Origin of the sequence: Microcystis aeruginosa FD4, from assembly GCF_009792235.1 — a bacterium.
Taxonomy (GTDB): domain Bacteria; phylum Cyanobacteriota; class Cyanobacteriia; order Cyanobacteriales; family Microcystaceae; genus Microcystis; species Microcystis viridis.
The window spans coordinates 3336208-3393878 of sequence record NZ_CP046973.1; the positions used below are offsets into that span (position 1 = coordinate 3336208).

Below are 57671 nucleotides of genomic sequence, written 5' to 3' on the forward strand. Positions count from 1 at the left end.
CCCCGATAATAAAGCATTTTTATCTAGCCATAATCCAGGGAAGACTTGGGAGCAAAAGATGTTATTTTGATTAGATTCTAGGGGCAAATATTTCCCATCAGTTAAGCGAAACCAGTCCAATTGAACGTCATAAACTCGCCAAATAATATACTCTTGTACTCCATGGTGACGATAAACTTTGAGTTTTTCGTGTAAATCGTAGGAAGCGGTAGAAGCAGCAATTTCCACGATTAATTCCGGCGCGCCTTCTACATAATCATCTTCACTAATGCTTGATTGTCCACTGGTTTCTATTCTTAATAAAGCATCTGGTTGTGGTTGATTATCCCCATCAAGTCGCACAGTAGTATTATCCAGTGTTTCTACCCCCGGTGTCGCCACTTCGTAGGCAGTTAACCAACCGATAAGATTAGCGTGGGGTTTACCGTGGTTTTTGGCTCTCACTGCGGCTGCCATATAAACAACTCCTGCGATTAATTCAGCTTTTTTTAGCTGTGTCATTGCTTGATAACGGCGCTCGAATTCGGGACGAGTTAATCTATCGCCATTTTCGAGAGGAGGAATAGATACAGGGGAAATTATCGAAGTAGATAAGCTCATAATATTGACCGATAGTTGATATTTTTACCTCGCTAGATGGAATTAGCATTGAGCAAATTTTCTCGAAATATTTGATATTCTTGACTAGCTATTCCTTGCTTTAACACCTCCAAAACTGCGGCTAAATTACCCGATAATAAAGCATTTTTATCCAGCCACAATCCAGGAAAGACTTGGGAGCAAAATATCTTATCTTGATTTGATTCTAGGGGCAAATATTCCCCATCAGTTAAGCGAAACCAATCCAATTCTTGGTCATCTACTCGCCAGATAATATACTCTTGCACTCCATGGCGACGATAAACTTTGAGTTTTTCGTGTAAATCGTAGGAAGCGGTAGAAGCGGCAATTTCCACGATTAATTCCGGCGCACCTTCCAGATAACCATCTTCACTAATGCTTGATTGTCCACCGGTTTCTATTCTTAATAAAGCATCTGGTTGTGGTTCATTATCCCCATCCAGTCGCACAGTAGTATTATCTGCTAATTCTACCCCCGGTGTAACGTACCAATAGTATCCTAACCAAGTGATAATACGAGCGTGAGGATTGCCATGATTTTTGATGCGGACGGGGGATGCCATATAAACAACTCCTGCGATTAATTCAGCTTTTTTTAGCTGTGTCATTGCTTGATAACGGCGCTCGAATTCGGGACTGGTTAATCTATCACCATTTTCGAGAGGGGGAATAATATGGGGGGAAACAGTGTTAGTCGATAGCATAATTTTTGGCTCATCAAGAAACTACTATCAAGGCTTAAGTTTTCTTACCAGACTCAGTTAATTTATCGATTAGGTTAAGCTGGGTATCGAGAGCATCGAAGATATCCTATACTTATTTTACAGCGTTTCTCATCATTTACCTGGAACCTTGCGCCATGTTTGCCTTAGTTTCACCAGATAAAATCGAGCTACCAGCGGGATCCTTAGTGAGATTACCTGCCACCTGGCTAGATTATCAAACTTTGTCTCGGCAAAGGGGCGACAATTCTCGACCTAAAATCAAATATCACAATGGAGAAGTCTTGCTTATGTCTCCACTTCCCAAGCATGGGCGGGATGCCCATTTAATTGCTAATATTATCACCACCTTATTGGATTATCTGGGGCGTGAGTACGAGGCTTTTACTCCCGTAACCATGGAATTACCAGAAACAAGTGGTATTGAACCAGATTATAGTTTTTATATTGACCATTGGCCAGCTATAGCAGGGAAAGCCAGAATTGACTGGGTAAATGATCCTCCCCCCGATTTAGTATTAGAAATTGATGTCACCAGTTACTCGAATGTGGATGATTATTTGCCTTATAAAGTGCCTGAAATTTGGTTGTATCGTCAGAAAAATCTCTATATTTATTGGCTAGAGAATCAAGAGTATATCCCGCGCCATCAAAGTCAATATTTTCCTAACTTTAACCTACAAAATCTAGTTTCTTTCTGTGGGGAAATTGCCGACAATCGCAATAGTAGTATGGCAATTCGTCAACTAAAACAACATCTCGAAGATTTTTATAAGTAGGGAGGCACAATTATTTGTAGGATGGGTTAGCGCACTTCGTAACATGAGCGGGCGTTGGGTTTCATGCTTCAACCCAACCTACGTTCATCTTATATTTAATTCCACTTTGTACCTCATCATTAAGATAACTGCTATAACCATGAATAATTTTAAAATACTGCTCATCGGCTACGGTAATACTTTAAGAAATGATGACGGAGTGGGAGTGAGAATAGCCGAAATTATCGACCAGGAGAATTGGCCTAATGTGCAAGTCATCGCTACCCATCAATTGACTCCTGAGTTAGCAGCCGATATAGCTGATGCTTCCCTAGTTATTTTTGTCGATGCGGTATTATCTAATCAAACTGATATTCAGATAGAAAAATTAGCAGCAGTTACGGAATGGAATAATTTCGGTCATGCAGAAAGTCCCGCTTCTTTATTAGCATTAACTCAAGCAATTTATCAACAAACTCCCAGCACCTGGGGAATATTTATTCCTGCTATTAATTGTGAATTTGGTGAAGAATTATCAACAATAACTGAAAAGGGCTTGACAAAAGCGATTAAAGCTATTAGGAAAATTATTACTTCTGAGGATTTGACTGAATACCAAAAGCAGGACTTTGATAATCTTCCGGCAGATAATTTTCAGGAATAGTGCTGTGATTGCCATCCCGGAGAGCCTTGTAGTGAGGAGACATAATTTCGATACCGACTTCGTTACATTTATCCTGAATATTTTGATGTAATTCAGAATAAATATACACCATTTTGCTAGGATGGTCGGTGTAGGCATTTAGCTGATAGCTGACATAAAAATCATCGAGACTGGTTTGCAAGACAAAAGGAGCAGGTTCTGAGACAATCAATTTGGTTGCTAAGGCCGCTTCTTTCAGGGTTGTGTGAACCTTACGCCAAGGTAAATCATAACCGAGAGTGACTGTGGTTTGCAAAATTAAAGGCTGTTTAAACTCCCTTTGAGAGACGCTAAAGTTAATCACATTGGTGTTTAACAGCGATGAATTAGGAATCGTGATAATTCTATTAGCTGGTGTGCGAATACGGGTGACTAATAATCCTTTTTCAATCACGTCTCCAATAACATCACCAATAGAAATTTTATCTCCTAGTTGAAAAGAGCGAGTATAGATGAGGATAATTCCTCCTACCACGTTAGCAATAGCAGAGGTGGAACCCAAGGAAAATAGCACCCCTAAAAATACCGACACTCCCTGAAAAGCAGGAGAATTAAATCCGGGTAGATAGGGAAAAGCGATGACTATAGCTAAGGCAATTATCAGCAGTGACAGTAAATTATAGGTTGGGTTTGCCCAATCGGGATAGAAACCATGAATTACTAAATTTTCTCTTGCCAAGGCGGTGAAAAATGGTTTAATCGCTCTCAACAGATAGTGAGTTATAAAAATAATTAGCAGTATAATAAAAATATTGGGTAAATATTTGGCTATCTCTTGGGAAAAAACTTCCAAAGCACGGAAAAAGTATTGCAGAAAACCATCACCAAATTTTCTAGTCCAGGGAAAAAGACGAAGGACAAAAGTTAAATAAAAATAGAGAATAGTTAAAATAATCAGAGTGCGGATAAATTGCAAAACTCTTAGGGAAAAAACTCCTATTGTCCTGGAACTAATAATCTCAAAATTTTGGAATCCGACCCCAGGAACTAGGGAGGTGATTAATCTCTGAATCTGGGGAAAAACCCGCGAAGATATAAAAATCATCGTCCAGAAAATTAAGACCGTAGCCAAGGTAGCACTTACCGTCAAAGCTGTATCTTTTAAGAGGTTATCTGGTTGACGTTCTTGACGATAACGGACAATGGCCGCTTTAATCTTTGCTAAAGCTCGTTCAGCCAATACTTCTTGAGTTACTGCGTGTAATTTAGCATCTTTAGCAGTAATAGTAGCAATAACCGTATCTCCCAAAATAATCGAATGGTTTTTGTCTTCAGGATCAATTTTTATGGTTAAATCTTCAGGAGAAAGAGCCTCGTCATCGGCAATTTTTTCAATTCTAGCTGTAATCGATTGCGCTCTTTCTTGCGCTGAAAAAGAACCTATTCCTTGCCGAATAGTAAAAAGTTCTTGATTATCAAGCATGACGGGAAAAACTTCTCCCAAAGTTTCCAGGGGTGTTTCCTGTCCCTGTTTAGCAGGATTATTCTGGGCCGCTATCATCAAGATAGGGGATAAAGTCAGTAACAAAACTAAACAAAACAGCCCTAAGTAACGCCAGATTTTTTTCATCTTCTAAGCCACAATTTCACAGGAGCGATCGAGTTTAATACCTCTTTTTTTCATCGTAGCATGGAATAGTTCTGTGGATAACACCTGTTCCACGGGATAAATCCCGGGTTTTTGGATTTTTGCCGCTAAGATTAATTCTGCCACGCTCCCAGTTCCCCAACCCGCTGCTTGGGCAGTGTTTTCGTGGACCATAGTTGCTTGATAAACTGCGTTTTGCTGCCCTTGCCATCCTGCCACTTTTGCTAACATTGCTACCCCAATTCCCGAAAATTTATCGGTTACTTCTGTCATGCGATAACTAACTTGGGAAAAAAATTCAATTCCCCGAGAGCTTTCTACCCAAGCATCGGGAAAAATATGGGCAGTAATCCAAGTTAAATGATTATAAAAATCGGGAATAGAACCAAATTTTGTGATCACATTTTGCACTGGAAAAGATTCGGCAAAAGTATAGGTTTCTGGCATATCAAACCAATAAACACCAGTTTTACCCAAAGGAGCGGGAAAGTCAATTACTTCTCTAGCAGTATAGGGTTTAATCTCTTGCCATTTTCCCTCAATCCAAGCTAAAAAAGGCTTTTTTAAACCGAGAAAAGTTGTCCGCATCACAGTTAATCCCGCACCTCCTGAACCGGCTACGGCATAATTTAAACGGATCGTTTCTACCCTATCTAACTGTTCCACTCCCTCCCGCACTATACTATTAGAAATACCGGGAAAAATTCCCGTATTAACCACGGCAGTTATTCCCGCTTTTATTGCTAATTCTCGATAGGGGATTAACTTTTGATAAAAAGAACGATGATCACTAACATCAATATAATTGACTTTTTCTTCGATGCAAATTTTTACTACCCTGCCATCGCGATAATGAAAGGGACCGGCACAATGAATGACTAAATCACTATTTTTAATTGCCTGTCTAAGCTTGTCTATTTCTTCTAAATCTAAAGCCAAAAACTGCATTCTTGGCAGTAATTTAATCGCTTTTTCCTTGCGTCCAGTGATAATAATTTTAGCTGCAGTATGATTAATAATGTCTAGGGCGACACTTTGACCAATGCGACCAGTGCCACCTAAAATTAAAACAGTTTTTTCCATGGCAACTATTAATAATGTTTGGGGTGCATCTCAATTCTGGAGAAATAGGTAGATGACATTTTGGGCGCACGCGGTGCGCCCCTACCATTGGTGCAATAATATTATCGTAGGGGCGAATTGCATTCGCCCTCTTTGAACAACTTCTGCTGCTCACCTATAGGTGAGAGAAAATCACAAATATGAGATGCCCCCAATGTTTGTTGCCCCATTATAGCATCCTCTTGGCAAGTTTGCCTATTTTCCAAGATGAAAATTTTAGAATAATCTCAACTTATTTACTGCGTCCTAGGGGCAAGAAAATGGTTAAAATCTCACCTTCTTCGGGTTTTTGACGCACAATAAATTTACCTCCCAAAGCTTGAAAAAGGTTTTTAGTTACCTTCATATTCAGACTTAAACTACCCGTTTCTGGTTGAAACATTAAGACTTTTCCTAAAGCTTTGAGGGTAAGATTAGGCGATTTTACCTGAGTTTGGAACTGCATTTTTAATTGATTTCCTGCCGTTGATATATGTACTTGCAACAGGCCACCACTAGCCATACTGCGAGTACATTTTTCCACGACTCCATTTAACATTTGATCCAATAAACTCGGGTCGCTAATTACCGAAGGTAATTTTTTCGGTACATTAACTTCTAAATTGACATTGCGCCGTTTGGCTTGTTTTTGCCACCGGGGAATACTATCTTGAAAGACCTTTTCTAGAGCAATTGGAATTAATTGAATTGGTTTATCTCCCAGAGGATTAATCCCCAATTCTGCGGCTCGGAAAATTAATTCCATGCGCTGAATTTGTTCACCACATTCTAAATCAATTGTTTCCAAATATTTCTGGACATCTTCCGTTACTTTTGCCCGTTTTAGTAATAATCGGGTAATGGTGCGAATGGTGGTTAAAGGGGTGCGAATTTCGTGGGTTAAAGCGCGCAATAATTCCAAATCACAACCCGATTCTAAATGAGAATTATCTTCCTTTGGGGGAGTGATTTCGCTATTGATAGACGATTTCGTTTTTTTCAGGTCTAAGTTAGACTGGTCGGGTAAATTTTGCAGTAATTGGCGACTAAATTGGCTAACTAGACGATAATCCGGCGAGGGACTGCCATTAACCTCGATAATTGCCTCTAAAGTCTCGATTTGCGGATAACGCAGATTAACTAATCGTTGCCGCAACTGCTGCCAAGCTTGCTGAGTGAGGACGGGATCAAAGGAAAATTGAAAAGAGGACAAACCCCACTGATCTTCGCCTAAAACCAGCAAAAGAGAGAAACTTTCGCTAAAAACCAGACAAAATCTTTCATTAGCAATCGGATCCGTTGGTAAGAGCGGCAATTCATGGATCTCCGTCGGGGAAATATCGGCGGCGGATTTTTCCTGAGAAGGCAATTGCAAACCCAGCCATTGTAAATGTTTTAAAGCTTTAACGGTAAAAACACCGAATTTAAAACCCTTTAAAGCCTTGCTTTCTCTGACTAAAGCCGTCGGACCGGAGAGAATTAAACCCCGACCGGCAGCATTATTTGGGTTTTGTAATAAGATATTTTCTAAAGCTGCGATCGCTGCGAACCATTCACTTTCCGCTTTCAGTTGCGATCGCTTGAGCCATTCCGATAAATTAGGATAAAAAGCATTGGGGGTGAAAGTTTCCCGTTCCTGATGGTCAGTCGGCGGGAAAATATCGCTTAATTTCGGTAAAGACCCCTCTAACATCGTCTTCATCACTGACTAGATACAAATTCCTTACCTAGAATATTACCCCCGTTAATGCTCATCCCATAACGGTAAAACCGAACTCTATTGGCAGTGATATCCGCTTGACATCTCCCTGCGTTAAAACAACAGGGATTCTTTGTGGTGAATAGAAGCGGGTTGAAACTGCGCTTCTATTCGATTACGATATATTTTAGAAAGCCTATCTAACTTATATCGCTGTGGCACTGTCAAAGATGCCCTACCCACCTTATCTAGAGAAACCCCTAGCTGTGTGGCTACTTTTTTGATAATATTGGCTGCACCATTGCAATCAGCATTGATTAACTGACCATTAAAAGCTTTAAACAAACCTCTTTGAATTCTTTTACCTGATGACTGCCACCCTTCGGGTTTTTCACCGAATTTAGGTAGCAAATCATTATCTAAAAAAGAAGCCTTTGAGGTGTAGCTTTCCTCAGTCTCGATCAAATTAATCCCGTACTGTTCACACAATTGCTTAATACGTCCTTTCAGCTTGGCAGTGGGAACTTGAACAAATTCCTGATTAACTTTTTTCCCTAACTCAATAGAATCTTTTTGTCGTTGATTCCATCCAAAGACGATAGTAGAAATGTCATTGTTAAGACACCAATTAATAACAAACCTGGCGGCTTTATTAACGTTATCTCTCATTTGACGATTACGCTTTTCAGTTAAAATAGCCAATTCCTGATCCCAATACCCTTGTGGCTTACCAGTCTTAATTTGAGCAATTCGCTTGTTATACCATTGGTTTTGTGATTTAACTTTTCTCCCGTCAATAACAAAAGACTTGCCCGTATTAGAAACACAGGTTAACCAATTATTTAGCCCGTGATCTATTCCTAGAACCTTATTATTAGGCTTGACTTTCTCTTGAGCGGGTTGCTCGTAAACGCACTCAAGATAAAAACTAAGATTTCTAGGAACAAGTCGAAACTCTTTGATGTCCTCAAATCTTAAATTAGAAGGCATTGGCAGATAAAAACTATCAATCCCAAACCAAGCTTTTACCTGCTCTCCCAAGGAAAACTTTAAGCCTTTTTCGGATTGCTTTACATACCGTGATGGATAGCTTACTACCGCCATTCCTCCTTTTTTTCGATATTTAGGCGGTTTAGGCTTGTTAGGTAACTGCCCTTTATTCCAAAGACTTAAAAGCCCTTTATAGGAAGAAAAAGATTCCGCTACATCATGAAGTAATTGTTGAGCGCAACATGACCGCAGAGATCGAAAATGTGGATGATTTTTCATCTGAGAATCCAGGTGGTATTTCTTGACGTATCGCCCCGCCTTAAAAAGCATCTGCCGGCAATAATAAAGACCACAGTTAGCCAGCTTGTTAGCTTCTTCGCAAATAAACTCTAAGATAGCCCTTATCTCGCTGTCTGCATGAATGAGAACTTGTTGAACTCCATACATTTTGACTTACCTCCTGTATAGAGGATAAGTTGAAAATACACTAATTGTCAAGTGTCAAGAGTACAATGGAAGATTATAGAAGAAATCCTCATTCGGTAACACTGCTTAACTATCACTTTGTCTGGTGTCCAAAACGAAGAAAGGCAGTATTAAAGGGAGACATTAAGTTGAGAGCGCCGTCAATTATTTTTGACCTGTGCCAAGAAAATAACTGGAGATTAATCGCCTTAGAAATCAGGCCAGATCCTATCCATCTATTCCTAGAGTCTGCTCCTAGCTATTCTCCTTCAACAATAATTAAAAGAATTAAAGGGAGACTATCTCATCACTTAAGAAAAGAGTTCCCAGAATTGTTAAAATTACCCACTCTGTGGACTCCTAGTTATTTCTGCTCAACTGCTGGTAACGCCTCTACGGAAACTATTAAAAAATACATTGAGAATCAAACTAATAAATGATACAGGGGGATAAATCCCCTTGTTCGCTCGACTACCATCCGTTTTAACGGATGGCTAACCGTCGCTCACGATTTTTAGGTTTTGAGAGCAGTTATCTTAATGGTGAGGTACAAATAGGTTACACTTCATCTTGATCGGAAAGGCTGTCAATCGGCTTAATGATTGGTAATATAGGTTAGTCCAGTTGATTACCTATGCTGGTTGTGGGTTTAGTAGCTTAATTCAACCTCGATAAGTCTGATATTTAATTACATCTCCCCACTTATGTGTTTTTTTGTTACATTTAAGTATTTTTTGTTTATCTATGGTTATCATAGAGCAAGTTAAATTGTTCCCCAATTATTTCCCTAACCAACCAATCTTTGATCCCAAACCCTTTTGCCTTGACATTACGTCAATGAGAGGAACCATCGGCTCTTGGTTTGCCTGTTTAAGTGTTGCTTTCAAGCTAGGTAAACAGTTGAGTAGCGGTAACTTTTGAGCAATAGTTGGGTTCGGTTATTGACTATATTTTGCCGTGGGCAAATTCTGAGAATTAATCAGAACTAAGTGCGCTTGAGAACGTGGAGTTATTCCCTGTCTCTGCTGCCTTTTGTCTGTTTTCCGAACCTGTCGCTGCTGCGGATTTGAGGTTCATTTATCCTTTGTCTGAGAGAGAGTAAAAAATATGCTGCACATTCATATTCTTCAGGATACGTTTTTCAAGTCTTCCACAGCTTTTTCTGAAACCCTTAATAGTGATCAGAAGTTCTTGATTCAAGCGGGAACTAAATTACCAATTAAATCCTATTTTCGCCAAAATAATCATTATTCTGTCAAGTTAGCCGAAGAACAAGGTTCAGTGGGAAAAGCGGGATTTTTCTTTGATGATCATGTACAAGTAGAAGAAATACGAGGAGTTTGGATCACCAATGTTGACAGTGATATTCTCAAGTCTAAAGATAACTTAAAAGCTGGGTTGGAAAAACTTAAAAATTTAGGTTTTAATACTCTTTATCTAGTAGTTTGGAATAAAGGCTATGTGTTTTTTGAATCACAAATTGCTGATAATATCTTCACTGCTAATGAAGAAAAACTCCAAAAAGTCAACCTTGAAAAAGAGTTAGTCGGTAGAGATATACTAGCAGAAATCATTGAGATTAACCAGACAGAAAAGTATAACTTTCGGATTATTGCTTGGTTTGAATATGGTTTAATGGTTCCTCCGGCTGCTCCCTTAGTTGCCCAAAAACCAGATTGGTTTATGCTTACTCATCAACAGGAAAATACAGTTGATGGTGATGGGAATTGCCGCTTAAATCCTGCTCATCCTGAAGTTAAAGATTTTTGGATTAGTATCATTCGTGAAGTGGTAAAAAACTATGAAATTGATGGTATTCAATTAGATGATCACTTCGCTATTCATCACGCAAAACTCTTGCCTAATGGTACTAAAAATTTTGATTTTAGTATGGGGTTTGACTCCTTTACCATCAAACTTTTTCAAGAGGAAACTGGTTCAGTTAGTCCCTTAAGCAATCCCCAATTAGCGAAATTTAAAGATTGGCGCAAGGAGAAGTTAACTCAGTTAGTGCGATTGATTTTTAAAACCATTAAAGCCGAAAAAGATGATTGTATTCTCTCCATTTCTCCCAATCCTTTAGGATTTTCGATCGATCATGCTTTAGCTGATTGGCAAGCATGGGAAAAAGAGGGATTAATCGAAGAACTGGCATTGCAAACTTATCGTGGAGATGTCCAGAGTTTTGAGAGAGAAATCGATAAATCAGAGGTAAAAGCAGCGCGAGAACATATTCCCACCGTCATCGGTATTCTCACTGGTTTAAAACCCAGTGATAGACGGGTAAATTTCCAATTAATTCAAGCACAAACTCAGGAGACTCGTGAGCGAGATTTTGCTGGTTTTGCCTATTTTTTCTATAGCAGTTTATTAGACCATATTCCCACCACAGAAACTCTGGCTGACAGGGAGAAGAAATTGGCTCAAATTCTGGCTACCGATCAATTTGTCTAATTTATTTATTCATTAAGGAGCTAAGTTATGAGTCAACGGTCTCTTTCAAAAACTGAAAAGTTGGCTGAATGATCCTTGAAATGCAGTTTTATCAGCCTTGGCTATTGCCACAGGAACTAAGCTATTTCATGGCTTGCCCGCTTTAGTCTCTGATACGCTAAAAGCTACAAGGAGTCAAGTTAATAGTTAAGAAAAATAATTGATTGTATGGCTGTTCTAAATTAAGCTTTAGAATAGCATTTTTGCTGCCGAACTTTCTATAAAAATTGCCATAAAACAATAGTAAATTTTTGTAAAAATATAATTTTTATTAGTTTAATTGAGGTAGAGTATATCCAGAGGAATTGACCAATAAATAAACATTGAAGAAACTGGAGGTATACAGATGAAATTTGGAATTGATATGGGTCATAATTGCCCACCTCATGACATTGGCGCATCGGGAGTTAGACAGGAAGATGTTGTTATTAAAGAGGTGGGTACTCGCCTAATTGCTAAATTAGCCGCAGCGGGTCATTCAGTAATTAACTGCACCCCAACCAGTGCCGTTAGTCTTAATGATTCTTTGCGAAAAAGAGCCAATAAAGCCAATAGTAATAACGTTGATATTTTTGTTTCTATTCACTTTAATGCCTTTAACACAAAGGCAATGGGAGCGGAGGTTTATGGTATTAGTCAAACTTCTCAAGCGATCGCTAAATCAGTTTTGACGGAAATTGTCAAGCTAGGATTTAAAAATAGAGGAGTAAAAAATACCCGTTTTTCTGTGTTGGTAAATACTTCAATGCCAGCGATTTTAATTGAATGTTGCTTTGTGGATTCCCAAGCAGACATGGCTCTTTTTGATGCAGAAAAGATGGCAGAAGCGATTAAAGTTGGTTTAATTGGGGATGCTGAGGACAACTCCACACCAGAACCAGCGACCCTAAGAATTACTCAAAAAACTGTTCTTAAACCCTCCACAGAGCAATCTTCTGAATTAGAGGCAAGTACCTTAGTTGAGATTGAACCGGGAGATTATCCGGTGTTAGATGTGCGCCGAGAAGAAAGACATTTTTTTGTGAAATGGCCTGATAAAAGTTTTGGCAATCGGGACGAACATTTTGTGTTTGAAGAGTTTGCCGAAATAGTGTAATAGACCGAAATTTCGGTCTATTCTTACCCAATCAAAAATGATTTATTCTTTGTTGCTAACAGGAGATGGCAATGGCCTTACTGGATGACTTAGTTCAACAATATGCTAAAACTGACTTAGCTACTATTTTTCAAGAAGTTGACAACACTTCTCAAAGATCGGTTAATCTCACAGACATTCCTCCCGATCATTTTAGTCATTTAAAAGAAGTTTCTCTCGCTCAATGGCTATTAGAGTCCGCCAGAGCCACCAGTAAACTAGCCGAGGAACAGAAAAACTTCGCTGGTTTAAAATGGCGCAAGGAAATGACTCCCTTTGCTACTCCTAAATCGATTAAAGTACCTTCTGAATCGGAAGCGATGGACTTCTGCTTATTCACGGATATTGACAAATTTCTGCGAGGTTATTGGAAATTTTTAACCCGTGAAACCTATAAAGGATTAGAAGAAAATACTCAAACTCCTGAAAACTTTATCGGTTTTATTCAAAGTAAAGGCTTTGCTGCCGATATAAGTTATATTAGCAAAGTGTTAAAACTTGTTCCCGAAGCGAGGACTTTACTAGCAAAAACCAACGGAATTGTTATTCCACCACCCCCCGATACCTTACAAGTAACCAGTTTTCCCAAGGAAGTGGAAGTGGGACAAAGTTTTCAGATTGAAGGAACCGCCGCTGCTGCCGACAAAGGCAAAAAATTGACCGTTTTAGTTGATAATAAATTCCCTCTAGATGATATTGAAATAGAAGAAGGAGGGAAATGGAAAGCCGAATTTGTCTTTTTACAAGCAGGCGATCGCATTGTTAAAATAGCCATTGATAATCAAAGTGTAGAAATCGAAATCAAGGCTTCTCTACCCGAGGAAACAGGTGCAATTACCCTGAATTTAACGGGAAGTGTTGGATTAGGAGGAATCAACCGAACAGCCGATAAGATTGCGGTTAAACAGCGATTACATTCCCTCGGCTATACTTTTGTCGGTGATCCTAATAGTGCAGCTTTGAATACAGGTTTTATTCTTGCCATCAAACTCTTTCAATCAATTATTGCAGGGGAAGAAAAATTAATAGGAGATGGAAGAATAGATGTGGGAAATACCACTCAGAAATGGTTAGAAGCCGCTAATGCACCTCGTTGGCAAACCATGCCCGATAGTAATCCTTCTATTAGCTTAATTAATCATGAGAAAAATCAAACCAATGATGATCATGATTTTGGAACAAGTTGGTTAGCAGATGCCATCTTAGAAATTGCTGCTGACTATCATAATACATTCCGAGTTTCTAATCCCAGTAAGGCCGCTTTTTCTATTAATGATGTTAGTAAACCCACAGGGGGAGACACCCCGCAACACGCAGGCCATGAGACGGGTTTAATGTGTGATGTAAGGCTTCCGCGCACGGATGGACAACATGGCGGAATCACTTGGGAAAGTGGCAATTTTGATCGAACCGCAGCCCGCGCTCTGATTAAAGCCATGAGACGGCAAAAACTGGTTAGTCAAGTGTTTTTTAATGACACAACCCTGATGGGTGAAACTTTTTTGGGACAAAAACTATGCAATTTTGCCACTGGTCATGATAACCACATTCACTTTGCCATTCGCCCTCCTGTGAGAGCTTAGTTTAATTCATTTACTAACCAGATAATTGAACAATTGAGAGGTAAAAATTATGGGAATTGTACCGACAACATGGATGCCTAACTGTTCGATGAAAAGAATCATTATTCACTGGACAGCAGGGGGACATAAAGCATCTAGCAACGATAAATCTCATTATCATATTTTAATCGAGGATGATGGTAACTTAGTGCGAGGAACTCACTCAATTAAAGATAATGTTTCCACCGCAGATAATGTTTATGCGGCTCATACGGCACTGTTTGGTACGGGTTCAATCGGAGTTAGCGTCTGTTGTATGAGTGGTGCTGTGGAAAAACCCTTCAATGCGGGTAAGTTTCCGATGACTAAAAATCAATGGGAAACCATGGCGCAGGTAGTAGCAGAACTGTGTGATTTTTATGATATTGAAGTAACAGCTAAAACCGTTTTAGGTCATGGAGAAGTGGAACGGGAGTTTCCTAATAAACCCCAACGCGGAAAATGGGATCCGATGGTTTTACCTTGGGATACATCCTTAAGTAAAATACAGGTAGGAGAGCAATTTAGAACGCTAGTCAAAACCAAATTAACGGGCGTTTCTGGTTTAGTGGAAACTCCAGCTAGTATCACAGCAGTTGTTCAAGGAAAAGCCTTCCGAGAAGCGCAGATATTTAATGAAAAAAGTATCGTCAAGATTCGTCCTTTGCTAGATACTTTTAATTGGCAAATTGTTGCTGCTAGTGATCAAGAAGTGATGGAATTAAAATTTGTCGATGGAGAAGACGCAAAATCTTTAGGATTTTTGTTGATTGAACATAGCAATAAACCTATGGATATTCCCGATGGAACTAGCGAAAATGAAATCCTCAAGAAAATTGAACAATTCGGCTTTGTGAAAATAGTAGATTTGGCGCAAGCTCTCAATCTTTCTGTAACTTGGGATGGCACAACTCGGACAGTAACAATTGAGTAAAGATCGATAAGATAACTTCAGGAGATGATTTTATGCAAACGTACACGATTAAATCTGGAGATACCCTCAGAGGAATTGCTTTAAAATTTTATGGTGATGCTTCAAAATTTGTGGTAGTTCAAGAAGCCAACGATATTGCCAATCCCAATCAAATTTCCGTGGGACAAGTTTTAGAAATTCCCGATCTTGCCGATGACAATGACAATAATCCCCTAGAAGATTTTCATCAGGCTTTTCCTAATAGTGTACGCTGGCGATTGGTAGAAGATGGAGTAGAAATTGAGGGTAGCGGCATTGAGAGAACCAGTGGTCAACCAGTAACCGTCACCAAAATTTGGAATAATTTTTCTGATGAAATTAATCAATGGTCAAAACACTTTAATGTTCCGGCAGTAATTATTATTACCACCATCGCCACCGAATCGAACGGAAAAGCAGACGCTATCCGCAAAGAACCGGGTTATGTATCTGATTCTATCACCCCTCATTTGATCAGTGTTGGCTTAATGCAGACATTAATTTCTACGGCCAGAGGTACATTACATAATTCAACCATCGATCGAGATGACTTGAAAAATGCCAGTATTTCTATTCAAGCAGGAACGTCATTTATTGCTGATCAACGCTTGAAAACTTTGTTAGATCCGCCCAAAGTTGCCTGTGCTTATAATGCTGGTTCTCTATTTGAAAACAAAAATTCCAATAATCGTTGGCGAATGCGTCAATTTCCCATTGGTACTTCCGCACACTGCGATCGCTTTATGAAGTTCTTTAACGATGCAGTCTTTGTTTTGAAAGGAACCACCACACCTGTTAGCGTCGGCTATCAACAATTTTATCTAGCTTGATTTCCTCGAATTTCTTGGGGTTATCGTCATCAATTCAGCTTGCCGATCTCAAGCATCAATTTTAGTCAGTCATGTCCAGTTATCTAGTTAGAGGAAATTTGTCTTTCTATGTATTTCAAGATTTCAAGGAGTGATAAAGCCGTGTTATTTAAGCTTTTTCAGCGATTCATGATCTTTGGATTTACTTTAGTAATAATCTTATTTTTTCAAGCAAAAATCCAAGCTCAAACCGTTTGTCAAATAGTACCGACTTCTCAAATTTCTTCTATCGATCAGGCTAAATGTTTATTGCGTCAACCCAAGATTTTTGGGAATGTGGGTCCAACTTTAACCAGTTTACCTGTTCCGTTCGATCAACTCTTAACTAGACCCACCATTGATATCAGTAAAGAGCAATTAAGACGATATCTACAAGCTCAAGGAATTAACGAAGCAGACATTGGCGGTTCATTAGATAACCCTGTCTCACGAACTAATAATAATAATCCCAGTGCAGAATTGGCTCGTTATTTTATTATTCATGATACCAGCACTCCTAATTTGGGAAATGATCCCTTTCCCAATAATATTAATGGAGCTAGTTGGAGGTTTAACAACTTAAATCAATATGGTAGTGGCGAAAAATCCCCTGCTCATATCATTATTAATCGAGTAGGAGATTCCGTCACTCGTAAGGATTTTAATATCCCTTGGCGTTCTACAAAACGAGAATCAGATCAATTTTGTGGGGTCAATAAATGTAAGGGTTTATTTTTGGCAGTTGAATTAGTTCAACCCCGAAAATGTCAACCTAACTCTGGTCAAACACAGTGTTCTCCACCGACAAAAAATGATGCTAAATCGCCCGAACCGGGGTTTACCAAAGCACAATTAGATCGCCTAGCAGTTGTTTATATTGCCGCCAGTGTACGGCGCGGAAAATGGTTAATTCCCGCTTTTCATGTCGTGTTAGATATTGACGCAGGAGATCACGACGATCCCCAGAATTTTAACCTAGACCAGTGGTCAAAACAACTTAATGATATCCTTACTGAAATTGGTTCTTAGGAGCTAATCATGAATCAATATTTGCGACACTTACTATTAATTATCGCAGGAATTTATCTAATTCTTATGAGCAGCTTTGTCTCTCCTGCATTCGCACAAGTTAGCTATACTCCCCCCGCTCAAAAGGATAAATTTGTTCCTGTCCTAATTGCCCTAACTGAATCTCAAATTATCTTTGATTTTCCTGAACCGACAGAAGGCGTTAAAGATAAAAAATTGACCCTATTTTCTACTTTCTACTTTGTTCATCAAGCTCAAGCGAGTAGTGCGACCGATGCCATTGCCTTAAAAAATTCCAGTGGTACTTCTTTAGGCGTTAAACTGTCTAAAAAAGACTGGTGTACGGCCGCTTTAGAAGGAACTGTACAAGTTAAAACCGATAGCAATACCCTAAAAACCTTTAACTTTGCTACCACAGGAACAACCGCTCAAACTAATTGTAAACCCTTTTTCCCGAGCTTAAAAGATTCCATTGTCCAAGCCATGAATCGCTCTTTATTTGCCTTAGCTAAGGGACTCTTTGGGGATGGTTCAGGGGGATTTATCTTAGTTCCTTATCGTACTATTGCCGTTGATAAAACCGTGATTCCTTTAGGAACAGTTATTTATATTCCTGATGCAAGAGGAAAAGAAGTCATTTTGCCTTCGGGTAAAAAGGTGAAGCATGATGGGTATTTCTTTGCAGCGGATGTGGGAAGTGCAATTAAAGGAAATAAGATTGATACTTTTTTGGGAATTACGGATAAAAATCCCTTCTCCCATGTTAAGAGTGATTCTAGCAAAACCTTCACTGCTTTTGTGATTACTGATACCCAGATTAAAAGTGCTTTAAATACACTGCACAAATCCTAATTGTTCTTTATTCATTAAGGAGACTATCATGGCTAATAAAACTCTCAAAGCATTAACCAACACTGTTATTAAGTCTTTCCCTCAAGATAGCATTAGCTTAAGTGATTCCCAGAAAATTACTTTACCTGAAGATGCTACTTTAGAAATATTGCAATATCGTTCTGCACCTAATAATCATTGGGAAATTCAATTAGTCACTCCCCAAAATGGTCTTGTCACTTGGTTTGCTTTTATCTCCCATGTCGAAATATTTTCTGATCCTAACTTCAAGAAAACTTTAGTAGATATAGCTACTGAAGAATGGGAATTTTTTGAAAAAGGAACTAAAAAAGAACGAGAAAATGGCTTTTGGCAGCGAATTGTCAAATACTGGAAAGAAGGTTTAAATCGTACCGATATTGATGATCCTACTGATGTAGGTAATGTACCTTGGTCAGCGGCCTTTATTTCTTGGATCATGACAAAAGCAGGTGCGGCCGATAAATTTAAGCGAGATGCGAGTCATTCAGTTTATATTCGAGATAGTGTTAAAAAACGCAAAGATCAAGTCATTAATGCTCCTTTTGTGGCTTTTAAAATTGATGAAGTAACTCCAGAAATTGGTGATTTAGTTTGCGCTCCTCGTCAATCAGGAGTTACTTATGATACCACTGACAATTATATTTCTCATTGTGATTTGGTAGTAGCAAAAAGAACGAATGAAATTGATATTATTGGAGGAAATGTCAGCGATTCAGTTACCCAAAAGACCCTAAAACTTGATACCAATGGTAAAGTAAAGGACACTACTCGACCTTGGTTTGTTGTCATTAAGAATTTGCTTTAATACTTTTCCTATCCTTTCCTAATCTCTTTCAAGGACAAAACTATGGCAACTTTACAAGACATTGTTAACGATAACAAAACTCTGACCCGTTCCCAACTAAAAGCGGATCAAGGGTTAGTAAGAGAAATTCAAACTAAACTAGCTAACTTAGGGTTATACCCCGGTGGACAATGGATTGATGGTGATTTAGGCACTGGAGATACTTTTACTTGGCGAGGACTTAAAGAATTTTGTCAAGCCTTGGATTTATCTGGACTTCCTTCTGACACAGTGGCAATTAATCCTAATATTGCTACTAATTTACTTGATACAAAACAGCTACCCTTTATCTTAGATTCAAGCCAAAAATACTCAATTTATACTTAACAAATTAACCACCATCCAAGATAATTCAATTGCACCAGTCAATATTGGAGTAACTCAGTCATTCGTCGCTAGAACACTGCGGAATTCACCTTTTGCGATGGAAGTAGATGACTATCCTGAACACTTAAAACAGAAACCGGACGGGACTAATTTAGTTTCCTACGGAACTAATTTTACCCTAGCAGAATCGGGGAAAACTATTACTTTTAGCGATTATCCTCAACGAGGAAATTTGCCCAATATTGACACAACAGGCTTAAATTTTCTAGCCAGTAACATCTCTCATGCTTGTGTGTGTGTGGGAAGTTTTGGTGATGGCAACAGTCCCATCAAAACCCATTGGTTAGGGAAAGATGCTCTTAATCCAGAACAATTACTCAGTGCCACTAAATTCATTGGAGTTCTTAACGCAATTGAACAAATTAATGGGAAATTCCCTACAGTTGATGTTGATAATTGTGTGATTGAACCAGCTAATTCTCCCAAACCTAAATTTTTTGATCTGGTGGTTGATATGGTTTCCTATAGGAAAGATGCCCATGGTTCTCTGGGACGCTCGAATCAAATTGGAGCCTTATTTAAACGTTTTACTAAACGACCAGATTTGGAAGCTTGGCTAAAAGCTCAAACGGGAAATACCAGTTGTAAATTTACTGGGGGATATTTTAATCCTTCTCTGATTAAAGATCCAATTATCAAAGATTTAAGTAGCAGTGCCACCGTCTTAAGATCACCAGCAGATAATACCACGGGAACCAATGATGTATCGACTTATGATTTAGTGCGTTTAATTACGATGTTAGGATGGCATCTGCATTTAACTACTAATACTCGTTTTACCGGTAGTCAATGGAATAGTTTAGAAACCGTTGTTCGTGCTATGGGAACCGATGCAGCACGATATATTGATGTCGCTTTAGAAACTTTAGGTGTGATAAATATGATTAGTCAACCTGTGGTAATTTCTAAAGTTGGCTTCGGACCTAGTTCCTTTGCTTATGTAGCTTTCGTCAAATTTGTTGATAATCGTGTGCAACCAGCTAAACTGAGAACTTTCTCCTTAGCTCTTCGTACTCCCAACGGTTCCGACAGGGAAAGAGATACCAATTTAGCCGCCGCTGTCACCGAAATTGTCCGCCGCATTTTAACCGAAGAATTGGCTTAATCTAGTTTGGTCATAACTAAAAACAAAAACTTGTAAAATCAATAGTGAGGTCTTAAAAATGAACCTAGGAACCCTTCTCGAAATTATTGTTGCTCTAATTTTTATCTACTTAGCTTCCAGCCTTATTATCTCCGAATTACAGGAACAATTAGCCGCCTTGCTAGAATTTCGGGCTAAAAATTTAAAACAAGCCCTAGAAATATTCTTGGGAAAAAATACGGTGGAATCTTTGTACAATAATGGATCGTTATTATCAAGTTTCAATCAATACACTAATCCTATAACTGGAAACTCAGCTGGTCCTTCCTATGTTGAACCAAAGGTTTTGGCAGAGTCCCTAATTAGTCTAATTAATAGTCAACTTTCAGATAATGAAAAATTATTAAAAGCGGATTTTTTAGGAAAAAATCTTGTTGAAGAAAAAACAGGAATCTTTAAGAAGTTAGCTAGTATTTCTGATTTTTCTAAAATAGACATAGACAAATTAGCGATTGAGAGATTGATAGAAATAGGTTACAGTACCAAACTCAAATATGACAATCCAACTCTGGAGGATTTTGTTGATGAAATAGCCAACACTTTTACTCAAATTATGGAGCGAACATCGGGAGTATATAAAAGAAATGCCAAGGGGGTATCTTTTGCTTTTGGTTTTTTAGCGGCTGCTTTGCTCAATATTGATAGTTTTTATGTCATTGAGCAACTATCCAAAAATCCCAATTTAAGACAGGGAATTAATCAGGTAGCGACAGAAGTTTTTCAGACTAATGAATCTTGTTTTAAAGACGCTAAAGATGATCCTAACAAAGTCGCTGAATGTACAAAAAAATTACAAGTTAGTATCAAGGATTTAGAAAAAATTAATCAACCTCTGCCCCTTGGTTGGAATGAAAAAGGATGGTTTAATGGTGAACAAATAAAAGAACAAAATGGCTGGTTACAAGCTTTTTTGGGCTGGCTAATGACAGGAGTAGCTGTGGCGATGGGCGCACCTTTTTGGTTTGATATTTTAGGGAAGCTTATCAATGTGCGTAATACTGGTAAACCCATATTACCTAATACTCAGAAATAAATAACTATGTTTGTCACCTTAAAGATTTTCAATCAATCCTCAAACCAGTCCTTTCTCAGATTATTTCTAGGAATTGCTTGTCTTTTTGTCTTTTATTACCTATAATTGTCTCAATCCTCACTTTTTCAGTTAACAAGGAGAATACAATCATGCAATCTCTCAAATTTTCTATTATTCAAGAAATCAAACATCAGGGAATTTGTGATGCTTCTGCAGCCACTGCTTTAGGAGAAAATAAATTTGTTGTTGGTAATGATGAAACGGATACAGAATTAGGTAATTTACTCTGGGTTTATTCCTCTCAAGAGTCGGGAAAAGCACTGGAAACAATTGACATTAACGGTTGGCTGAAAAACAATCCTAACAATAAAGAAATCGACTTGGAGGGGGTAACTGTACTAAATGACATAATCTATTGGATTACTTCCCATGGACGCAATAAAAATGCTGAACGAAAACTCCCTCGTCATCAATTTTTTGCCAGTAAAATTACCGATGACGGCTCTAGTATAGTTCAAGTGGGTGAGTCTTATACTCAGTTAGTCTTGCGCGATATTATCGAAGACTCTGACTTGGCTAAAATATTTGATTTCAAAACAGCAGAAACCAAAGCTCCCAAAGCTAAAGGTGGATTAAATATTGAAGGTTTAACGGCAACTCCAGACGGAAATATCTTAATCGGTTTTCGTAATCCTACCCCAAACGATAAAGCTCTTTTATTAACTCTAAAAAATCCTTACAGTTTAGTTAATAATTCCAGCAATGCTCGGGCTGATTTTGGTGATCCTATCCTGTTAGATTTGGGAGGATTAGGAATTCGTAGCATTGAATTTTGGCCTGCTTTAGAAGTATATTTAATTATTGCTGGAGAATTTCATGGAGGCGATCAATTTGTTTTCTATACTTGGTCAGGAAAAAAAGAAGATGCACCGGAAAAGATAGAATCACTGCAATTCCCTGACGGTTTTCGTCCAGAAGCTTTGTTGTTTTATCCCCATTTCCCAGATCGCTTTCAGATTTTAAGCGATGATGGTACAATCGAGCGAGTTGGTAATAATCCCTGTAAAGATATTATCGATAAAAATAATCCCGAAAAATATTTCCGCAGTATTTGGGTAAAAGTTAATTAATAGCAATTCTCAACCATAAAAACTACAGATCGAATTATCGAATTTAAGTTCCCCTTTTCCCCTTTCCCCCTTAAAAAGGGTAGGGGGATCGAACTGGGCGCATCTCATATTTGTGACTTTCTCTCACTTATGATCAGCAGCAGAAGTTATTCAAAGAGGGCGAAAGCAATTCGCCCCTACAATAAACAATATTATTGCGCCAATGGTAGGGGCGCACTGCGTGCGCCCAAAATGTCATCTAGATATGGCGAAAGCAATTCGCCCCTACAATAAACAATATTATTGCACCAATGGTAGGGGCGCACTGCGTGCGTCCAAAATGTCATCTAGATATTTCGACAAAATTGAGATGCACCCGATCGAACTCCTCTAGCCGGATTTTGGAGAATTGATATAATTAGACATCCCTCTTAGTGGAACCTCAACAAAACCTAGAACAAAAATAGCTTTAAACCCATATAGGGATAAGCTTTAAGCTCAAAAAACCGCCGATCACGTCCTCTCAATGGTTTTTTGTCCTAGAAGCGCTATTAACCTTTTTCTCCTATCCAGAGGACTTTTGGGTTCCCAAAGGGATAAGAATAAGAAAGTGTGGAGAATTCCCCCATAATCGCTACAATTTTTCTAGAGGCTAAGTGTTGCTCTCATTTAAGTTCTTTTGTACTCATTAAAAACCATGAAAATTCTTCACGGTACTTGGATTCCCCAATCAACGGATGAATTTATTCAGAAGGGTAACTTTTGTCTTTGGGGAGAAACTAGCACCCCGAAAAAGAGTCGCACTACTGCTGATAATCCTCATCCTTTTCAGTTAAGCAAAGAAGAATTAACTAGCTTTCTCACTGGAGAATTAGGAATAGTTCAATCGAATTATAATCCTCTTAGTCGGCAATTTGTCCCCCGCTACTTTCTTTTACCTAGCCAGGATAATCAACCTGTACCCTCCTTAGAATTACTGCGTTATCTAGAAAAAGAACCCCCAGAAAATAGCCAATGGCAATCTTGGCAAATTGATTGTTATCCCCTTAGTCCTGTACTTAAACTGCTCAATGATCTGCACTTTATCTGTCTTTACAACTCCTCAGAGATTCAGTTAGGTGCAGATCTACTTTTTTGGTATCACTACAGTCAAGCTTTTAAAGAAATAATTCTCAAAGATAACTATATTCCTGCCTTTAAATATCGAGAATTAGCCACAAATAACCAGAAAACTGCTAACTTTGCCATCTATCCTCTTTGGGAAATTATATCAGCAACCTACGAAACCAATCTCGATCGCTATCTCGAATATCTTCCCCGCATTTGTCTTGCTGGTGCTGAAAATCCCCATGCTTCACCACAATTATACGATCCCAAAACCCTACTCCGGCACTTTTCAGAATGTCTCCTCAATGAAATTGTCACTAACACAGCAATTCCTGCCAGTTTTGATAAAAAAATTAGCGAGACAATTATAGGTGATTGCTTCTCTGTGACTAAAACTGCCGGATTTCTGCAAACCGCTGCCGCTTTAGAAAAATATCAACAGTGGCAAACTTGGAGACAGCAATTACTAGGAGACCAAAATATATCTAATTTTACCCTTGGTTTTAAACTAACGGAAGCCCCAGAAAATAATATTGAACAGTGGCAAATTACTTTTATCCTCATCTCTAAACAAGACCCCTCCCTGCGATTAGAATTAGACGAATATTGGTATGCAGTACCAGAAACTAGAACAAGCATACAAGCGCATTTTGGTCAAGATTTAGACAAAAATATTTTACTAAGTTTGGGTTATGCTGCCCGTATTTATCCCCCCATTTGGCAAGGATTAGAAACGGATAAACCGACGGGATTTTCTCTCAACCTTACAGAAGCTTTTACTTTCTTAAAAGAAACTGCTTGGATTTTAGAAGATGCGGGATATAAGGTAATTATTCCCGCTTGGTGGACTCCCCAAGGTCGTCAACGCGCCAAAGTTCGGCTAAAAACCACTTCTAAATCGGGCAAATCTACCCCCGTTAGTAAAGGTATTTTTAGCCTCGAAAACATCATTGAATATCAATATGAATTAGCCATCGGTGAAGAAATTATTAGTCAAGAGGAATGGCAACAATTAATTAACACCAAAACACCCTTAGTTAAATTTCGAGGTCAATGGGTAGAATTAGAACAAAATAAAATGCAGCAAATGCTGGATTTTTGGCAGAAATATCAGCAGGAAAATCCTGAGATGAATCTGATTGAATTAATAAAAAAAGCTGCCGAATACCCAGAGGAGATTATTGTTGAAACCGATAATTTTTTGGGTTCTATGCTAGAGAAATTACAAAATCCTAGTCAACTAAAACCTATAGAAAATCTTCCCCAATTACAAGGAACGCTGCGGGAGTACCAAAAGCGCGGAGTTGCCTGGATTCAATACCTAGAACAATTGGGGTTAAATGGTTGTCTTGCTGACGATATGGGATTAGGAAAAACCCTACAGGTAATTGCTAGATTGATTGGGGAAAGAGAGGGAGATAATAAGGTTTTACCAACTCTGCTAGTTGCACCCACTTCCGTGGTGGGAAATTGGGCAAAAGAAATTGAAAAATTTGCCCCTCATCTTCAGGTTTTAATTCATCATGGTAGTAAGCGCTATCAAGATGAGAACGAATTTCAGACAGTAGCTAGTCAAAAGGATATAGTTATTACTTCTTTTACCTTAGTTCGCAAGGATTTGAAATTATTTAACTCGCAATCTTGGCAACGTTTAGTAATTGATGAAGCACAAAATATCAAAAATCCTAAAGCGGCACAAACTAAAGCAATCTTGAGTTTATCTGCACAACATCGTCTCGCATTAACGGGAACTCCCGTGGAAAATAGACTGCTTGATTTATGGTCAATTTTTAACTTTCTTAACCCCGGTTATTTAGGTAAAGAAACTCAATTTCGTAAAGCTTTTGAAGTGCCAATCCAAAAACAAAATGATCGTCTCCAGTCCACGGTTCTCAAAAAATTAGTGGAACCTTTTATTCTGCGTCGGGTAAAAACCGATAAGCAGATAATTAAAGATTTGCCTGACAAAGTGGAAAACAAACAGTATTGTAATTTAACTAAAGAACAAGCTTCTCTCTACGAAGTTGTTATCAAAGAAGTGGAAAAACAATTAGAAGAAGCGGAGGGAATAAAACGCAAAGGATTAATTTTATCTACCCTGATGCGCTTGAAACAAATTTGCAATCACCCGCGTCAATTTTTACAGGATAACAGTGCTTTTGCTCCTGAGCGATCGCATAAGTTAGAGCGTTTGGGAGAAATGCTAGAAGAAGTAATTTTAGAGGGAGATAGTCTGCTAATTTTCACTCAATTTACTGAAATCGGGGACTCCTTACAAAAGTACCTGAAACAAACTTTTCGCTATAATACTTATTATCTTCACGGGGGGACTTCTCAACCAAAACGAGAACAAATGATCGAAGAATTTCAACATCCCGAAACAGAACCTTCCGTATTTATTTTATCCCTAAAAGCTGGGGGGGTGGGGATTACTTTAACCAAAGCAAATCATGTTTTTCATTTCGATCGTTGGTGGAATCCTGCGGTGGAAAATCAAGCAACCGATCGCGCTTTTAGAATTGGTCAACAAAAAAATGTTTTCGTGCATAAATTTGTCACATTGGGAACCTTAGAGGAAAGAATTGATGAAATGATCGAGGAAAAGAAAAAGGTAGCTAATGCTATTGTTAGTAATGATGAATCCTGGTTAACGGAATTAGATAACGAAAGTTTTCGTCAGTTAATCGCATTGAATAAACAGACAATTATTTAATCGAGGTAAACCTATGAATAAATTTAGTAAAACTTGGTGGGGACAACGCTTTATAGAAGCATTAGAGGAATTTACCGACTCAGCGCGTTTGAGTCGAGGACGTTCCTACGCTAAAAATGATAAAGTCAAGAATTACAAAATTGACGGTAATTTAATTACTGCTCAGGTGCGAGGTTCCATTAATCCCTACTTTGGGGTTTACAAAGAACCTTTGTATAGCGTGAGTATCGAGATTAAACCAATTACTAAAGCAGAGTGGTCACAAGCTTTATATAATCTTGGTTCAAGAGCGAGTATGATCTCTAAACTGCTGCTTAAAGAAGTTCCCGATAATATTGATGAAGCATTTAGCGATCTTAATCTGCACTTATTACCCCACAGTCAAAAGGATTTTATCACCAATTGTTCCTGTCCCGATTGGGAAAATCCCTGTAAACATATTGCTGGAGTTTATTATCTCGTTGCTTCCCAATTAGATCAGGATCCTTTCCTCTTATTTGAATTACGGGGTATCTCCCGTCAAAAATTACTGCAAGAGTTAGCAAAAACTCCCCTCGGTAAGCTGCTTTCCTCCTCCATCCAAGAGGAAAAAATTCCTCTTAACCCTGTCACTTCCTATCACACTAAACCCGAAACTATACCAGCATTAGAAACAATTGATCTCAAAGAATTTTGGCACTCTCATCACCGTTTACCCGAAAATCCTCAGTTAGTTAAATCCGCAACTATTCCCGCAATTGTCATTAAAAAAGCTGGTGATTATCCTGCATTTTGGGATAAGGATACTTCCTTTATCGAGGTAATGGAAGAAATGTATCAACGGGTACGCAATAAAAATGCAGGGATACTTTAAAAAAATATAAGTTTTCCTTTTGGGGAATCAGGATTCAGGAGTCGATGCCAAATTAGGTTACACTTTATCTTTATGAGAAACGCTGTAGCTAAATTGCTGACTTTTTGACTTAGGTATCTATCCATAGGAGGGTAGATTAGAATAAACAGGTCAACAACTGACAGTGATTGAAAATCTTCCCCTAACCTGTTAGTATTGTTATGAGACTGGACATAAGAGAGAAACAATGGAATCCTTGATTATTGAAAATTTTCTGATTATTAAGTATGCGGAAATAGAGATTAAAAAAATCAATGTTATCATCGGTGAACAGTCCACTGGTAAAAGTATTATTGCTAAATTAGTTTTTTTATTTCAGACATTTTTGTTTTATCAAGTTAAATTATTAGTCACTAATCTTCAAGATCAGCAAGAACTCAAAAGGCACATACAGAAGCGATTTGAGGAATTCTTTCCTAAATACGCATGGAAAGAGCAAGTATTTAAAATAGTTTATCGTTTGGATAACATGAACTTTTTGATTGAAAGATATAAGGACAAATCTGGCTATTTTAAACTACGATTTACCTATTCAGATAATTTTAAAAAGTTTTACAATACAACAATTAGACAAGTGAGTAAAATTGCCAAAAGCAATAACAATATAGTCACTCAAGATATTTATTCAGATCTGAATAAATGTGTGGACAAAAATATTGCTGATTTTTTTCAAGGCAATGAAAAAATTTTTTCTACAAAGATTTTATTTGTACCAGCTAGTCGCACTCTTTTTGTTAAATACTTTACCAATAATATTTTTGCCTTTTTAGCTAATAATTTTGATCTTGATCCTCTCATTATCAACTTTGGCTCTAATTATGAAAATGCTCAACGCCTATACAGAATAATTAACGAATCAGAAAGTTTATTCCAAGATAAAAAAGATGATAAAAAACTTTATAATCAAATTAAATTAATTAGCGAAAAGATTCTATCAGGCAGCTATGCGCGAGAGAAAGATCAAGATTGGCTTTATCATGCCGATGGGAGAAAGATAAACTTAATTGATGCTTCGAGCGGACAACAAGAAGCCTTACCAATGTTATTGATTCTCTTAGTTTTCTCGTTTTTTCCTGATTCCGAATCCAACCAATTCTTTATTGAGGAACCCGAAACCCATCTTTTTCCCTCCGCTCAAAGAGATATGGTAGAACTATTTACCTTACTTTATGCTAATAAAAATTGTCGTTTTTTTCTCACTACCCATAGTCCCTACATTCTCACGGCTTTGAATAATAAAATCATGGCGGCTAACGTTGAGCCTGTCAAAGCGGAAAAATCTTTAGATTATAAAAATACTATTCAATTTCAAGATGTGTCAGCCTACACAATTAGCAATGGACAAACTCAAAGTATCTTAGATACAGAGGTGAACTTGATTGGTATCAATAACCTCGATGCTGTCTCCGATGAACTTAGTCAAGAGTTTGAAGAAATCTTAGAAAGAAAGGCTCAACAATAATGGATATTAGTCACTGTTCTGAATGCAATAAGAATAAAATAGTCAAAGTTAAGGAAAATGGGAAAGAATTCATCGTCAATAATAATAGTCAGAGATTAATTACTAAGATAAAAATAGATAATTGTTTAATCATCGAGGGAAAAAGATGCGACTGGCTGTTAGAAATTGATGTTCCCTGTCCCTTGGCTCTTTATATTGAACTTAAGGGTAAAAATATTGAACAAGCTTATGATCAATTATTGTCAACTCTAAATCATTCTTACTTACAAAAAAGACATAAAGAATCCAAAAAAGAATGCTATATCGTGGCTTCTAGAGTACCAAAAGCTGGAACCAATGTTCAGGTTTATCAAGCGAGATTAAAGCAGTCTCATCCCGAAGTTAGTTTAAAAGTCAAGTCGATGAAAGCTGAAATCACTATTTAGGTTTTTCCCTCAGAAAAAAGCTGAACCAATTGTTCCTGTCCCGATTGGCAAAATCCCTGTAAACATATTGCTGGAGTTTATTATCTCGTTGCCTCCCAATTAAATATGGAAGAAATGTATCAACGGGTACGCAATAAAAACGCTGGTATGTTATAATCAAGTGTGGGGTAAAAATTGTCTAATACTCCCCTTATTAAGAAGAGATTAAAAGTGGATTAAGAGGGGATTAAAAGTCTGAAAAAGCATTCTATTTTTTAAGACAAGCAGAATCTATGAACCAAGAATCTCTCAGCTTTGTCCCTGGGAATGTCAAGTTAGCCGATCGCTTTTTAGTGTGTGGATTGGGTAGTCTTGGACAACACTGCGTCAAGTCTTTAAAAGAGTTTGGGGTTAGCGTGGTCGGTATCGAACTAATACAGCCTCCCAGTTGGGAAATTAATGATTTTCCCGATTTATTAGAGGAAATAATTATCGGTGATTGCCGTCAAAAAAACATTTTAGTAAGAGCGGGAATCGAGCACTGTCGGGCTGCTTTAATTGTCACCAGTGATGAGCGAATTAATGCCACCACTGCCCTAATTATTCGGCAATTAAATCCCCTTACCCGCTTAGTGGTGCGTTCTTCTAAAGATAATCTCAATGAGCTACTCAAGGAACGTTTAGGCAATTTTATCGCCTATGAACCCACCCAACTACCCGCCAATGCCTTTGCTTTAGCCACTTTAGGCACAGAAACCCTCGGTTTTTTGCATCTCGACGGTCAGAAATTGCGGATTATCCAGAGACAAATTAGCCCCGAAGATGGTTTGATTGATCGCTTTTTAGGTGATTTAAATACCCCCACCCGTCGTCTATTAGCACACACAGCCCCCGATGAACCTTTAAGGGCTGGATTTTATCAATGGTCTCCCAGCACCACTATCCGGGCCGGTGATACCATTACCACCATCGAAACTACCTATCAAAACATCGATGCTACCCGCCAGAAACCGTCAAATTCTCGCCAGAAGTTGCGGCATTTTTGGCAAAAATTGCTCAAAGAAATACAACAATTCTGGCAATTGAGTTTTCAGCAGCAAATTCACCGGGTGGCTTTCATGTCAGTATTTATTATTATCTTGCTAGTAATGATCGGGACTTTTCTTTTCCATCTCTACGCCCCGAGAGCTTCCTTTATTTCCTCTCTTTCAGGAACGGCGATTCTTTTATTAGGTGGTTACGGTGATGTTTTCGGTGCTTCTAACCCCGAAGATTTAAATGCAGTCCCCTGGTGGATGCAGCTATTTAGTCTCTTTTTAACTTTGGCTGGAACCGCTTTTATCGGGGTTCTCTACGCCATTTTGACAGAAACCTTATTATCATCAAGATTTCAATTTATCCCTAACCGTCCCCCAGTTCCCCAACAGAATCATATCGTTATTGTTGGCTTGGGTCGAGTCGGCAGAGAAGTGGCTAATTTATTACTAGAAATGCAACAGGCGATCGTCGGGGTCAGCTTAAATAGGGATTTTGATGCGACTATGCTGCCAAAAATGCCCCTGATGACGGGAAATATCGAAGAATCTTTAAAAAATGTCAATTTAGATAGGGCCAAAAGTATAGCGATCGTTACCGATGACGAAATCCTCAATTTAGAAGTGGCTCTAACCACCCGCAAACTCAACCCCCAAAGCTACTTAGTCATCCGCACCACCGACGACAACCTTAGTCAACAATTAAGTCAAATTCTGCCTCAATCTCACATTTTAGGAACCAACACCGTAGCGGCAGAAGCCTTTACGGGAGCCGCTTTCGGAGAAAATATCATCTATCTGTTCCGTTGGGCGCAAAAAACGATTCTGGTGACGGAATACGAGATCGAAGCCGGAGATACTCTCAATGGTAGCTCGATCGGGGATATTGCCTACGGTTATCGAGTCGTGCCGATCCTACACCAACGAGAACGGGAAACCACGAAATTAATGCCCGAAGACTATCTCAACTTACGCATCGGCGATCGCATTGTGGTGCTGGCCACCATCAACGGACTGCGACGGGTGGAACAGGGTCGTCGCACTCCCAAAACTTGGCGCGTGCGGGTGGAAAAAGCCTTTAATCGCAATATTGCCGCGGAAGCGCCCACCGTGATCAGTCGTTTTTCTAATTGTCCCCTGAAAACCGCCAGCGATCTCATGGAAAATTTGCCAGCGACCCTCAGCGCCCCCCTCTACGAACAGCAGGCGATTCGATTAGTTTCCGAGTTAAAAAAAATTCAAGTTCAAGCCTTGGCCATTCCCATTAACCCGAAATCGGGATAATTGGGAGTTATACTTTTTTTGTCAAACTAGAAGGCTCTCTTGGTCTTTTTTAAACAACCACAAATAACGCTCGATCGCTACCAAGTCCGTGTAAATGTCGCCGGCCGTGGTTTCGGTTGCTTCTTTGGTGAGATTGTTACTCATTTTTCTACTCCTAAATTCCAAACTATTACCAAGTCACGGCACTGGAATCAAGCTGACAGGGGGACAAGCGAGCTAGAAAACTTGCCAACAAAGGCTTCTGGCTTCTCTCGCTAGAAATAGATCTAGCGATTCTAGGCAAAAAGCTAACGAAAGAATTAGGGATAGGAGCAAGCTTACTAGGAATTATTATTAATAAGTGAGATATGGTGCGGCGAACTTTTTCGAGCTAAAACCATGAAAAGCTTATGATATATGGATTTCAGCCTTCTTGTCCCCCTGTCAGGGAATCAAGGGGTTAGGGGTTAGGAAAAAAAACTATTTTTCCGAGTATGGTCAGTATTCCTGTCACCAAAATTCCGACAATGCCAAGAAAAGCATTACTTGTAATATTCAACCTTCCATTTAGGTCATTAATGCGCTTTTCTGTCTCTATTACCTTAGAATCTAAGGCTTTAATATCTCCCTTTAACTCAGACTGCCCGATTTCTAACTTTGTGAGACGTTCCTCGATTTTGTCGAATTTTTGACTAACATCTTTCTGGTAACTGTCTATTTTCCCTTCAATCCTTGTCAGAACAGCTTCTAAGGAATAAGTCACGGTTTCGTTAGACATTGCCTAAACTCCTATCTTTTCGTTGATGCGATCTCTCCTACCAATTCGGCGCGTAGCGAAGCGATCGCCGCTTCTATCTTTTTATCTACTGTGTCCATATCGTCTAGGGTTGCCTTCCCTAGTGCCGATTCAATAAATCTTATGATTTCACCGCTTGCACTATTGCCGCGCTTTTCAGACCACTGCTTAAAGGCTTCCCAATCGTCTTCATCAACTCTAAAAGTTGCCAGAATTTTATTTTTAGCCATATTCTATACTGATGTCTATACTGTATAAATTATAGACTTTAATCTATTATCCTGTATATAAAAAAAATCTGTTTAATAAATTCACTCTCTATAAGAATCTTATATATAAAATGTATTGACAAGTGTATAGACCTAAGTATATACCAAGAATATAGAGAAAAACGACCGCTACCAATTCCACTCAGTGCGATCGCCTCTCTCGTAAAATCTCAAACCAAAAGGATGATACCACGATGAAACTTATAGTCATTTCAGATAAGTCTGATACAGTCTAGACCGACAAAACCCTTATGAAATCTGGGATTGATATTCTCAATCTTAATTGAAATGACTATATTGACGCAATTGTCACGGATTCCCCCCGGCGCGTAACCACAAAATTTGGAGAAAGAACCGTTATCGACGCGATCGCTCGCGATTAAGGGGAAAAAATCACCTTATGGCAGCCCGGCGATGATTCCTACAGCCACAAATATTTGATCAAAAATAGCCAGATCCAAGTTGCGATCGATTCAAGAGGAAAAACCTCCCTAGTGGAAAATCCCAATCTAACCAACTTAGGCCAACCCTGCCCGATTCCCCCATACCTGTTAAGCCGGTTTATGACCATAAAATCGATAAAACCAGCGAAAAAACGAGCGAGAGTGACCAATCTTTCCTATCTCCCAATCAAAAGCGTGAAATCGCGCAATACAGCCAAAATATAGCTAAACTTTACGGTTTATGCTTAAATCAGGCTGAAACTTTGGGAGTCGATGGGGAAGATCGACGCGCGATCGCTACCACCCTCTATCTCTCTGCTCAAAAGAAATTCGCGCTGTAATTGATTAGAAAATGGGGGGATTTTTCCCTTTTCATAGGAGAGGAAAAATGAAAGAATTTACAGGATTACTCAAGCTTGAGATAGAGGTAACGGTCAACGCTAAAGACAAAAAAGAAGCCGTCTCGTTTTTCGATGATTTATATGCCAATATCACCATCGAAAACCACGGAAACCGAGAGATAGAGATAGTTTAGGACAATCTTTACCTAATCGAGAATGATTGGATTTTAGAGGATTAATTACCAGTTATCGGTTATCAGTAATTGAGTGAAAAGATTAAGACTCCTCAGCGTTGGCATCGAAAAGCCCATAATTAAAGTTATTCCCCCATCCGACGGGCATCGGTGGGGGACAAGAAATTAGTCTATTAGGAGTTTACCAAAATGTCAGAAGACAGATTAGAGCGGATCGAGAGAATAGTGGAATCGAACGCTCGCGCTATTCAAGCCCTAGCTGAGGCCGTCGCTAGTGACCGCGAGGAACGGAAACAGGAGAAAAAAGGGCTTTGCGATTACCTAGCTCGAATAGCAAGCGCACAATCAGATTTTTATGAGACTCAAGCCGATTTTTACCGGCATCTAGAGAGAATGGATGATCGACACGCTCAAATGATTGAAATCATCCGACAGATTAACGAGAATAGAAGCGATCGAGCCTAACCTCTAGAAGTTGCCCTTAGCCGTGCCTACGGGCTTAATTAAGCCCATAAATATTTCGATAATGTTGAGTCAAGTAATGGAGTTAACCTTTTCACAATGGTTTCTAATTAACTGGAGTTTAGACTAACTCAACCTGCAACCAAACTGCACAGTTTGGTCTAATGATAAGAAGACTACAGGGAGTCAAAAAAAGGAGATAATGGGATAAAATTGTCAAATAATCAAAAAACTTGAATCAATCTACTCAGAAACTCCAGGATTTTAGAAATGAAGTCTATCAACTACTAGGGCCAGCTAAAGATAGCACTTTCGAGTTGATGGATGCCATTCTTGTCACGAAAAATGTCTATTCTTTGGTTGAATTATCGCTTTCACCAGTATTTCGACGAAAGTGGTCAAGCCTGTATGAAGCTCTCGATGATTGTCGGCCTAAAACCAACAAATTGATGAAACTCTATATTAGCGAAATCCCCAGATCCGAACCATCACAACGGATAATCTTGGCAGGAGATCATACACCTTGGCCCAGAACTGAAGCTCCAACGTTAAAAGACAGAACTTATGAACACGGGGCCAAAGTTATTTCAGGAAAACCAATTACGTTAGGTCATGGTTACAGTACGTTAGCCTGGATACCAAAAGAAAAAGGCAGTTGGGCATTGCCCTTACGACATGAGAGAATTACTTCTCATGAAACGCCAATAACTAGAGCCGTTTTACAACTTAAACAAGTATGCCGACATCTCGAAGAAAGACCCATAACTTTGTGGGACAGTGAGTATGGGTGCGCTAATTTCGTAAAACTAACATCCGAGATAAATGCGGATAAGTTAATGCGTTTACGTCCTAACCGTTGTGTTTTTGCTAAGGCTCCTGCCTATCAAGGAAAAGGAAGACCGAAGAAACATGGACATAAAATGAAATTGTCTGATCCCATAACTTGGGCAATTCCTATTGAATCAATTGAAATCAATGATTCAACTTGGGGAGTCGTTAAAATTCAAAAATGGAGCCAATTTCATTTCTATGAATCGGCGGAGCATCCGATGGAAATCATTTTGATTCAACGCCAAGGGAAAGGACTTTCCCAAAAAGAAGCCAAACCAATGTGGTTAGCGTGGATTGGAACCGAACAACCTTCTTTAATGTCCTTATGGTCGCTTTATTTAAAACGCTTTGCTATTGAACATTGGAATCGATTTGTTAAACAAAGATTACATTGGACAAAAGCGAAATTGGGAAATACAGAAAGCGGGCAGAGATGGAGTAATTTGATGCCAATTTTAACTTGGCAATTATGGTTAGCTCGTGAAATGATAGAGGACAACCCGCTGCCGTGGCAGAAGCCTCAACCCCTGGAGAAGTTAACCCCCGGACGAGTGGCACAAGGCTTTGCGGGACTTTTAGCCGTGATAGGCACACCCGCCAAACCACCAAAACCCCGCGGAAAGTCCCCAGGTTGGGAAAAGGGTAAGAAAAGGAAGAAAAAACCTCGTTATCCAGTGGTCAAAAAGACAGTAACTCGACAGAAAAAAGACAAAAAAGAGGCAGATTAAAGCCCCTAATGAATAAATTAGCCTTATTTTTAGCTTTTCTGACAAGCTAAGTCTTTTTTTTATGCGTTCTAATTATCAGACTAGACTTTACAGTCTGATTTTTTAGTCTAAACTCCAGTAATTAAGAGACGGTCTCGATCACTGTCTCAAGACGACATAGCGAAAACATTAGGAGTCTCAAAACAGACGATCAGCAATTGGGAGAGGGAAGTCACTATCCCTACCCTGACCATCAATCAATTTAAGAAACTTTGTAAATTGCTTGACTGTACCCTTGACGACTTCCCTTCCCCTCAAGACGACTAACACCTAACCCCTAACCCCTAATGATTCCCACGTCGTTACTTGGTAAAGTTTTATACAGTTAAAGTGACAGTAGCCTTGGCAGTTTGTCCGGAATCAGAAGTGGCAGTAATAGTAATTGTATCCCCAGCCTTTCCTTGTGCAGGTGCAGTGTAGGTAAATTTGGCATCAGTGGTGTTTTTATCAATTTTACCGCTTTCTGGCGGTGAGATTGTGATGGTGTAGTTACCAACGGGGTTAATGGTAAATTCTTGGCTTCCATTTAATGCTAAACTTTTGATAGGCGGAGCGATCAAAATCGTTGGAGGTAGTCCCTGTCCAGTGGAACTAGCCTCTACAGTCACTTTTTTCTCTACTTGACTAATTAAATCGGGAACAAGACGTTCGCTAAATCCAGCCACAAAAGCCATTGCCAAAAGTCCATATAAATAGGTGTCATCACCCGTACCTTTAGTGCTAGGCCGAATTTCTATGGGAAAAATGTTAGAGTTAAGAATTAGCAGAATAAAGAAAGCGAAACTTCCCCCTAAAATGGGTTTGGTTAAACCAATTGCAAATGGCAAGAAGTCATCGTCATATTTTTGATTTTTGGGATCATCAAAGTCTTGCAAACGAGCTAGAAGACTAACTCCTCCCCCTAAAGTGCCTGTTATCCACATCAAACGTATAATTGTTATTACTCCGTCCTGAGTATTTTGGCTACCTTCTCCCTGAGTATTTTGGCTACTAGATTTTATGACTGGAGGTATTGTTATTACTCCGTCCTTGGGATTTGAGCTATTTTTTCCCTGAGTATTTTGGCTACCTTCTCCCTGAGTATTTTGGCTACCTTCTCCCTGAGTATTTTGGCTACTAGATTTTTTTATGACTGGAGGTAAGGAAAGTAACTCGTTCACTGGAGAGAATTTCATAATAACCCAATTTACAGGGAAAGCCAACGCTAATCCAATTAAAACTTTTGTAGGTATTCTGAAAGAATGGAAAAGATTATCTCTGAAGTTTGCTGAAATAAACCCAGAACCGTTCTGAATTTTTCTTAATCCCGTTTTCGCAGCATAGCGTAATTTTTGTGCCAACCTAATATTAGGTTGACCTGTTAAAGATTTAATCGCAATTTCTCCAGCATCTACCACCGCCTTTACTTGCATGATATCACAAGGTTTGGAAATGTTCATGAGTTCTACCTGCGCTATCCCTAGTATTGTAATTAATTTAGCTAATTCCCCCTGTACTTCCCGGTCTAATTCTGGAGGGAATCCCGCTACTTGTTCTTTGGTTCTTTCCAGCAAAGTATCAATTCTTTTATTTAGTTTGATCACCTCATCTCTAGCTTGAATTTCATTGATTAAATCGTCTAAATTTTTAAATAAAACACTTGCTTCTTGTAGTTGTGCAAAATTATCTTTAAATTCCTTGACTAACTTTTCAAAGGGTTCATCTACTTCAGGAATTGAACTATATTTGTCTAAGTTATCCTTCAGTTCAGCAATCAAAGACTCATTTTTCTGTTGTAATTCCACAGTGGCAGAAAATTCAACCAAAGTATCTTTAACTTTTGTTTGCCAAGCAGTTAGCTTTTCCTTGAGTTTTGGCAAGTTTGGAACGTTAGCATTAGCATCGAATACAATAGTAATTGTTGTAACTAAACTATCAGTTTCTTGGCTTAAAGTATCAAGAGGAGTTTCTGAAATTTTGCCAGTAGATAAAAGGTGGATTGTCTCCACAAGCTGATCGGTATGAGCTATTATTTGTTTTTCTAATTCTTCTCTGCTAGGTAAAGGGTCTGAAAAAGTTAATTCACCTAGTTTTTGAATAAGTTCATCTCTTAAATTCTGAGTCTCTTGAGTGATATTTGTCGCTTCTGTTTGGTAACTAGCAAGGGTAGCTGATTTATCCTGACTAAATTTATTTTGGGTTTCCAGAATAAATTGATTAATTTTTTGTTCGATAGCAGGATTCAGATTAATCATGGTTGTCTTCTCCTAAAAAAAAGGCGAAAATGGGCTAAAATTCTGTTAGCTTCCCGATGCTACAATAGTTATCATTGATTTTCCGCAATTATTAATAAATCTTGATAAATTTTTATTTTTTTAACTCAATTCAGTCTGCCGTAGGGACATAACACCGTTATCTCCTCAACATCGTTATCTCCTCAATAACCGCACACCGGGGTTAGCACTCAAGCCCTAAGAGTGCTAAATTAACTATAAGGAGTCCTATCACAACAGCGATACTATGTCCAAAATCATTGCCTTCAAAGATGAATCCCGTCGCGCCCTAGAAAAAGGTGTCAACGCCTTGGCCGACGCAGTAAAAATCACCCTCGGTCCGAAAGGACGCAATGTCTTGTTAGAAAAGAAATACGGCGCCCCCCAGATCGTTAATGACGGCATCACCGTCGCCAAAGAAATCGAATTGTCCGATCCCCTCGAAAACACCGGAGCGAGGTTAATTCAGGAAGTAGCCTCAAAAACCAAAGATTTAGCGGGAGATGGCACCACTACCGCCACCATCATCGCCCAAGCTTTAATTAAAGAAGGTCTGAAAAACGTTACCGCCGGGGCCAATCCCGTCGCCTTAAGACGCGGACTAGACAAAACTATCGCCTATCTGGTGGAAGAAATCGCCGCCGTCGCTAAACCGATCGCTGGAGATGCGATCGCTCAAGTGGCCACCGTTTCTTCCGGCAACGACGAAGAAGTGGGACAAATGATCGCCACCGCCATGGAAAAAGTCACCACCGATGGCGTAATCACCGTGGAAGAATCGAAATCCCTAACCACCGAATTAGAAGTAGTGGAAGGGATGCAGATCGATCGCGGCTATATCTCTCCCTATTTCATCACCGATCAAGAAAGACAGATCGTCGAGTACGACAACCCCCTGATCCTGATTACCGATAAAAAAATCAGTGCGATCGCTGAATTAGTCCCCGTCCTCGAAGCCGTTGCCCGTCAAGGTCGTCCCCTATTAATTATCGCCGAAGATGTGGACGGCGAAGCCTTAGCCACTCTCGTGGTCAACAAGGCCCGGGGAGTCTTAAATGTCGTCGCCATCAAAGCCCCCAGTTTTGGGGAACGTCGCAAGGCGGTTTTACAAGATATCGCCATTCTCACCGGCGGTCGTCTGATTTCCGAAGAAGTGGGCTTAAGTCTTGACACCGTTAGCCTCGATCTGCTAGGGCAAGCGGCAAAAATTACCCTAGAAAAAGACAATACAATTATTGTCGCCTCCGGAGACAGCCGCAATAAGGCCGATGTGCAGAAACGTCTCGCCCAACTGAAAAAACAGCTAGAAGAAACCGATTCCGAATTCGATAAGGAAAAATTACAGGAACGCATCGCTAAATTAGCCGGCGGTGTGGCCGTCATTAAAGTCGGAGCAGCCACAGAAACCGAACTCAAGGATCGCAAACTCCGCATCGAAGATGCCCTCAATGCCACCAAAGCCGCCGTGGCAGAAGGTATCGTCCCGGGCGGTGGCACAACATTGATTCACCTGGCTTCTAAGGTGAAGGCTTTCAAAGCTTCTTTGACTAACGATGAGGAAAAAGTCGCCGCCGATATCGTCGCCAAAGCCCTAGAAGCCCCCCTGCGTCAGTTAGCCAACAACGCCGGTGTGGAAGGGGATGTGATCGTGGAAGGTGTGCGCGATACCGCTTTTAGCATCGGTTACAATGTCCTCACCGGCAAGTACGAAGACTTAATCGCCGCCGGAATTATCGATCCGGCTAAAGTAGTACGGTCAGCCGTTCAAAACGCCGCTTCCATCGCCGGTATGGTCTTAACTACGGAAGCCCTCGTGGTCGAAAAACCCGTTAAAGAAGCCGCAGCCCCCGATATGGGCGGCATGGGCGGCATGGGCGGCATGGGCGGCATGGGCGGCATGGGCGGCATGGGCGGCATGGGTATGATGTAATTCCTGATGCCCTCTGGCCCTTGAAAATAATCTCATGCAATTGAGCCAATCTGTCCCTTTTCTGGTTAACATCGGCATTAGGGACAGGTTTTTTTTCCTCAACCACAGAGCAAGAATAATTTGAGTAGTTGCCATAACCCCCCTATTTCTTTGAGTGCCATTTGGCTAGAGTCTTTATCCTGCCTACCTTTGAACCTCTTTGTCTCCCCTTGAGCTTCGCTGGTTTCTTTTCAGTGATCACTGTTCACTGATCACTGAAAAGTCTCCCCATCTCCCCTAACCCCAGATAACTGCATCTAAGTTACCGCCCCGAAACTCTACAATAAAGGCAGCAGCATCAATAAACAGTTAAAAAATCAACCGTGACCAAGACCCCTTCCCTCGAGGAAACTCATTACAATCAGGCTAAAGCTAGTTTACAACAGGCTTTAACATGGTATGCCAGTTTTCGCCGCCATTGGAATTATCCCCCCAATCCCCAACTTCAGGCCGCCGTTAAACAGGATTTGCAGTCCCTCAAATCGGCCTTAGATAAACTGGATGAAACGGTGATTCGGGTGGCGGCCTTCGGGTTAGTCAGTCGCGGTAAATCCTCGGTGGTAAACGCTTTAGTCGGTCAAAAAGTCCTGGCAACCGGACCCCTGCACGGGGTGACACGCTGGCCGCGATCGGTGCGTTGGACAGCAGCCACGGGTAAAATTCAGATAGAATTAATCGATACCCCCGGATTGGATGAGATTGAAGGGGAAGCACGGGCGAATATGGCCCGGGAAGTCTCTAAAAGTGCCGATTTGATTTTATTTATCGTAGCGGGGGATATTACCCGGACCGAATACGAGGCCTTGGCAGAATTGCGCCGGGCAAAAAAACCGCTCATTTTGGTGTTTAATAAGATTGACCTCTATCCGGAAGCCGATCGCCGCCAGATTTTTCAGCAGTTACAGAGATTAGGAACCAATCGGGCTGAAAAAACGTTAGAAGATTTGTTAACTACCGATGAGATAGTTATGGTAGCCGCCGAACCGCAACCGATTCCCGTCCGGGTGGAATACCCCGATGGGCGCGTGGTGAGTGAGTGGGAAACCCCTCCCCCCCAAATTGAGGAGCTGCAAGATAAACTCTTAACGATTTTAAATCGGGAAGGGCGATCGCTGCTGGCCTTAAATGCTTTAGTGCAAGGGCAAGAAGCGGAGGAAAATATCGCTAGAAAAAACCCTGGAACTCCTGGACAGTCAAGCAGAGGAAATTATCTGGCAATACGCGAAATATAAGGCTTTAGCGATTGCGGCTAATCCGATCGCTATTTTAGACCTACTGGGGGCTTCAATCGTCGATTTGACTCTAGTTCGGGCTTTAGCTCGTTTGTACGGCTTGCCGATTACCAGTCACCAAGCCGGTCAACTCTGGCGGACTCTACTTTTTAGTAGTGCGGGGTTGCTGGTGGGGGAAATCCTCGGCAGTGTGATTATCGGTCTGGGCAAAACGGCAGCGGCAGCAGCGAGTATTTTTGAAAATCCCACCTCTTTAACCCTCTACGGTAGTACCGCTCTCCTACAGGGAGCAATTGCCGCTTATGGAACCTATATCATCGGGAAAGCCGCCAAAATCTATCTAGAACGCGGTTGTAGTTGGGGGGCATCCGGACCGAGTACAGTGATTAATCAAATTCTTGCTCAAGTTCATCCGCAAACTATCTTATATCGTTTACGTCTAGAACTAGAACAGTGATTTTCAAGGAAAAAGTAAAAAGGAAAAAAGGCAACAGTTATCAATTAAATATGGTTCTTCGTTACTTGGCATGGTTCGATCGACTAAATTCTTATCTGGCAAGAGACTTAATTGATTAGTTCGTTCTAGCGCAAAAACAATTGACAAAAATCGCAGCAATGTCTTTTTCTATAAGGGTTTCATCCCTTATAACCCCATCCATCGCCTAACACGAACCACTGACTCCTGATGACCGACTCCTAATTTGAGAAACTTAATTTTTGACAACGACAACTAGCTAGAAATATTGAGAGAAAATCATGTCTGCTGCCCATAAGTCCTATATTCCCGTTCCCGTTCCTGGCCAGAAAAGCCAAGCGACTCAACGTCGTCCCCAGTCGCGGATAACTTCCCCCAACCCCACTACTAAACCAGTTACTCAATCCCCCCCGACTCCCACCGTCAAACCAGCGACTAAATCGGTGGCGAGAGTTCCCGTGGCCCCGACACAAAAACAAGTGGCCTCGCGTCAATTACGTTCCCTTTGCCTCCTAGAAAGAATAGTGGCCGTGATTACTTTTTGTCTGTTGGGTTCGACTCTGGGAATATATGCTTGGACGGTATATATTCCCAAGGTTTGGGACAAAGAATTTGCTAAACTGGAAACACTGCAACGTCACGAGCGCCATCTTTTGGCCACCAATGAAACCCTTAAACATCAACTAGCTCAACAAGCAGAAAAACCCGAAACCGGATTAACTCATCCCCAACCCTTCCAAACTATCTTTTTACAGCGTAAATCTGCTCCTAACCTGAAACCGGCCCCCGCTTCTCAACCCCAATCTACCGTCAATTCTCGACCAAGAAGTGCCTATTAATAGTTATCAGTTAGCAGTGGGTAAGTTAACAGTTATCAGATGTGAGTTTTTAACTGTGCAGTATTAAATAGAAGTTTCCTACTGTCTTTTTACTGATTACTGTTTACTGATTACTGTTTACTGATTACTGTTCACTGCTTACTGCTTACTGCTTACTGCTTACTGCTCACTGATAACTGAAATATACTTCTCATGACTGACACAAAAAGACCCAGATTTAGAGGTAAAGAAACTCGATCGCCCTCTGGGAGAATCCGGGACAGAAAGTCCTATTTAAACGACAAAAAACGGCAACAACAGTTAAAAAAATTGCCTTTAAGTAACGGGCGATTGATGGCGGTGTGGTTGATTTTAGTGATGGGTATTTTGGGTTTAGCTTGGCGTTTGTACCAACTACAAATAGTACAAGCACAGGAATTACAAAAAAGAGCCAGACAACAGCAAACTACAAGTATTAGACCCTATATTCCCCGGCGGGCGATCGTCGATAGTAATGGCAATGTTTTGGCGACCGATCGCTTGATTTATACTCTTTATGTACACCCAAAACTGTTTGCTATTCCGGCCGCAGAAGTGGCTGATAAATTAGCGCCTTTATTAAATATTCCTACTAATCAACTGATGCAAAGATTTAAAGAAAAAGAAACAGGAATTCGTTTAGCCAATCAATTAACCGAATCCGTGGCTAGGGGCTTAAAACAATTATCTCTTGACGGTGTAGAATTAGAGGAAAAATACGCTCGTTATTATCCCCAAGACGATGTAGCAGCCGACGTGATTGGCTATGTAGACAAAGAACATCGTGGCCAAGCAGGATTAGAGAGAGGTTCCAGTCAGTTATTAGAAAGATCTCCTTTTTCTGTCAATACAAGACGCATGGGAGACGGGCGAATTTTACCAGCTTTTGTTCCCGATGGTATCTTTCAATTTGATGAATTACAGTTAGAAGTAACCCTCGATTTAAAACTACAAAGAGCCGCCCGGACAGCCCTGCGGGAACAGCTAAAGAAATTTAATGCTAAACGGGGAGCCGTCATCGTTATGGACTCCCTTGATGGTTCTCTTTTAGCCCTAGTTTGTGAGCCAACTTTTAACCCCAATGAATACTATAAAGCCAATGTGGCTCTATTTAAAAATTGGACCGTAGCCGATCAGTACGAACCGGGGTCAACTTTTAAACCAATTATTATCGCCTTGGCCATGGAAGCAGGGGCAATTCAATCTAGTACAGTAGTCAATGATCCGGGGGCAATTACTGTCGGTCCCTGGACGATTAAAAATGCCTCTAAACAGGGTTATGGGGCGCTAGATATGGCCCGAGTCCTGCAAACCTCTAGTAACGTGGCCATGGTGCAAATTGCCCAAAAAATGGGGCGAGTTGATTTCTATAAAAGTTTATTAGGATTGGAAATAAATCAAAGGGTTGGCGTAGATTTACCCGGAGAAGTGGCAGGATATCTCAAACCCGAACCAGAATTTCTCGATAATGCCATTGAATCGGCCACCGCTTCCTTTGGTCAAGGTTTATCCCTAACGCCTTTAAAATTAGTACAATTGCACGGTGCGCTGGCCAATGGTGGCACCCTGGTAACTCCCCATCTGATCAAAGGATTAGCCGACGACCGCGGCCGTTTGCACTGGCAGCCCGATTATCCCAGCAAAAAAGTCTTTTCTCCCACCGTAGCCCGGCAAGTGGTGGAAATGATGGAAACCGTCGTCAGCAAGGGGACGGGGGTAGCAGCCCAAATCCCCGGTTATCGCATCGGAGGTAAAACGGGAACCGCACAAAAAGCTAGTCCGACGGGGGGTTATCTACCTAACGCTAAAATTACCAGTTTTGTGGCGATTTTACCGATCGAATCGCCCCGTTATGTGGTTTTGGTGGTGGTGGATGAACCCAAGGGTGCCAATACTTTTGGCTCCACTGTTGCCGCTCCTGTGGCAAAAACGGTGATGAATACGCTCATTTCCCTCAAAGGTATCCCCCCCACTTCCAAGGTCGCTCCGGCGGCTTCTCAGACCGATAAACCCCCGCGGCACGATTAATTTAAGTCTTTTTGCAAGAGGTTTTATCTAACAAAGCACAGAGAAATATTATCGGGCTTTCATTCCCATGTCGATCCATACTTCTCTCAAATCTCATATAACTCCTGTAACCATCTCAAAAAAATTGCTGATTGGGGATGGGATTGATTAAGTATTCTTTGTTTGACTGCATCGTGCAGTTGTTTCCCCGGCGGATCTTGCCAAGCTAAATAGGTATGAATATTAGCCTTATCTAGATGATAATCCCTATAGGTTGCCCCTTGTTGTTTTGCCTCTATCACCTTGTTTTGTGTATATTGCCAAAGATTATTATCGGGAACTAAATAGGCTAAAAAAGTCTCTAACATCCCTCTCGATTGATTATCGGGCATCATCCACACACCGAATTTTATACCCGATTCTAGAGTTATAATTAATCCCGCTGCTGGTAAATTTTGAGGTAAGTTAGGGATATTTGGTAAACAGGCATTATATAAACTTTGCCAACGATTATCAGGTTCTTCGTCTGCATCTATGATAATTCCTAAATGAGTTAGTCCACTATCATTGATTTCGTTGTAAATATTATCCCGATCGAGTAAATTATCAATACCATCAGCTGGTTTAATATAGATAATAGCTGTGTCTTTTTTCTCTCCCCAAGAGATGCCATGAGCTTCTGCTAATTCGGGAATAACTCTCATTTCTTCTCTTCCCTCTACCAAGAGTTTTTTAGGATGTATTTTGGTCATTTTTAGCGAACCTCAATATCTCTTTCAGAAGCGAGGTAAATTTGTCTAGTATTGAAGGAAACTGCTTTTTCCTTGTCCTTATCTATCCTTTGAATAGTAATCTCATTATCAGCAATTTTTTCTTCGATAATTAATTCGGCTAAACTTTGCCAACAATCGCGGCTGTGAGTGGTGGCGAATACCTGAATATTGAGTCTTTTGGCGGTTTCCCAGACTACTTTCCACATATCAGTCATGACAGTAAAATGCAATCCGCTATCAATTTCATCAACTAATAAAATTCCATTTTCAATGTTAACCATCGCTAAAACTAATCCTAACATTCGCCAAAATCCATCGCCTAAACTGCCAATAGGTATAGGTTGATCATGATTTTTAATTTTGATTAAAAACCCACCTCTAACACCTAGATTATTTGAAGTTAAATACTTGCCAGAACCAACACTGGCTATCCTTTCAATTTTTGGCTCAATAATTTTCAAAGATTCAATAATTAAATCTTCTAAAGGAGAGAGAACAATGTTATCAAAAAGTGCTGCCATATCAGAACTTGTTAGAGAAAATGGTGTTAAGAACTTCAATTCAATTTTATTATCAATACCTATTTTATGGGAAATTCTGCTTAAACTAGCTATTCTTCTTATAGAATCTCTGGCAAGAGTACCGTTGGCAAGAAGTTCCATTTCAATAGGTTTTTGTGAGCCAATCCATCCAATACTTAAAAGAAGTTTACCCCATTCCTCATTGTCGAAATTGTGATCATTATTTTGATTTAGATCATCATTTTTGTCTGAAAATAAAGATAGTTGTATAGGAATGCTTTCAACAGAAATGGTAACACTTGCTAGATAGGATTTGCCATATCCACTGATGATAATTTTTTTACTTGGGATGATTTCATGCCCATGAAATAAATGACAAATTTCAAAAACTTTAGTGCGACTAGGTAGATTACTTTCTGACCAACCAAACTCACCTCTATAGCTAATAGTTTCAAGAAATATATCTATATTATTCTGAGCATACAAAAACTGAATCGCTTCTAAAATAGAAGTTTTACCGCTATTATTTTTACCTACTAAGAGATTAATTCGACCAAGATTGGCCATCTCAAAATTCTGAAAACCGCGAAAGCCTTCAATTTTTAAGCATTGTAACATGAGTGATTACCCCAGATTTTAGTTATTAAATCTAGTTTATCTCAACCCCAGAAAACACCTCAATTAACGACAGAGCAGCACCATGGCGATACCGATACCTAAACTTAAACCGACCAGCACTTGAAAAGGAGTATGACCAATTAATTCCTTTAAACGTTCCTCGTTAAATTCCTTGCCTCCCTGGAACATTTCATCGATAATTTGATTGAGAATCCGGGCCTGTTTTCCCGCTGCCTGACGCACTCCGGCCGCATCATACATAACAATAACCGCAAAAAGCGCAGCGATGGCAAATTCGGCACTAGACCAACCCATCTGTAATCCTACCCCAGTAGCCAAGGCCCCCACCAGCGCCGAGTGAGCGCTAGGCATTCCCCCCGACGAGACTAGATAGCGCAGACTCACCTTACCATCGCGGATTAACTCAATCAGCGCTTTTAGTCCCTGGGCAGTGAAACAAGCTAAAAGAGAGATTAGCAGTATTTGATTGTGTAACACCTGCTGGAAGTCCTGCATAATCTCACTCGTTTAATTTAATTTTTACGATTAACAATATACTCGGCGATGGCCCGTAAAGGTTCAGCGGCCTCATCGTAGCTACTCAATTCACCGATGGCACTATCTATTAACTGTTGAGCTTGCTGGCGGGACCCTTCTATCCCCCAGAGACTAGGATAGGTAGCTTTTTGTGCCTGTAGATCCTTGCCGGCGGTTTTGCCTAATTCCTCCTTTGTCGCCGTGATATCGAGAACATCATCGATAATTTGGAAAGCCAAGCCAATATTTTGGGCATAACGGGCTAATTTAGCTATATCTTCCCCTTTTGCCCCCGCTAAAACTGCCCCCGACACCACAGAAGTCTCCAACAGGGCCCCGGTTTTCTGAGTATGGATAAAACCGAGAGTTTCTGCCGAAATATCGGGTTTTCCTTCAGATTCCAAGTCTAAAACCTGACCTCCCACCAAACCCGCTGCCCCGACCGTGCGACCTAAACTAGCAATTACCTCTAAAATCTGTACGGGGGGAACATTACGAGTCTGGGTAGCCACATACTCGAAAGCGTAGGCCAGGAGACCATCCCCAGCTAAAATAGCGATATCTTCGCCAAAAACCTTATGATTGGTTAATTTCCCGCGTCGGTAATCATCGTTGTCCATGGCGGGTAAATCGTCATGAATTAATGACATCGTGTGAATCATTTCTAGGGCGCAAGCGGTGGGTAAAGCCATCTCCAGGGAACCCCCCATCAATTCACAGGTAGCCAGACATAAAATTGGTCGCAGACGTTTGCCGCCAGCGAGGAGAGAATAGCGCATCGCCTCGTAGATTTTGGCGGGATTGCCGATAACTAAAGAGCTATCCAAAGCTGACTCGACAATTAACCGCTTTTCCTCCAGATAGGAAGCCAGAGAAAAGCTCTCGTTTTTCCTCACTTCTACTCCTCGTTCGCCCCTAGTAACCATGTCTTTTTGTCTTGAACCGACTGCTTTTAAAACTATATCAGGAAACTCCACCTCGATCGGAATTAAACTGACTGCTCCCTTGTACACCAATCTGTTGACTATAGACCTCTTGTAAAAATCGAAAATCTTCCCTTAGGACAGGAGACTCCGAGACAGGAGGAGAAAAAAGACAACAGACGACTACAATATCCGTACAAACTCTGATTATGTCAAATTTATCCAGTATTTTAGATATTCTCACCTGATAGCAGCTCAAGAGATTAATTACGCCTTCAGACTACATCGCAGCGCCGCAGTTGAGATTCTGAACATTTGTACTAAAATTTCCCAGACGGAGAGGGACTAATTTTCTTTTCTGATGCCTATTTTCTCTTTTAACCTAAACCTCTTGCATAATTAATTTTTCAGGGTTCAAAAACGGCAAAAATAAGGATTAAATTGCATAAAATCTGTAAATAGACCATTTAATTGATTATTATTCATTCTTAATTCTCCTGACTACTGACTACTGACTCCTAACCCTAACAACAATTTTTGATTTTTACAAGAGGTCTCCTGAAAAAATACATCCCTCAGCCTAGTCCAGGAATTGGCGAAAAACGGGCGATATAATTGAATTTCGCCGCAGTTATCCTGGGAGACGCTAAAGTTTTGATGATTCGGTCAAACTTCCTTTTTCTTAGCTTGCGGTTGAGAAATTTCTCGATTAGCCCATAATTAGGATTATCCTAGGAATATATTGGGGTGCATCTCAATTTTGGAGAAATATCTAGATGACATTTTGGGCGTTGGGTGCTTGGGCTTTTGGGCGCACGCGGTGCGCCCCTACCATTGGCACAATAATATTATTATTGTAGGGGCGAATTGCATTCGCCCTCTTTGAATAACTTCTGCTGCTCACCATAAGTGAGAGAGTGAGAGAAAGTAACAAACAAATATGAGATGCACCCATGTATTGTATGCTGCTAGGGCAAATTTTAAGCGATCGATACCAAATTCAAAGTCAGTTAGGTAAACAAACCGGAAGACGCACTTTTCTCGCCCAAGATCTAAAAACGGGTACTACTGTTGTCGTCAAATTATTAATCTTCAGTCCCGATTTTGAATGGACAGATTTAAAACTCTTTGAACGGGAGGCCGAAACTCTTAAACATCTAGATTGTCGCTCGATTCCTGAATATATCGACTATTTTGAAGTTCGCACCGATACCTATCAAGGTTTTGCCCTTGTTCAGAGTTATATCGAGGCTAAATCTCTCAAGGAACAGATAGAAAATGGTCGCAAATTTAGTGAAGCAGACCTGCAAGAATTAGCTAAATCTATCCTAGGTATTTTAATTTATCTCCATGGACTTAATCCGCCAATTATTCACCGGGATTTGAAACCTAGTAATATTTTACTAAAAGATCGCTCTGGCCATAGTATCGGTAATGTTTATTTAATTGATTTTGGTTCTGTCCAGACTGTTGCTCAACAGGAACAGGCTACTTTAACTATCGTCGGAACCTACGGTTATATGCCACCCGAACAATTCGGTGGTCGCACCGTTGCCGCTTCTGATTTATACAGTTTAGGAGCCACTTTAATCTATCTAGCTACAGGCATTCATCCCGCCGATTTACCCCAAAAAGATGGCAAAATTCAATTAAATAATTTAGCCAATTTAAGTCCTGCTTTTGTTCATTGGTTAGGGCAGTTAATTGAACCTAGTCTCGAGAAAAGGTTTATTTCAGCACAGGCAGCAAATCAAGCTTTAAATACTCTCCACGAAATGCAATTAACTTCCTCAAACCTTGAAAAACCCGCCGGGAGTCGGGTACAGTTGCAAAAAAGCGGGGAGAAAATTATAATATCTTTACCTCCCGAAGGTTTTACCCCTAAATTAATTTTTCCTGGAACCTTTGCCATCGCTTGGAATGCTTTTTTATTAGTATGGACAGGAGGAGCCATTTCTATTCCTCTGTGGATGAGTTGGTTTTTTCTGCTCTTTTCCTTGCCCTTTTGGTTTGTGGGTTTAGGAATGCTTGGCGGGATTATTTATTGTCTCAAAGGGGAGGAAATTATCACTATTGATAGTCAAGAAATTGTTGCCATTCAGCGAATTTTGGGTTTGACACTTCCGGGCAAAAAGAAAATGGCACGGCAACATATTAATAAACTGGTGAAAGCTGATGGTTATCATACCAAAGATGACGATGGCGATCGAGTTTATGTGCCGATGGCTTTAACTATTTGGGCGGGGACTAAAGAATATACTATTAGCAGTAAAACAAAAGAATATCTGAGCAAACCCGAAATTGAATGGTTAGCAGCGGAATTAAGTCAATGGTTAGGAATACCAATTACTAATAAGTAGCTGGTTACAATCAACTTTTTTCTCCCTTCTCCCCACTCCCCCACTGATTACTGATTACTGCTTACTGATAACTGATAACTGATAACTGATAACTGAAAAATATCCCCTCTCCCTCACTGATTACTGATTACTGATAACTGAAAAATCTCCCCTCTCCCTCACTGATTACTGATTACTGATAACTGATAACTGAAAAATCTCCCCAACCCCCCCTCCCTGATATGGACGAACTGTCTGTGATCAGTGTAAAATTTTATGAAGGGTCTGGGTTTTTTTGCCCCAGAGCCAGTGACTAAGATCAAAATTGTGCATCCCATCGATAATTAAGTTTATGAGCGCCACTATTACCGTAGAAAAACGCAAATTAGAAAAGCCCCCTTTAGAACTGCATTATCTCGGCGATCGAGTCTTGCGTCAACCGGCCAAGCGGATTACTAAAGTCGATGACAGCATTCGTCAATTAGCCAGAGAAATGCTGCAAACTATGTATAGTTCCAATGGTATCGGATTAGCGGCTCCCCAAGTGGCAGTTAATAAACAATTGATTGTCATCGATTGTGAACCCGATAAACCCGAAAATACGCCCCTAATTCTGATTAATCCCCAAATTATCGGTTATAGTCGGGAATTGTGCAAAGCGGAAGAGGGTTGTTTGAGTATTCCCGATGTGTTTTTAGATGTCATCCGTCCCCAAGCGATCGAAGTGAGTTATAAAGATGAACAGGGCAAACCGCGAAAACTGCAAGCTAACGGTTTACTAGCGCGGGTAATTCAACACGAAATGGATCATCTTAATGGTGTCATGTTCGTGGACAGAGTAGATAACGATTTGGCACTCAATGAAGAATTAAAAAAACACGGTTTTTCCGTGCAAGCGGTGAAACCCGTCGAGAAAGTGACAAAATAAAGGCATTAGTGAATTTAGGTGAGGAGTGAAGATGACCCCGAAAAGCGGCGTTTTATTGTTATTATCCTGTATTGCAGCGATCGCTGGTGTGGGTTGTGTCTTTGAAATTAGTTCAGGAGAACCGGATTTAGGCAATACCACCACTGGCTTAATTCTAGCGGCAAGTGTACCATTAACAGCCCTATTTTTTTGGGCGGCGGTTAAAGACACGAGAGCCAATTACAAGTAGAATAACTTCCCCTTGGTTATGGGAAAATTGGCATAATTTTCATGAGCAGAAGAGAGAATGTATTTCTCTCTTTTGTTTCTTTTAATTACAGGGCAAATTGCCAGAAAAAGTTACTACTTTTCAGTATCTTATCATCTTTTATGACAATCAATTATATGCCGACCGGTGAAAACCTGATTAGGTACAGATTTCCCCCCTCTCTTCTATATCCGCAATCTAGAATGATAAAATAGGTGAAGTTCAAAGCATCATTCATTAGCCATGACCACAACCTACAAAGTAGAAATTTCTCATTTAGGAACAACACAAACGATCGAAGTTAGGGAAGATCAAACTATACTACAAGCGGCCTACGATGCGGGAATCGACTTACCCAGTTCTTGCAATGCGGGCGTATGTACTACCTGTGCCGCTCAACTTTCCCAGGGTAGCGTCGAACAAAGTGATGGCATGGGATTATCCCCCGACCTGCAAAAAGAAGGCTATGCTTTGTTATGTGTGGCCTATCCTCGCTCGGATATTAAACTGGAATCTGGCAAGGAAGAAGTGGTTTATCAACGTCAATTCGGAAAACCCTAGGCCAAACTGGGGGTAAGATGACAAATTTTCGGGGGTTTCCCCCCAAAAAACCAGATTTTGAGCCAATAGAACCAGCAAACCCTAACTAATAGCTGAATGCTGACTACTCAGGGAGAACTTTTGCTCTCTACCCTTGAGGGCCGCTTTCATGAAACCAGAAAAGAGAGGATGAGCTTTATTGGGACGGGAGCGAAATTCGGGGTGAAATTGGGTAGCAATAAAGAAAGGATGTTTTGGTAGTTCGATAATTTCCACCAAACGACCATCAGGAGAAGTGCCACTCACCAGATAACCAGTCTCAAAAAAGAGACTACGATAGGCATTATTGAACTCGTAACGGTGACGATGGCGCTCATAGATAACCTCTTGACCGTAGAGAGAGAAAGCTAGACTATCGGGATTTAAACGACAGGGATAGAGACCTAAGCGCATTGTTCCCCCTAAATCCACCACATCTGCCTGTTCTGGCAGTAAATTAATCACTGGATTCGGTGTATCCTCTTCAAATTCGGAACTATTGGCCCTTTCTAATCGGGCCACATTGCGACCCCATTCGATAATCGAACACTGCATCCCTAAACAGAGACCCAAGAAAGGAATATTATTGACCCTAGCATACTCGATCGCCTTAATTTTGCCATCCACACCCCTAATCCCAAAACCACCGGGTACAACAATACCGTCAACACCGCTTAAATGAGCTTCGGCCGAATCTTTATCCACATCTTCGGCACTTACCCAACGCAATTCTATCTCGCTATTAAGGGCAATAGCTGCGTGTTTAAGGGCCTCCACCACCGAGAGATAAGCGTCCCCCAACTGCACATATTTACCAACAATAGCTATCTCTAATTTTTGACCGGGGGATTGCATCTGTCGGATGAGATTTTCCCACTCCTCCAGATGGGGGTATCGGGGACCCAGGTTTAATAATTCTAGGGTTTGTTGCGCTAATCCCTCTTTTTCCAGATTGAGAGGAACTTCGTAGATGCTGCTGGCATCCTGAGCAGTAATCACCGATTCCACCGGCACATCACAGAAAGCTGAGAGTTTTTCTTTTAACCCCGGTTGTAGGGGTAGATGACAACGACAGACTAACACATCCGGTTGAATGCCGATCGATCTTAATTCCTTGACCGAGTGTTGCGTCGGTTTCGTTTTCATCTCCTTAGCGGCCGGAATCCAAGGAATTAGGGTAACGTGCATATAAATCACGTTATTTCGACCCACATCCTTCCTAAATTGCCTAATTGCTTCTAAAAAAGGCAAGGATTCGATATCTCCCACCGTACCACCAATTTCTGTGATGACAATATCGGGGTTGGTATCTTTGGCCACCCGGAGAATCCTTTCCTTGATTTCGTTGGTAATATGGGGAATTACCTGCACAGTTCCCCCCATATAAGCACCACGGCGCTCTTTATTCAATACCGCTTGATAAATCGAGCCAGTAGTCACGCTATTGAGACGGGAGAGTTCCGTATCGGTAAAACGTTCGTAGTGGCCAAGGTCGAGGTCGGTTTCGGCCCCATCATCGGTGACAAATACCTCTCCGTGTTGAAAAGGACTCATCGTACCTGGATCCACGTTGATATAGGGGTCTAATTTCAGAATTGAGACGGAATAATCCCGACTTTTCAACAATCTTCCCAAACTAGCAGCGACAATTCCTTTCCCAATACTGGAAACGACTCCCCCGGTGACAAAGACAAATTTACTCATAAAATTTTTCCTGCGATCGATTATACCTAGCAAGGGGTGAGAGTTTTCGGGATGCGGCGGTGTCATTTTCCCAGATTTCATTATAACCAGAGGATCTATCCCCCGATCCTCGTTTTAGCTCCCTCTCGAAAATCTATTCGACCACAGCTTAATCTGTCTTCAGTCACCTTCATCCCGATCATGTAAATTTTCCGCTACAATCGAGAAGACTAAGACTCAGGCAATTGTAAACTATTATTCATGATAGATTTTAATACTCTCGCTGAATTTTCTCGCCACTATTGCGTCTCGATTTGTGCCTTTTTAGTACCCGCTAACTTAGTAACCACCCTTTTAACCGTTCTTTTTCTCTATTTTGGTCGTCCTACCCGTCAAATCTTCCCCATTGCTTCCCTAGCTTTGTTGTTCGCTGTCACCATGTTTCTCCACGTCGCCACTTGGTTAATGATTGGTGTGGTTATGGCCCCCACTTTTATCCTCTTTGGACTGGGTTTAACCTGTTTTGTGATCAATTTTCAAGCCATTTGCGATCGCCAAAGTTTGGAACAGTTATTACACACTGGGGTTAATCGTCTGGCCCGCTCATTCAACTAAAAAAAGCACCGAGACTTCCCACCCCACCATGAAGATAACCGCTAGATCTGGCTGAATTTTTTTCAGCCAAAGACTTGACAAACTCCAAAATTTTTGCTAACCTTGTAGTATAATGGGAATCCGTGTCGGCCTACAGACCCCCTTTTTAACTCTTTCTCAAGAATAAAAATTTTAACCCGAATTGCCGGTAGTAGCTAAACTAAGAGCAGTACCAAGGGAAACGGTGATTATGGAAGTTATTTGCACGCGTCCCCACTGTCCGAGACCGCGTAATCAGTGCCTAGACCTAGACGATAACAATCGCTTAACCTCGATCGAGCAGAAATATTGTATTACTTGCGGGATGCCATTAATTTTGGGGGGACGTTATTTACCAGAACGTCTATTGGGACAAGGGGGATTTGGGGCAGCATTTTTAGCAGTAGATCGTTATAGTCCCAAAAAAGCTAAATGTGTACTCAAACAATTTCAACCTTCCGGTAATTTAAGTCCGCAAGCTTTAGAAAAAGCGAAAACCTTATTTTTTCAAGAAGCGCACGTTTTAGAAGATTTAGGACGAGAACATCCCCAAATCCCCGATCTCTATGCTTTTTTCCCTTTAAAAGTCAAGAATCAATTAACGGGAGAAGAAGAGCAATTTTTTTATCTGGCCCAGGAATATATCGACGGTAAAAACTTAGAACAAATTCTCCAGCAGCAACAAAAACCCTTTCAAGAAAGTGAAGTTAAAAACATTCTCAAAGAACTACTTCTTATCCTCAAATTTATTCATGAAAATGGTTCCATTCACCGGGATATAAAACCATCTAACATCATGTTATCCAAAAATGGCCGCCTCTATTTACTCGATTTTGGGGCAGTAAAACAGGCTACCAATAATCCCAATAATACACAAGAGAAATCCACAACAATTTACTCGGCTGGATTTGCTCCTCCCGAACAACAATTAGGCAATCAGGTATCGGCAGCCACAGATTTATATGCCTTAGCAGCTACCTGTGTTATACTCTTAACTAATCGCGATCCTGATGAGCTATACGATCCGCAAAAACAGTTCTGGAATTGGCAAAATTATGCCCCTAATATTAGCTCAGATTTAGCCCAAGTATTCAATAAAATGTTACTAGCAAATCCCCGGGATAGATTTCAATCCTGTGGAGAAGTTTTAACCGCTTTAAATCCTCCTCCTCCATTTTCCCCATCTCCTTCACCTTCTCCAATTCCCCCATCTCCTCCACCTTCTCCAATTCCTTCATCTCCTCCATCTCCTCCAGTGATGAGAAAAACTTCCCGCTTTTCTCTTGGAGAAACTTTCGCTAATGCTGCCTTTACAGGGTTTGAGGGGACATTATTAGTAATTGCCTTAAATAGTTTAGTTCCCTCGGCAGGAATTGTCATCGCCTTTATGATCTTAGGTGGCTTAGTTTTGGCATTATTTAAAAAAGTGATTGAAGGGAAAGATTTACCGATTCTAGCAGCAATTACCCTCGTTTTCCTGTTAATTCCGCAACTGCAAGGAACTCTAAGGTTTCCTGAAATTGCTATCATTGCCGTGATGGCAGCCATTGGAGCCATTGCTATTACCGCCTTTTTCTGGTTAATATATCAGATAATTTTGCGATTATTTTAAAACCCTGAAAGTTGCCAAATTATCATCACTACCGCCGGTAATCGTGCCACCGAGGTCTAAAATAGTTTGCAGATAGTCGAGGATTTCCTGCGAAATTAACTCTCCCGGCATCAAAACGGGAATACCGGGGGGATAGGGACAGATAACATCAGCACTAAGACGATCGAGGGCATTTTTCCGGGATACTATCTCTGTAGGGGCAAAAAAAGCCTTTCTAGGAGAAATAGCCAAATTTCCCGTGACTGGGGGAGGAGTGGGGGGTAAACTGGTAGAGGAAGGGGATTTCAGGCATTGAAAAGCAGTAATTAGGCGATTAATGTGTTCGCGATGGTTGCCGATGGAGATAATAAAAGTAAGTTGGCTGAAAGTCGGTAATTCTGCGGTGACAGCGTATTTTTCTCGCAAAATATCGTCTATTTCGTAACCAGTTAAGCCAAAATCTTTGACAATTACCGTTAAACGAGTGCGATCGAACCAGTGACAACCCGGGATAGAATGGGGAAAGTCTAAAACAGAGATATTAGGAATTTTATTGAGTTCTTTTCGGGCGATAGCGGCTAAATCAAGAGTTTTGCTCAGTAAATCTAGTCCTTGCGTCGCCATTTGCTTTCTAGCACTATCAAGGGAAGCGAGAAGCAAATAACTAGGGCTAGTGGTTTGAACTAATTGTAAGGCTCGATCGACTTTTTCGGAACTAATGCGATCGCTTTTTAAGTGTAACATCGATGCTTGAGTTAAGGCCCCCAAAACCTTATGGGTGGACTGAATAGCCATATCGGCGCCGAGAGACAGGGCAGCCGGAGGTAAATCGGGATGAAAGGCAAAATGCGCCCCGTGAGCCTCATCGACGAGCAGCGGGATAGAATAATGATCGGTAATCTGGGCGATAGTTTTTAAGTCACAGCAAACCCCTTGATAGGTGGGAGAGACTACCATCACCGCTTTAGCGTCGGGATGGAGTTTTAGGGCATTTGCGAGGGATTGGGGGGTTATATTTAAATTTAGATCGATAGTGGGATTATATTCAGGATTGATAAAGATAGGTTGCGCCCCAGAGAGAATTAAGCCCGAAATTGCCGATTTATGAATATTTCTCGCCAAAATAATTTTATCTCCCTCGCCGCAAGTGGCTAAAATCGCCGCAATAATGCCACAACTGGAACCATTGACTAAAAACCAGCTTTTATCTGCCCCAAATGTCTCGGCTGCTAAAATTTGCGCTTCTTTAATCACTCCCGTCGGGGCAAACAAATTATCCAGGTCGGGTAATTCGGGTAAATCGGCTTTAAAGACGCTTTTTCCCAGTAAATTACTTAAATCTTCCCCGATTCCTTCCCCCTGCTTATGCCCTGGCGCATAAAATGGTACATCTAAACTATTGACTTTTTTTTGCAGTTGTGATAATAACGGAGCGGACTCTGGCGAAGGCATTTTTGCAAGGAAGTGGGGGGTTTGTCAGTTATCAGTAATCAGTAAACAGTAATCAGTAAACAGTAATTAGTGAAGATTGATCGGTGAATATAGCGTTTTTCAGTCTGCTGAGGTACAAAAGTTATAGGTTTTAGGCAAAAGGCAAAAGGCAAAAGGGAAGAAAAATAGGTGTACCTCACTAGCTTAGGAAACGCTATAATATCATTTAAAACTTAAAACTTAAAACTTAAAACTTATCACTTTAATCTGATAACTGATAACTGATAACTGATAACTGATAACTGTTAAATATCTGTGCCTAACATTTGCAGTTTATATAAACTAGCGTAGAGGCCGTCTTTGGTTAATAAATCTTCATGGGTTCCCGATTCGACTAATTCCCCGCGTTTAAGAACAAGAATTCGATCGACATCGCGAATAGTCGAGAGACGATGGGCGATAATAATCGCAGTACGATCAACTAAAATCTGTTCTAAAGCTTCTTGAATTAATACTTCTGTTCCCACGTCTAAACTAGCGGTAGCTTCATCTAAAACTAGAATTTCGGGGTTACGAATAGCGACTCTCGCAAAAGCGAGTAATTGTTTTTGTCCTCCCGATAAATTTGCGCCCCGTTCCCGTAAAAGAGTATGATAACCATCGGGTAACTCCTCGATAAAGTGATCGATATTGGTTAATTTAGCCGCTGCCTTCACTTGCTCAAAATCATAATTTTCCCCTAAAGTAATATTGCGAGTAACATCGCCAGCAAAGAGAAAAGTTTCTTGGAGAATGACACCGATATAACGTCTTAATTCCGCTTGGGGAAGATAACGGATATCGATACCATCCACTAGAATTCTGCCCTTACTCGGTTCGTAAAGACGACAGAGAAGACGAATAATCGAACTTTTTCCCGCACCGGTGGGACCGACTAAAGCGACTTTTTCCCCTGGATGAATGGTAAAATTGAGAGCTTTGATAATATATTCATCGGGTTTAT

At 40.4% G+C, this 57671-nt stretch carries 50 protein-coding genes and 2 pseudogenes (2 of these 52 only partly in view); 35 read left to right on the forward strand and 17 right to left on the reverse strand.

Annotated elements, in window-relative coordinates:
- Both GQR42_RS16770 and GQR42_RS16775 read right to left on the reverse strand, forming a co-directional pair.
- Positions 1-600 carry the 5' portion of a Uma2 family endonuclease gene (locus tag GQR42_RS16770; RefSeq protein ID WP_199273201.1) on the reverse strand. 87 nt of this gene lie to the left of the window's left edge, so the window shows 600 of its 687 coding nt (coding positions 1-600); the start codon lies at positions 598-600; its stop codon lies beyond the left edge, outside the window.
- Between the two features lie 32 nt (positions 601-632).
- The gene (locus tag GQR42_RS16775; protein WP_158200815.1) at positions 633-1325 is read right to left on the reverse strand and encodes a Uma2 family endonuclease; all 693 of its coding nucleotides are present in this window, start codon (positions 1323-1325) and stop codon (positions 633-635) included.
- A gap of 155 nt (positions 1326-1480) precedes the next feature.
- On the opposite strand from GQR42_RS16775, the gene GQR42_RS16780 reads away from it, so the two are divergent.
- Both GQR42_RS16780 and GQR42_RS16785 read left to right on the forward strand, forming a co-directional pair.
- Positions 1481-2122 carry a Uma2 family endonuclease gene (locus GQR42_RS16780; protein ID WP_158200816.1) on the forward strand — a complete coding sequence of 214 codons (642 nt, stop codon included), beginning with the start codon at positions 1481-1483 and terminating at the stop codon, positions 2120-2122.
- A 139-nt stretch (positions 2123-2261) separates the two neighbouring features.
- Complete coding sequence (locus GQR42_RS16785; protein ID WP_158200817.1) at positions 2262-2765, forward strand: hydrogenase maturation protease; 504 nt, start codon at positions 2262-2264, stop codon at positions 2763-2765.
- Here GQR42_RS16785 and GQR42_RS16790 read toward each other — a convergent pair.
- The 4 genes from GQR42_RS16790 to GQR42_RS16805 form a co-directional block, all read right to left on the reverse strand.
- Positions 2692-4374: a mechanosensitive ion channel family protein gene (locus tag GQR42_RS16790; protein ID WP_158200818.1), complete on the reverse strand. Its 1683-nt coding sequence runs from the start codon at positions 4372-4374 to the stop codon at positions 2692-2694. The genes GQR42_RS16785 and GQR42_RS16790 overlap by 74 nt on opposite strands.
- 3 nt (positions 4375-4377) lie before the next feature.
- Entirely contained in the window at positions 4378-5475 is a 1098-nt protein-coding gene (locus tag GQR42_RS16795; RefSeq protein ID WP_158200819.1) for a saccharopine dehydrogenase family protein, read from the reverse strand.
- A gap of 271 nt (positions 5476-5746) precedes the next feature.
- Positions 5747-7186, reverse strand: a complete 1440-nt coding sequence (locus GQR42_RS16800) for a sensor histidine kinase (RefSeq protein WP_158200820.1) — start codon at positions 7184-7186, stop codon at positions 5747-5749.
- A 120-nt stretch (positions 7187-7306) separates the two neighbouring features.
- Complete coding sequence (locus GQR42_RS16805) at positions 7307-8629, reverse strand: RNA-guided endonuclease InsQ/TnpB family protein (RefSeq protein WP_158200821.1); 1323 nt, start codon at positions 8627-8629, stop codon at positions 7307-7309.
- Positions 8630-8694: 65 nt separating this feature from the next.
- On the opposite strand from GQR42_RS16805, the gene tnpA reads away from it, so the two are divergent.
- From tnpA to GQR42_RS16895, 19 genes and pseudogenes are all read left to right on the forward strand, one after another.
- A complete protein-coding gene (tnpA, locus tag GQR42_RS16810) occupies positions 8695-9087 on the forward strand; it encodes an IS200/IS605 family transposase (protein WP_158200822.1) in 393 nt (130 codons plus the stop codon).
- Between the two features lie 667 nt (positions 9088-9754).
- On the forward strand, positions 9755-11101 hold the full coding sequence (locus GQR42_RS16815; RefSeq protein WP_158200823.1) for a glycoside hydrolase family 10 protein: 1347 nt from the start codon (positions 9755-9757) through the stop codon (positions 11099-11101).
- Positions 11102-11486: 385 nt separating this feature from the next.
- The gene (locus tag GQR42_RS16820; protein ID WP_158200824.1) at positions 11487-12236 is read left to right on the forward strand and encodes an N-acetylmuramoyl-L-alanine amidase; all 750 of its coding nucleotides are present in this window, start codon (positions 11487-11489) and stop codon (positions 12234-12236) included.
- 71 nt (positions 12237-12307) lie between these two features.
- A complete protein-coding gene (locus tag GQR42_RS16825) occupies positions 12308-13858 on the forward strand; it encodes a glucosaminidase domain-containing protein (RefSeq protein WP_158200825.1) in 1551 nt (516 codons plus the stop codon).
- Positions 13859-13907: 49 nt separating this feature from the next.
- The gene (locus GQR42_RS16830) at positions 13908-14810 is read left to right on the forward strand and encodes an N-acetylmuramoyl-L-alanine amidase (protein ID WP_158200826.1); all 903 of its coding nucleotides are present in this window, start codon (positions 13908-13910) and stop codon (positions 14808-14810) included.
- A gap of 32 nt (positions 14811-14842) precedes the next feature.
- Positions 14843-15658 carry a LysM peptidoglycan-binding domain-containing protein gene (locus GQR42_RS16835; protein WP_158200827.1) on the forward strand — a complete coding sequence of 272 codons (816 nt, stop codon included), beginning with the start codon at positions 14843-14845 and terminating at the stop codon, positions 15656-15658.
- A gap of 168 nt (positions 15659-15826) precedes the next feature.
- Entirely contained in the window at positions 15827-16705 is an 879-nt protein-coding gene (locus GQR42_RS16840; RefSeq protein WP_233271050.1) for a hypothetical protein, read from the forward strand.
- A gap of 9 nt (positions 16706-16714) precedes the next feature.
- Complete coding sequence (locus tag GQR42_RS16845; RefSeq protein WP_158200829.1) at positions 16715-17557, forward strand: 3D domain-containing protein; 843 nt, start codon at positions 16715-16717, stop codon at positions 17555-17557.
- 28 nt (positions 17558-17585) lie between these two features.
- Positions 17586-18383 (forward strand): DUF2272 domain-containing protein, encoded by a 798-nt coding sequence (locus GQR42_RS16850; protein WP_158200830.1) that lies wholly within the window; start codon positions 17586-17588, stop codon positions 18381-18383.
- Positions 18384-18425: 42 nt separating this feature from the next.
- Entirely contained in the window at positions 18426-18749 is a 324-nt protein-coding gene (locus GQR42_RS28925; RefSeq protein ID WP_233271051.1) for a hypothetical protein, read from the forward strand.
- Positions 18750-18846: 97 nt separating this feature from the next.
- Positions 18847-19914 (forward strand): hypothetical protein, encoded by a 1068-nt coding sequence (locus tag GQR42_RS16855; protein WP_233271052.1) that lies wholly within the window; start codon positions 18847-18849, stop codon positions 19912-19914.
- A gap of 58 nt (positions 19915-19972) precedes the next feature.
- The gene (locus GQR42_RS16860; protein ID WP_158200831.1) at positions 19973-20986 is read left to right on the forward strand and encodes a hypothetical protein; all 1014 of its coding nucleotides are present in this window, start codon (positions 19973-19975) and stop codon (positions 20984-20986) included.
- A gap of 149 nt (positions 20987-21135) precedes the next feature.
- Positions 21136-22116: a DUF3616 domain-containing protein gene (locus GQR42_RS16865; RefSeq protein WP_158200832.1), complete on the forward strand. Its 981-nt coding sequence runs from the start codon at positions 21136-21138 to the stop codon at positions 22114-22116.
- A 676-nt stretch (positions 22117-22792) separates the two neighbouring features.
- Entirely contained in the window at positions 22793-25915 is a 3123-nt protein-coding gene (locus tag GQR42_RS16870; RefSeq protein ID WP_158200833.1) for a DEAD/DEAH box helicase, read from the forward strand.
- 13 nt (positions 25916-25928) lie between these two features.
- On the forward strand, positions 25929-26768 hold the full coding sequence (locus GQR42_RS16875; RefSeq protein ID WP_158200834.1) for an SWIM zinc finger family protein: 840 nt from the start codon (positions 25929-25931) through the stop codon (positions 26766-26768).
- 226 nt (positions 26769-26994) lie between these two features.
- Positions 26995-28269 (forward strand): AAA family ATPase, encoded by a 1275-nt coding sequence (locus GQR42_RS16880; RefSeq protein WP_158200835.1) that lies wholly within the window; start codon positions 26995-26997, stop codon positions 28267-28269.
- Positions 28269-28694, forward strand: coding sequence for a hypothetical protein (locus GQR42_RS16885; RefSeq protein WP_158200836.1), 426 nt, complete (start codon positions 28269-28271; stop codon positions 28692-28694). Before GQR42_RS16880 ends, GQR42_RS16885 begins: the two co-directional genes overlap by 1 nt.
- Positions 28695-28718: 24 nt before the next feature.
- Positions 28719-28805 (forward strand): annotated as a pseudogene (locus GQR42_RS28930) (SWIM zinc finger family protein); the annotation flags it as partial.
- Between the two features lie 161 nt (positions 28806-28966).
- Positions 28967-30991, forward strand: a complete 2025-nt coding sequence (locus tag GQR42_RS16895) for a potassium channel family protein (RefSeq protein WP_158200837.1) — start codon at positions 28967-28969, stop codon at positions 30989-30991.
- A gap of 21 nt (positions 30992-31012) precedes the next feature.
- Here the strand turns inward: GQR42_RS16895 and GQR42_RS29560 are convergent, their stop codons facing one another.
- The 3 genes from GQR42_RS29560 to GQR42_RS16905 all read right to left on the reverse strand — a co-directional run bounded on the left by GQR42_RS29560 (position 31013) and on the right by GQR42_RS16905 (position 31996).
- A complete protein-coding gene (locus GQR42_RS29560) occupies positions 31013-31135 on the reverse strand; it encodes a hypothetical protein (protein WP_257792584.1) in 123 nt (40 codons plus the stop codon).
- A gap of 295 nt (positions 31136-31430) precedes the next feature.
- The gene (locus tag GQR42_RS16900; protein WP_158200838.1) at positions 31431-31748 is read right to left on the reverse strand and encodes a DUF4164 domain-containing protein; all 318 of its coding nucleotides are present in this window, start codon (positions 31746-31748) and stop codon (positions 31431-31433) included.
- Positions 31749-31759: 11 nt separating this feature from the next.
- Positions 31760-31996 carry a hypothetical protein gene (locus GQR42_RS16905; protein WP_158200839.1) on the reverse strand — a complete coding sequence of 79 codons (237 nt, stop codon included), beginning with the start codon at positions 31994-31996 and terminating at the stop codon, positions 31760-31762.
- An 870-nt stretch (positions 31997-32866) separates the two neighbouring features.
- Between GQR42_RS16905 and GQR42_RS16910 the strand changes: the two genes are divergently transcribed.
- The 4 genes from GQR42_RS16910 (at position 32867) to GQR42_RS30070 (ending at position 35340) form a co-directional block, all read left to right on the forward strand.
- Positions 32867-33013: a hypothetical protein gene (locus tag GQR42_RS16910; RefSeq protein ID WP_158200840.1), complete on the forward strand. Its 147-nt coding sequence runs from the start codon at positions 32867-32869 to the stop codon at positions 33011-33013.
- A 189-nt stretch (positions 33014-33202) separates the two neighbouring features.
- Entirely contained in the window at positions 33203-33478 is a 276-nt protein-coding gene (locus GQR42_RS16915; protein ID WP_158200841.1) for a hypothetical protein, read from the forward strand.
- A gap of 230 nt (positions 33479-33708) precedes the next feature.
- Positions 33709-35034, forward strand: coding sequence for an NF041680 family putative transposase (locus tag GQR42_RS16920; protein ID WP_158200842.1), 1326 nt, complete (start codon positions 33709-33711; stop codon positions 35032-35034).
- A gap of 120 nt (positions 35035-35154) precedes the next feature.
- Positions 35155-35340 (forward strand): helix-turn-helix transcriptional regulator, encoded by a 186-nt coding sequence (locus tag GQR42_RS30070; RefSeq protein ID WP_158202500.1) that lies wholly within the window; start codon positions 35155-35157, stop codon positions 35338-35340.
- A gap of 50 nt (positions 35341-35390) precedes the next feature.
- Here the strand turns inward: GQR42_RS30070 and GQR42_RS28935 are convergent, their stop codons facing one another.
- Positions 35391-37307, reverse strand: coding sequence for an apolipoprotein A1/A4/E family protein (locus tag GQR42_RS28935; protein WP_233271054.1), 1917 nt, complete (start codon positions 37305-37307; stop codon positions 35391-35393).
- A gap of 265 nt (positions 37308-37572) precedes the next feature.
- Between GQR42_RS28935 and groL the strand changes: the two genes are divergently transcribed.
- The 4 genes and pseudogenes from groL to GQR42_RS16955 all read left to right on the forward strand — a co-directional run bounded on the left by groL (position 37573) and on the right by GQR42_RS16955 (position 43886).
- A complete protein-coding gene (gene groL / locus GQR42_RS16940; RefSeq protein WP_158200843.1) occupies positions 37573-39255 on the forward strand; it encodes a chaperonin GroEL in 1683 nt (560 codons plus the stop codon).
- A gap of 362 nt (positions 39256-39617) precedes the next feature.
- A pseudogene (locus GQR42_RS16945) lies at positions 39618-40983 on the forward strand (GTP-binding protein).
- Between the two features lie 299 nt (positions 40984-41282).
- The gene (locus GQR42_RS16950; RefSeq protein ID WP_158200844.1) at positions 41283-41840 is read left to right on the forward strand and encodes a hypothetical protein; all 558 of its coding nucleotides are present in this window, start codon (positions 41283-41285) and stop codon (positions 41838-41840) included.
- 192 nt (positions 41841-42032) lie between these two features.
- The gene (locus GQR42_RS16955; RefSeq protein WP_158200845.1) at positions 42033-43886 is read left to right on the forward strand and encodes a peptidoglycan D,D-transpeptidase FtsI family protein; all 1854 of its coding nucleotides are present in this window, start codon (positions 42033-42035) and stop codon (positions 43884-43886) included.
- Between the two features lie 86 nt (positions 43887-43972).
- Here GQR42_RS16955 and GQR42_RS16960 read toward each other — a convergent pair whose 3' ends face one another.
- The 4 genes from GQR42_RS16960 to crtE all read right to left on the reverse strand — a co-directional run bounded on the left by GQR42_RS16960 (position 43973) and on the right by crtE (position 47240).
- Positions 43973-44617 (reverse strand): DUF3226 domain-containing protein, encoded by a 645-nt coding sequence (locus tag GQR42_RS16960; RefSeq protein ID WP_158200846.1) that lies wholly within the window; start codon positions 44615-44617, stop codon positions 43973-43975.
- A 2-nt stretch (positions 44618-44619) separates the two neighbouring features.
- Complete coding sequence (locus GQR42_RS16965; RefSeq protein ID WP_158200847.1) at positions 44620-45777, reverse strand: AAA family ATPase; 1158 nt, start codon at positions 45775-45777, stop codon at positions 44620-44622.
- Between the two features lie 63 nt (positions 45778-45840).
- A complete protein-coding gene (locus GQR42_RS16970) occupies positions 45841-46293 on the reverse strand; it encodes a divergent PAP2 family protein (RefSeq protein WP_158200848.1) in 453 nt (150 codons plus the stop codon).
- A 17-nt stretch (positions 46294-46310) separates the two neighbouring features.
- Entirely contained in the window at positions 46311-47240 is a 930-nt protein-coding gene (gene crtE, locus GQR42_RS16975) for a geranylgeranyl diphosphate synthase CrtE (protein WP_158202501.1), read from the reverse strand.
- A 959-nt stretch (positions 47241-48199) separates the two neighbouring features.
- On the opposite strand from crtE, the gene GQR42_RS16980 reads away from it, so the two are divergent.
- The 4 genes from GQR42_RS16980 to GQR42_RS16995 all read left to right on the forward strand — a co-directional run bounded on the left by GQR42_RS16980 (position 48200) and on the right by GQR42_RS16995 (position 51312).
- Positions 48200-49597, forward strand: coding sequence for a serine/threonine protein kinase (locus tag GQR42_RS16980; RefSeq protein WP_158202502.1), 1398 nt, complete (start codon positions 48200-48202; stop codon positions 49595-49597).
- A gap of 331 nt (positions 49598-49928) precedes the next feature.
- Complete coding sequence (def, locus tag GQR42_RS16985; RefSeq protein ID WP_158200849.1) at positions 49929-50504, forward strand: peptide deformylase; 576 nt, start codon at positions 49929-49931, stop codon at positions 50502-50504.
- A 31-nt stretch (positions 50505-50535) separates the two neighbouring features.
- A complete protein-coding gene (locus GQR42_RS16990) occupies positions 50536-50733 on the forward strand; it encodes a hypothetical protein (RefSeq protein WP_002731987.1) in 198 nt (65 codons plus the stop codon).
- A gap of 261 nt (positions 50734-50994) precedes the next feature.
- The gene (locus tag GQR42_RS16995) at positions 50995-51312 is read left to right on the forward strand and encodes a 2Fe-2S iron-sulfur cluster-binding protein (protein WP_158200850.1); all 318 of its coding nucleotides are present in this window, start codon (positions 50995-50997) and stop codon (positions 51310-51312) included.
- A gap of 81 nt (positions 51313-51393) precedes the next feature.
- Here GQR42_RS16995 and GQR42_RS17000 read toward each other — a convergent pair whose 3' ends face one another.
- Positions 51394-53034, reverse strand: a complete 1641-nt coding sequence (locus tag GQR42_RS17000) for a glutamine hydrolyzing CTP synthase (protein ID WP_158200851.1) — start codon at positions 53032-53034, stop codon at positions 51394-51396.
- Between the two features lie 240 nt (positions 53035-53274).
- On the opposite strand from GQR42_RS17000, the gene GQR42_RS17005 reads away from it, so the two are divergent.
- Both GQR42_RS17005 and GQR42_RS17010 read left to right on the forward strand, forming a co-directional pair.
- Positions 53275-53628 carry a hypothetical protein gene (locus tag GQR42_RS17005; RefSeq protein WP_158200852.1) on the forward strand — a complete coding sequence of 118 codons (354 nt, stop codon included), beginning with the start codon at positions 53275-53277 and terminating at the stop codon, positions 53626-53628.
- Positions 53629-53857: 229 nt separating this feature from the next.
- Complete coding sequence (locus tag GQR42_RS17010) at positions 53858-55258, forward strand: serine/threonine-protein kinase (RefSeq protein WP_158200853.1); 1401 nt, start codon at positions 53858-53860, stop codon at positions 55256-55258.
- On the opposite strand, the gene GQR42_RS17015 is transcribed toward GQR42_RS17010, so the two are convergent.
- A complete protein-coding gene (locus GQR42_RS17015) occupies positions 55250-56689 on the reverse strand; it encodes an aminotransferase class I/II-fold pyridoxal phosphate-dependent enzyme (RefSeq protein ID WP_158200854.1) in 1440 nt (479 codons plus the stop codon). The genes GQR42_RS17010 and GQR42_RS17015 overlap by 9 nt on opposite strands.
- Before the next feature lie 284 nt (positions 56690-56973).
- Positions 56974-57671 carry the 3' portion of an ABC transporter ATP-binding protein gene (locus tag GQR42_RS17020; protein WP_158200855.1) on the reverse strand. It continues 1117 nt past the right edge of the window, so the window shows 698 of its 1815 coding nt (coding positions 1118-1815); its start codon lies beyond the right edge, outside the window — the gene reads right to left on this strand; its stop codon occupies positions 56974-56976.

Bases quoted from the DNA above. Each gene is read 5' to 3' on its own strand.
- GQR42_RS16780 (WP_158200816.1), top strand. From the start codon at position 1,481: ATGTTTGCCTTAGTTTCACCAGATAAAATCGAGCTACCAGCGGGATCC.
- GQR42_RS16875 (WP_158200834.1), top strand. From the start codon at position 25,929: ATGAATAAATTTAGTAAAACTTGGTGGGGACAACGCTTTATAGAAGCA.
- GQR42_RS16860 (WP_158200831.1), top strand. From the start codon at position 19,973: ATGAACCTAGGAACCCTTCTCGAAATTATTGTTGCTCTAATTTTTATC.
- tnpA (WP_158200822.1), top strand. From the start codon at position 8,695: ATGGAAGATTATAGAAGAAATCCTCATTCGGTAACACTGCTTAACTAT.
- GQR42_RS29560 (WP_257792584.1), bottom strand. From the start codon at position 31,135: ATGAGTAACAATCTCACCAAAGAAGCAACCGAAACCACGGCCGGCGAC.
- GQR42_RS17010 (WP_158200853.1), top strand. From the start codon at position 53,858: ATGGAAGTTATTTGCACGCGTCCCCACTGTCCGAGACCGCGTAATCAG.
- crtE (WP_158202501.1), bottom strand. From the start codon at position 47,240: ATGGTTACTAGGGGCGAACGAGGAGTAGAAGTGAGGAAAAACGAGAGC.
- GQR42_RS16830 (WP_158200826.1), top strand. From the start codon at position 13,908: ATGGGAATTGTACCGACAACATGGATGCCTAACTGTTCGATGAAAAGA.
- GQR42_RS16870 (WP_158200833.1), top strand. From the start codon at position 22,793: ATGAAAATTCTTCACGGTACTTGGATTCCCCAATCAACGGATGAATTT.
- GQR42_RS16815 (WP_158200823.1), top strand. From the start codon at position 9,755: ATGCTGCACATTCATATTCTTCAGGATACGTTTTTCAAGTCTTCCACA.
- GQR42_RS17000 (WP_158200851.1), bottom strand. From the start codon at position 53,034: ATGAGTAAATTTGTCTTTGTCACCGGGGGAGTCGTTTCCAGTATTGGG.
- GQR42_RS16990 (WP_002731987.1), top strand. From the start codon at position 50,536: ATGACCCCGAAAAGCGGCGTTTTATTGTTATTATCCTGTATTGCAGCG.
- GQR42_RS16865 (WP_158200832.1), top strand. From the start codon at position 21,136: ATGCAATCTCTCAAATTTTCTATTATTCAAGAAATCAAACATCAGGGA.
- GQR42_RS16820 (WP_158200824.1), top strand. From the start codon at position 11,487: ATGAAATTTGGAATTGATATGGGTCATAATTGCCCACCTCATGACATT.
- GQR42_RS17015 (WP_158200854.1), bottom strand. From the start codon at position 56,689: ATGCCTTCGCCAGAGTCCGCTCCGTTATTATCACAACTGCAAAAAAAA.
- GQR42_RS16960 (WP_158200846.1), bottom strand. From the start codon at position 44,617: ATGACCAAAATACATCCTAAAAAACTCTTGGTAGAGGGAAGAGAAGAA.
- GQR42_RS16965 (WP_158200847.1), bottom strand. From the start codon at position 45,777: ATGTTACAATGCTTAAAAATTGAAGGCTTTCGCGGTTTTCAGAATTTT.
- GQR42_RS16825 (WP_158200825.1), top strand. From the start codon at position 12,308: ATGGCCTTACTGGATGACTTAGTTCAACAATATGCTAAAACTGACTTA.
- GQR42_RS16955 (WP_158200845.1), top strand. From the start codon at position 42,033: ATGACTGACACAAAAAGACCCAGATTTAGAGGTAAAGAAACTCGATCG.
- GQR42_RS16905 (WP_158200839.1), bottom strand. From the start codon at position 31,996: ATGGCTAAAAATAAAATTCTGGCAACTTTTAGAGTTGATGAAGACGAT.
- def (WP_158200849.1), top strand. From the start codon at position 49,929: ATGAGCGCCACTATTACCGTAGAAAAACGCAAATTAGAAAAGCCCCCT.
- GQR42_RS16980 (WP_158202502.1), top strand. From the start codon at position 48,200: ATGCTGCTAGGGCAAATTTTAAGCGATCGATACCAAATTCAAAGTCAG.
- GQR42_RS16970 (WP_158200848.1), bottom strand. From the start codon at position 46,293: ATGCAGGACTTCCAGCAGGTGTTACACAATCAAATACTGCTAATCTCT.
- GQR42_RS16850 (WP_158200830.1), top strand. From the start codon at position 17,586: ATGGCTAATAAAACTCTCAAAGCATTAACCAACACTGTTATTAAGTCT.
- GQR42_RS16895 (WP_158200837.1), top strand. From the start codon at position 28,967: ATGAACCAAGAATCTCTCAGCTTTGTCCCTGGGAATGTCAAGTTAGCC.
- GQR42_RS16900 (WP_158200838.1), bottom strand. From the start codon at position 31,748: ATGTCTAACGAAACCGTGACTTATTCCTTAGAAGCTGTTCTGACAAGG.
- GQR42_RS16950 (WP_158200844.1), top strand. From the start codon at position 41,283: ATGTCTGCTGCCCATAAGTCCTATATTCCCGTTCCCGTTCCTGGCCAG.
- GQR42_RS16800 (WP_158200820.1), bottom strand. From the start codon at position 7,186: ATGTTAGAGGGGTCTTTACCGAAATTAAGCGATATTTTCCCGCCGACT.
- GQR42_RS16855 (WP_233271052.1), top strand. From the start codon at position 18,847: ATGGAAGTAGATGACTATCCTGAACACTTAAAACAGAAACCGGACGGG.
- GQR42_RS16835 (WP_158200827.1), top strand. From the start codon at position 14,843: ATGCAAACGTACACGATTAAATCTGGAGATACCCTCAGAGGAATTGCT.
- GQR42_RS28925 (WP_233271051.1), top strand. From the start codon at position 18,426: ATGGCAACTTTACAAGACATTGTTAACGATAACAAAACTCTGACCCGT.
- GQR42_RS16910 (WP_158200840.1), top strand. From the start codon at position 32,867: ATGAAAGAATTTACAGGATTACTCAAGCTTGAGATAGAGGTAACGGTC.
- GQR42_RS16790 (WP_158200818.1), bottom strand. From the start codon at position 4,374: ATGAAAAAAATCTGGCGTTACTTAGGGCTGTTTTGTTTAGTTTTGTTA.
- GQR42_RS16805 (WP_158200821.1), bottom strand. From the start codon at position 8,629: ATGTATGGAGTTCAACAAGTTCTCATTCATGCAGACAGCGAGATAAGG.
- GQR42_RS16880 (WP_158200835.1), top strand. From the start codon at position 26,995: ATGGAATCCTTGATTATTGAAAATTTTCTGATTATTAAGTATGCGGAA.
- GQR42_RS16795 (WP_158200819.1), bottom strand. From the start codon at position 5,475: ATGGAAAAAACTGTTTTAATTTTAGGTGGCACTGGTCGCATTGGTCAA.
- GQR42_RS16785 (WP_158200817.1), top strand. From the start codon at position 2,262: ATGAATAATTTTAAAATACTGCTCATCGGCTACGGTAATACTTTAAGA.
- groL (WP_158200843.1), top strand. From the start codon at position 37,573: ATGTCCAAAATCATTGCCTTCAAAGATGAATCCCGTCGCGCCCTAGAA.
- GQR42_RS28935 (WP_233271054.1), bottom strand. From the start codon at position 37,307: ATGATTAATCTGAATCCTGCTATCGAACAAAAAATTAATCAATTTATT.
- GQR42_RS16845 (WP_158200829.1), top strand. From the start codon at position 16,715: ATGAATCAATATTTGCGACACTTACTATTAATTATCGCAGGAATTTAT.
- GQR42_RS16840 (WP_233271050.1), top strand. From the start codon at position 15,827: ATGATCTTTGGATTTACTTTAGTAATAATCTTATTTTTTCAAGCAAAA.
- GQR42_RS16885 (WP_158200836.1), top strand. From the start codon at position 28,269: ATGGATATTAGTCACTGTTCTGAATGCAATAAGAATAAAATAGTCAAA.
- GQR42_RS17005 (WP_158200852.1), top strand. From the start codon at position 53,275: ATGATAGATTTTAATACTCTCGCTGAATTTTCTCGCCACTATTGCGTC.
- GQR42_RS16775 (WP_158200815.1), bottom strand. From the start codon at position 1,325: ATGCTATCGACTAACACTGTTTCCCCCCATATTATTCCCCCTCTCGAA.
- GQR42_RS16995 (WP_158200850.1), top strand. From the start codon at position 50,995: ATGACCACAACCTACAAAGTAGAAATTTCTCATTTAGGAACAACACAA.
- GQR42_RS16915 (WP_158200841.1), top strand. From the start codon at position 33,203: ATGTCAGAAGACAGATTAGAGCGGATCGAGAGAATAGTGGAATCGAAC.